The organism is uncultured Brevundimonas sp. (assembly GCF_963974615.1).
Taxonomy (GTDB): Bacteria; Pseudomonadota; Alphaproteobacteria; order Caulobacterales; family Caulobacteraceae; genus Brevundimonas.
Genome location: NZ_CAXBDH010000014.1, coordinates 56,432 through 105,847, shown reverse-complemented (window position 1 = coordinate 105,847; position 49,416 = coordinate 56,432). Strand labels below are relative to the sequence as shown.

Here is a 49,416-nt window from a genome sequence, read left to right as displayed (position 1 = left end):
CCCCCATTTCGGGGGAAGGTGGCAGGCGAAGCCTGACGGATAGGGGCCTGCGGCCACAATACGGGTGTCGCCGATCGGTGAAGAAAGAGCCCCCATCCGAGCCGCTCCGCGGCCCACCTTCCCCCGAAATGGGGGAAGGACGCGTTGCCCTTCATCACAGCCAGCCCGATCACGTCCGTCCGCACACGGCGCAACGATCCCTTCCCCCATTTCGGGGGAAGGTGGCAGGCGAAGCCTGACGGATAGGGGCCTGCGGCCGCAGCACGACCTTCGACGTTCAGAAAAAAGCGCCCCCATCCGAGCCGCGCTGCGGCCCACCTTCCCCCGCGAGGGGGGAAGGGACCGGGATTTACTGGTCCCGATAGACCACCCCGCCCTTCATCACGAAGCGCACATGTTCCAGCGTGGTCACGTCGCTGAGCGGGTCGCCGGACACGGCGATCAGATCGGCGGGCATGCCGACCGCGATACGCCCGGCCTCGCCGGAAATCCGCAGATGCGCGGCGGCGGTGACCGTGGCCGCCTGTATCGCCTCCAGCGGCGTCAGTCCGGCCCGGACCAGCAGGGCGAACTCCTGGGCGTTGTCGCCGTGGGCCGATACGCCGCTGTCGGTGCCGAAGGCGATGCGCACCCCGCCCTCATGGGCACGCCGCGCCATGTCCAGCATCCGCGGACCGACCTCGAGGGCCTTGGCCGTCTGGGCCGGGGTGAAGAAATTGTCCGGACTGGCCGCGACCCGGGCCACGAAATCCCCGGCCAGCAGGGTCGGCACCAGATAGACGCCCTCGCGGCGGAACAGCCGGATCGAGTCCGCGTCCAGATAGGTGCCGTGCTCGATCGAGTCACCGCCCGCCCTCAGGAAGGCGTTGATGCCGTCGACGCCGTGGGCATGGGCCGTGACCTGACGCCCCATCCGGTGCGCCACCTCGACGATGGCGGCCAGTTCAGCGTCGGTGAACTGCTGCGCCAGACCGGCGGCCGTGTTCGACAGCACACCGCCGGTGGCCGTGATCTTGATGATATCGGCCCCCGAACGCACCTGGGTGCGGACCGCGCGCATACAGTCCTCGGGCCCGGAACAGACGCTCTCGGACGACAGCAGATGCATGATGTCGTCACGATAGCCGTTGATGTCGGCGTGTCCGCCGTGGATCGACACGGCCGAGCCCGACGCGATCACCCGCGGGCCAGGGATCTCGCCCGCCGCAATGCCGTCGCGCAGGGCGAAGATGGCGTCATTGTCCGCCCCCAGGTCAGCCACGGTGGTGAAACCCGCCATCAGGGTGCGACGGGCGTAGAGCGCGCCACGGATCGCCTGGTCGGCGCTGGACTGGGTCATCCCTTCCAGCCGCTGGTTCGGGTTCTGCTGATGGGTCAGATGCACATGGCTGTCGATCAGGCCCGGCAGCACGAAGGAATCGCGCAAATCGACGACCCGGTCGCCGTTTCCGGTGCCGGAAACGAAGCCGTCACGCACTTCGACGACATGGTTCCCTCTGATCACGAGAGTTTTATCTCGCTGCACGACGCCGGTCTGCGGCTCGGCCAGAAGCCGCCCCACCTGAACGAACACGGTTCCCTCCGCAGGGGAAACCGGAGCGACAGCGGGGGCTTGTGCGGCAGCGCTTGTGGCCAGAAGCGCGGCCGCGGCGGCCAGCAATGATACGATGAATTTCACGAAACCCTCCCCAAACAGGAGGCATACCCTAGACGGTTGAACGCAATCGCCAAGGCATTGGTTGAATCGTAAACTACTCTTTGAAACAACTGGTCACTTCTGAAACCGCGCGAGGGCGTCGCATGCGGCTATCGAGACGAGGTTTAATTCTTGGAGGGTCGGCCCTGCTTACGGGCTGCGCAACGGCGTCCGAGCCTTTCGTTGCGGCCTCAAGCGCCGTGCCGCTGGTGCGGACCGCCGCCGTCCCCCCGAGCCCCGCCGTCGATTTCGTGCCACCGCCGCTCGATCCCAACGGTCTCGTGCCCGCGGCCCTGATGGCCCGCGCCATGGCCGCCCTCGACATCCATCACCGCCGGGTGCCGCTGCGCGACCGCATGTATCTGGTCGATTTCAAACGCTATTCCGGCGACGAGCGCCTGTTCGAGGTCGATCTGATCAACGGGGGGGTCACCGCCCTCCGCACCTGCCACGGCAAGGGATCGGATCCGGCCCATTCCGGCTATGCCCGCGACTTCTCCAATACGCCGGACAGCCTGATGTCCTCGGTCGGGGCCTATGCCACCGCCGGGGCCGGCTATGGCGCGCAGCAGGGCCCCAACGTCCTGCTCGACGGTCTGGAATATACCAATGACAAGGCCCGCGAACGGGCCATCATCGTCCACGGGGCCGACTATGCCGACCCGGCCTTCCTCGCCCGCGAGGGCAAGCTGGGCCGCAGCTACGGCTGTTTCTCGGTGGCGCATACCGACCTGCCGGCCCTGCGCGAACGCATGGGCGAGGGTCGACTGCTGTTCGCCTGGGCCTGATCCTGATCCTGCCTAACGCAGCACGGCCAGCAGCACCGCCACCCAGTGCACCGCCGCCGCCGCCACGACATGGCCGTGCCAGATCGCGCGCCGGTAGCGCATCTGCTTGTTGGCGTAGAAGATCACCCCAACGGAATACAGCAGCCCCCCGACCGCCAGCAGGATCACCGGGGCCAGGCCCAGGCTCTGCATGAAGGGCTGGATGGCGATGACCATGACCCAGCCCAGCGCCAGATAGATGGCAATCCAGAAGCCCTTGCCCAGTCCGGGCAGCAGCAGCTTGGCCGCCGCGCCGACGATGGCCGTGGTCCAGACCGCCGCCGTCATGCCCCAGGCCCAGGCCCCGGTCAGGTGCTGGGTCGTGAACGGCGTATAGGATCCCGCGATCATGATGAAGATCCCCGCATGGTCGAAGCGCCGCAGCAGCGGCTGAAACCGGGGCGCGGCGAAATTATAGGCCGTCGACAGCCCCAGCATGATCAGCAGCCCGACCGCATAGATCGCCGCCGCCGTCAGGCTGCCGGCATCGCCGAAGCCGATCGCCAGACCCAGCAACATCCCGCCCCCGACCAGCGCCAGCGCCAGTCCGGTCAGGTGCACAATCAGATCGGCCAGCCGCTCCTTGCCGTCGCGATAGTGGCTGGGCGGTTCCGGCGGCAGGGTGTCGGGCACGGGGCGTGGATCTCCGGAGCGGGCGGAACGGGGCGGCGATGTCGAAGCGCCGCCACAATCTATGGGATAGCAAGACGCTGCGCGAGCTCGCCGGTCTCCAGCAGGCCCCTCGTTACTGTGTCAGCACACTTAGACCGAGGATCTGCACTCTATCTATCCCCATGTAGAAGGCGTCCCATGGATCAACGGATTCTGCTCCACCGACATGAATGCCATAGACAGTGTTATCTCCCTGCATCCATGCGGCACCGCTGTCGCCGCTTTCGGAAAGATCGTAGCCAGAGTTTCTGACACGCACCCACCCAGTCTGGCCTTGAGATCCGTAATTCTTGTCAAAGATCGTTCCGCAGGTGAAGCCGGTGGTCCAGCCGTATTTGCAGACCGAACTTCCGAGGGGCTGCGCTGCCTGCGCCAGAGTTGCGGTCACCGTCAGCGGTGTCGCGGTTCCAACATTCACTTGGTTGCGGACAGTCCGACCGGGCACGGTGTGCCACTGTACATCATAGGCTCCATTGCCTTGGCGTTCTGCTTGAAAGCTTGTCCAAACACCATCGTAGTCAAGGGTGTTTGGACAATGAGCGTTGGTTGTCACTCCGCGAACACCTGCTGCATTACGAACCGTTGGGCCTGACGTACAATAACCGCCAGTTGAGGCGACCATCGCTTGGCCGCCTCTCACGTCGACATCAAGCGTGCTAAGTTGGTGCACAGCGATAATTTGGACGAAATCTGGGAGGAGCCCAACCCTACTCTGTCGTACCTTTTCGGCTTGCGTCTCGCCGAGGATATAGAGCTCAACCACGGCCTGCTTGACATCCAGCCCGACATCCAGTTCGACGCCCTCCGCGAGTAGTTCACGGTACAGCCCCTCCTGAGTATCTATGAGCAGCTGGAGGGTTCGCGGCGCGACCTCGAACTGGGTGATGTTTCTGACGGGCGACGTCAGGCCGACTAGGTTCGCCGCTGTGCCAATCGTGCCCGTCAAGCGCACAACGACTCGGAACTCAGGCTGGTGCTCAATCCAAAGGCCAGCAAAACGGTCCGGAAAAGTCTTTTTGACCTCCTGTTCGAGGTCTGCGATGGCATTTTGCAGCGAGAGGCGGCGCGCGGCCTCGCTCTCACTTACGCCGTACGTGTGAGCGTAAGCAGCAGCCGCCGATTCGAAGGCGGGCCTTCCGCTAGGTGCCGGGGGATCCGGTGGGGGCGTTTGTATTTGAGCCATAGAGGGCACCGGAAAGAGCACGCCGAACCACACAAGATATCCGGACACCTTCAACGCCGGGGCAAATTTGCGCATTCTAATCACCTCAAGTCGATGGGTGCCGGAACTGGCCGGCGAGCCAATAGGGGCCCCTGCAATCCGACGGAACCGCTGTGGTGAGGTTGAGCTTTGAAATTCGGCTTTCTGGGACTTCGCCGCCAGCGACTGCCACCCTGTCTCCCAGTCGGAATGAGTCGCCGGACTCGCGGTTTACCAAGCGCTGGGAGTCGCCGATCGTGCGAAATTCGGCCGTGGCGGGCCAAATCACCAGGTAAGATCGGGATGAAGTTTGCCCGAGCCGAAGACAGCGACCTTCAATGAAAAGCGTTCCCACTGCCAGTGCATCCATCGCGTCTTCTCGCGTGGCCTGAATAGGGACAATGACGGTCGCGGGTGAGCGGCTCAAAACGCGACCTCCCACATCCGAACCCGGCATCGGCGCGGCACAGGATGCAATGAAAAGGCCAACCGAGGTCAGCAAAGCGACGCCATATGTCCTCATGACAAACCTCTCCTAGAAACCGACGACGGCGACGGCGATGGCTCGCCGCAACCCTGAAATGCATACAAACAAACAGTCAACCATAACTTCTTGATGGTTTCGGGCTAACGTCGTTTATCACGACAGGTTCCGATCGCCGTGTGATCCGGATTCGAATCCCGGAGAATAGGTCTCGAGGCTGCCGGGGTTGACGACTGACCTGCAAGGAGGCGGCGGGAGTCTACGGACGGGAAAGTTGAGCAAGCCAACCAGCCCGGTGCCGGATAGATGGCGACCCGAAACCCCCTTGCCGAGCCCGCCAGCGCAATGGACGCTGTCCGCAGGGTAAAGAGCCACATTAGGTCCCCTACCCCCGCTCGACCGCGCGCCAGCCGATGTCGGTGCGGCAGAAGCCGCCGGGCCAGTCGATCTTGCGCAGCGCCGCATAGGCCCGCTCGCGCGCCTGGACGATGTCGTCACCGGCGGCACAGATGTTCAGCACCCGCCCGCCGGCCGCGGCCAGCAGACCGTCGTCGCGCCGTCGGGTGCCGGCGTGGAACACCTGCACATGCGGGCCGAAATCCTGCCCCATGCCGCGGATGATCGAGCCTTCCAGCGGACTGTCGGGATAGCCCTTGGCGGCCATGACCACGCACACCACCGTCTGCGGCTTGAATTTCAGCTGCGGCAGGCCCGAAAGATCGCCCCGCGCACAGGCCAGCAGATAGGGCACGATGTCTCCGGCCAGCCGCATCATCAGCACCTGACATTCCGGGTCGCCGAAGCGGGCGTTGTATTCAACCACCTTGAGCCCGGCAGCCGTGGCCATCAGCCCGACATAGAGGACCCCGCGATAGGGCGCGCCCTCGGCCGCCATCCCCTTCAGCGTCGGTTGCACCACCAGACGGTCAGCCGCCTCGACCAGGTCCGGCGTGAACACCGGGGCCGGGGAATAGGCCCCCATCCCGCCGGTATTGGGCCCCATGTCGCCGTCGAAGGCGCGCTTGTGATCCTGGGCCCCGCCCAGCAGCACCGCCCGCTCCCCGTCGCACAGGGCGAACAGCGAGCCCTCCTCGCCGTCCATGAATTCCTCGATCACCACCCGCGCGCCGGCGCTGCCGAACCGGCCACCCAGCATCCGCTCGATCTCGGCCTCGGCGTCGCGCAGGTCGGGGCTGATCGCCACCCCCTTGCCGGCGGCCAGACCGTCGGCCTTGATCACATAGGGGGGGTGGAACACATCCAGCGCCGCGCGCGCCTCGTGCAGCCGCTCATAAACGCCATAGCCGGCCGTCGGAATGTCGTGCCGCTCCATGAAGGCCTTGGAAAAGGCCTTGGAGGTCTCCAGCTGCGCCGCCTTCTTCGTCGGCCCGAAACAGGGGATGTTGGCCGCCGCCAACCGGTCGGCCAGCCCCAGCTCCAGCGCGCTCTCGGGCCCGACCACGACCAGATCGGCCTTCATCTCCCGCGCCAGCGCCGTCAGGGCCTCGACATCAGTGGCCTTGATCGCCTGCAGCTCGCCCAGCCCCTCCATCCCCGGATTGCCGGGCGCGATGACCAGCCGCTTGAGCAGCGGTGACTGGGCGATCTTCCAGGCCAGCGCGTGTTCGCGCCCTCCGGATCCGACGAGCAATATATTCATACAGGCGGCATGACCGCCCCGGGCGAACGGGTCAAGCACCCGCAGGCGTCAAAGGGGGCTTTGCGGGGCGGAATTCACAGGGAACCGCGTGTTCACGACAGCCGGTCGCGAAAGTCCGCATAGTCGAACTCTCGCACCAGCCGCAGGGCGTCGGTCTCGCTGTCCCACAGGGCGATGGTCGGCAGGGGCACGCCGTTGAAGGTGTTGGTCTTGACCATCGAATAGTGGGCCTGGTCGAGGAAGGCGATGCGCTCGCCCGGCTGCGGCGCGGTGGCGAAGCCGTAGTCGCCGATGATGTCCCCGGCCAGACAGGACGGCCCGCCGATCCGCACCGTGACGCCGCCCTCGGCCTCACCCAGCAGCGCCGGGCGGTACGGGGCCTCGATCACATCGGGCATGTGGCAGGTGGCCGAGATGTCGGTGATGGCCACGGCCATGCCGTTGTCGAAGGTGTCGAGAATCTCGCCGACCAGAATGCCCGCATCCAGCGCGATGGCCTCGCCCGGCTCCAGATAGAGCTGCAGCCCGTGACGCTCGCTGATCCCGCGCACCAGGGCGATCAGGTCGTCGCGGCGGTAGTCGGCGCGGGTGATGTGGTGGCCGCCGCCGAGGTTCAGCCATGTCACGTTGCCCAGCATCCCCGCCAGCTTCGGCTCCAGCGAGGCCCAGATGCGCTCAAGCGGCTCGAACCCCTGTTCGCACAGGGCGTGGATATGCAGGCCATCGACGCCCTCGAGGTGCTCCGGCTTCAGCTGCGACACCGGAAAGCCCAGCCGCGACCCGGTCTGGCACGGATCGTATTTGGCGACCTCGGCCTCGCTGTGTTCCGGGTTCAGCCGCAGGCCGATGTCGAACACCTCGCCCGCCGCCCGCGCCGCGACGATCAGGTCGACGAACCGGGCCATCTGGTCCGGTGAGTTGAAGATCACCGTGTCCGACAGGCGCAGGATTTCCGGCAGGTCCGCGCGCTTGTAGGCGGGCGAATAGGTGGTCAGGTGGCCGTGATAGTGCTCGCGCGCCAGCCGCGCCTCGAACAGGCCCGAGGCGCAGGTGCCGTCCAGATAGTCACCGACCAGATCGCCCAGCGACCACATCGAAAAGGCCTTCAGCGCCAGCAGCACCTTCGCCCCCGACCGAGCGCCGACATCCTTGAGGACGGCGAGGTTGCCCCGCACCGCGTCGGCGTCGACCACGAAACAGGGCGACGGCACGCGGTTCAGGTCAAAACGGGCGAATGCGCCGGGTCCGGCGGCCTGGGTTTCCATGATCGGCCTCGATCAGAAGGGCAGCGGCCCGTCCAGCTCGCGCACCTGCCACGGCAGGCCGTGCCGGCTCAGCATGTCCATGAACGGATCGGGGTCCATCTGCTCCATGTTGAACACCCCCGCGCCCTGCCACTGGCCGGTCAGGATCATCGCCGCCCCGATCATGGCCGGAACCCCGGTGGTGTAGCTGACGGCCTGGTTGCCGGTCTCGGCATAGGCGGCCTCGTGGTCGCAGATGTTGTTGACGTAGACGGTCTTCGCCTCGCCATCCTTCACGCCCGTGGCGATGGTGCCGATATTGGTCTTGCCCTTGGTGATCGGACCCAGCGAGGCCGGCTCGGGCAGCAGGGCCTTGAGGAATTCGATCGGAATGATCTCCCGGCCCTGGAACATCATCGGCTCGATCCGCGTCATGCCGACGTTCTCCAGCACCTCGAGATGCTTCAGATAGGAGTCACCGAACGTCATCCAGAAGCGGATGCGCTTGATTTCAGGATAGAATTTGGCCAGCGACTCCAGTTCCTCATGGTACATGAGGTACATGTTCTTCTGACCGACCTGATCGAAGTCGAACACCTGTTTGTGGGCAAGGGCCGGGCCCTCGATCCACTGGCCGTTCTCCCGGTGACGCGACGGGGCGGTCACTTCGCGGATGTTGATCTCGGGATTGAAATTGGTCGCGAACGGCAGGCCGGTGTCGCCACCGTTGCAGTCCAGAATGTCCAGCGTGTCGATCCGGTCCAGCAGATGCTTCTTCGTCCAGGTGGCGAACACCGAGGTCACACCGGGGTCGAAGCCACTGCCCAGCAGGGCCATCAGTCCGGCCTGTTTGAAGCGGTCCTGATAGGCCCACTGCCAGCTGTATTCGAATTTCGCCTCGTCGCGCGGCTCATAGTTGGCGGTGTCCATATAGTGGACCCCGGCCGCCAGACAGGCGTCCATGACGTTCAGGTCCTGGTAGGGCAGCGCCAGGTTGACGACCAGCGCCGGCTTGACCGTCTGGATCAGGGCCGTGGTCGCGGCGACGTCATCGGCGTCGATCTGCGCCGTCTCAATGGTCACCCCGGTGCGCGCTTTGACGGAGTCGGCGATGGCGTCGCATTTGGACAGGGTCCGGCTGGCCAGGGTGATGTGCGAAAACACGTCCGCATTCATCGCCATCTTGTGAATCGCGACCGAACCGACGCCGCCGGCACCGATAACCAACACCCTGCTCATATGCAGATCTCCTACGCTTGACTGTCTCTGGCGGCAAAACCACCTGTATGGGGTCGGGGCCATATCACGACACGAAGGGGTCGGCTAACCACGGATGGCCGGAACGTGACCGGGCGCGGAACATCCGGCCGATATGGGTCCCGTTCGTCGCTTCCCCCGTTCCCGTCGCGCCCTCGCCCCGCTAGTCTGTGCCGATGAGTGACGACTCCTATGTGTTCGAGGGCCCGGCGGACGAACCGGCGGCCCCGCGCGACAACAATCCGCCGCTGTCGATTTCGGAGCTCAGCTTCGCGCTCAAGCGCACGCTGGAGGCGCGGTTCGGCCACGTCCGGCTGCGCGGCGAGATATCCAAGGTCAACCGCCACGCCTCGGGCCACATCTATCTGACGCTGAAAGACGACAAGTCGGCCATCGACGGCGTGGTCTGGAAGGGCGCGTCGCGCGGCCTCGGCATCCAGCCCGAGCCGGGACTCGAGGTCATCGTCACCGGCAAGATCACCTCCTATCCGGCGCGGTCATCGTACCAGATCGTCATCGAATCGATGGAGGCGGCCGGGGCCGGGGCCCTGCTGGCCCAGCTGGAGCGGCTGAAGACGAAGCTGAAGGACGAGGGCCTGTTCGCCCCCGAACGCAAACAGCCGATTCCCGGCTTCCCCGCCGTGGTCGGCGTCATCACCAGCCCGACCGGGGCGGTGATCCGTGACATCCTGCACCGTATCGCCGAACGCTGGCCCTGCCACGTCATTGTCTGGCCCTGCGTGGTCCAGGGCGACGCCGCCGCGGCCCAGGTCGCCAATGCCATCCGTGGCTTCGATGCCATGACGCCCGACGGCCCCATCCCCCGCCCCGACGTGGTCATCGTCGCCCGCGGCGGCGGCTCGGTCGAGGATCTGTGGGCCTTCAACGACGAGGCCCTGGCCCGGGCCGTGGCTGCGGCCCGCATCCCGATCATCTCGGCCGTGGGGCACGAGACCGACACGACGCTGATCGATTTCGTCTCCGACCGCCGCGCCCCGACCCCGACCGGCGCGGCCGAGGTCGCCACCCCGGTGCTGGCCGACCTGCGCTACACCCTGGCCGATCTGGACCGCCGCCTGACCGGTGCGGGCGGACGGCTGATCGAGGAACGCCGCATCCGCCTGCGCGCCGTGGCCCGCGGCCTGCCCGCCCGGCCCGAAGACCTGCTGGCCCTGCCGCGCCAGCGCCTCGACCACGCCGCCAGCCGTCTGGGTTCAGGCCTGCAGCGCGGCATCGACCGCCAGACCGCCCGGTTCGCCGGGGTGTCCGGCCGCTTCGGTCGCGTCCTGCTGGACCGGGTCATCGAGCGTCGCACCGACCGGCTGTCAGCCGTCGGGACCCGGCTGATCCCGACCCTGCCCCGCAGACTCGATCAGGCGGGCGTGGCCCTGTCGGCCCTGACCCGGGCCCTGGCCAGTCTCGACCCCGGCAAGCCCAAGCCCGGCTTCGCCCGCGTCGAGGACGGCGACGGCCAGTGGCTGACATCGGCCACGGCCCTCAGCCCCGGACTCGGCGTCCGTCTGGTTCTGGCCGACGGCAGCCGGGGGGCGCATATCGACGACGGAGCCGAGCCTCCGCCCCGGCCCCGCCCGACACCCGCCCGACGCCCGAAGGACCCGCCACCCGGCCAGGGCGACCTGTTCTGAGCTCGGCGAATTGGTCCCATCTGCCCGGTAGCATCGCGCGGCCGGCGGCGTTACCATCCTCGGCATGACCACACGCCCGCCCAAGGACGAAGCCAGACTGCATTACGGCGACGGTGAATTCGCCGTCCTGCGCCCCGGCCGCTTCGTACGCTGCGCCGTCAGCGCCCGCCCTATCCCGCTCGAAGCCCTGCGCTACTGGTGCGTCGAGCGTCAGGAAGCCTATTACGGCCCCGAGGAAGCCCAGACGCGTCTGGTCGCGCCGACATGACCGCCAGCCGGCGCGGACTGTTGATCGGCGGGACCGCCGCCATGGTCGCCGGCCCCGTCCTCGCCCGCGCCGAAGATTCGCTCAGCCTGTCCGGTGCCTTCGTTCAGGGCGGGCATGCCATCGGCCGGACCTGGCCCGGGGCCCTGATCTTCGTCGATGGCGAGGCCCTGACCACCGCCTCGGCCGACGGTGTCTTCATCGTCGGCTTCGACCGGGACCAGTCCGGCAGTGTCGAGGTCCGGGCCCGCGCCCCGTCCGGGGAGTCACGTCGGGTTATCGACATCGCCCCGGTCACCTTCCCCTCGACCCGCGTCGACGGCCTGCCGTCGACGACGATCACGCCCTCCGATCCCGTGTTGCTGGCGCGCATCCGCCGCGAGGTGGAACTCAAGACCGAGGGCTTCGCCAGCCGCACCGACGCCGATCATTTCCGCGACGGTTTCGTCTGGCCGCTGGAGACCTTCCGCATCAGCAGCCGCTGGGGCAGCCAACGCATTCTCAACGGCACCCCGGCGCGGCCCCACTACGGCATCGACCTCGCCGCCCCGCGCGGCACCCCGATCCGCGCCCCGGCCGCCGGTCTGGTGACCCTGAGCCAGCCGGACCTGCATTTCGAGGGCGGCCTCGTCCTGCTTGACCACGGCCAGGGCCTGATCACCGCCTATCTGCACCAGTCCCGCATCGATGTTCAGGCGGGCCAGACGGTGCGGCGCGGGGACATTATCGGCCGGGTCGGCATGACCGGCCGGGCCACCGGACCGCATCTGTGCTGGCGCATGAAATGGCGCGACCGCAACCTCGACCCGTCCCTGCTGGTTCGCGCCTGAACGGTCGACTCCCGGCAATCCGGTGCCGCAATACGTCCAAACGCATCGACCCGGGTCGAATTCATTGCTAAATTAGCGGGATGGCCGCTCCCGGGCGCCGCCGCCACACGGAAATCATGACCGCCCTCAGTGCTCTCAACATCCTGCTGGTCGACGATAACCAGCACATGCGGATCATGGTGGCCGCCATCCTGAAATCTGCGGGCTGTCGCAAGATTCGCGAGGCCTCGGACGGGGCCGCCGCCCTGGAAACCCTGCGCGGCAAGCCCTGTGACCTGGTCATCGTCGATTTCAACATGTTCCCGCTGGACGGCGTCGAATTCACCCGCCTGATCCGCAACAGTCCCGACAGTGACAATCGCTATCTGCCGATCATCATGATGACCGGCCATTCCGAAAAGAGTCGCGTGGTCGAGGCGCGCGACGCCGGGGTGACCGAATTCGTGGTCAAGCCCATCACCGCCTCGTCCCTCCTCGGCCGCATCCAGGCCGTGATCATGCGCCCGCGTCCGTTTGTGAAAACCGGCACCTATTTCGGGCCCGACCGCCGTCGCCGCAACACGCCCGGCTATAATGGGCCGCTGCGCCGCGCCGCCGATAACGATATCGAGCCGTCCTACTAGGCTGATGCGCCGACCGAGCCGGGACTCAGCCCGGATCGTAGGCGGCCTTCGGCCAGCGCTTGTGTACCCAGAACCAGTCGACCGGATGTTCGCGCACGCGCTCTTCGACGAAGCTCGTCACCGCCTGAACGCCACGGGTGATGTCGGCGCTGCGGTCTCCGGTGGCCTCCAGTTCGATCGGTTCATGCACGGTCAGGCGGAAACGCACGCCGGGCAGACGCGTCACCGACATCGGCTGCAGCACCGTGCCGAAACGCAGCGCCAGCCGGCTCGGCCCCGGCGCGGCATGGACCGGATGGCCGAAGAAGCTCACCTCGGGGCCCTCCGAGAATTTCTGGTCGTTCAACAGCGCCACCGACTCCCCGCGCCCCAGCCCGGCCAGCAGTTCGCGGGCCCCGTCGCCGCCCTTGGGCGCGAACAGCTTGACCCCGTAACGGGCCCTGTTCTCGCGGATCAGCCGGTCGACATAGGGGTTGTTGGCCGCCCGGTACGAGATCATGCACGGAATACCGGCCGCCAGGATCACCGCCGGCATCAGTTCGAAATTGGCCAGATGGCCCGAGACGAACACCACCGGCTTGCCGCCCGTCCGGATCGCCTCCAGCCGTTCGGCCCCGACGATCTCGATCCGCCCCGAGGCCGGGGTCAGCCGGTCCATCATCATCAGCTCGGCGAAGGTGCGCCCGGTCTGGTCCCACTGGGCCATGGCCAGCCGCTCGCGCTCGCCCGGATCCATGTCGGGAAAGGCCAGGGTCAGGTTGCGCAGCACGGTCCGGTGCACCCTGGTCATCGGCCCGAGGGTCCGCAGCAGCCGCCCGCCCAGCGTCGAGGCCCGCTCCAGCCCCAGCCCGCGCAGAAAGGCGATCAGACCGGCGAACGCCAGACCCTGCAGCCGCCAGGCCAGATCCTGCCCGACGCCGACCTTGTCATCCTCACCAGGCAATGGTGATCCCGCCGTCCACCACCAGAGTCTGGCCGGTCATATAGGTCGAGGCCGGCGCGGCCAGATAGACCGCCGCACCGGCGATCTCGTCGGGCTGGCCGATCCGCTTCAGCGGGGCCGGATCCGTGGCCAGCTTCAGGATCTCGGGGTTCTCCCACAGGTATTTGGCGAAGTCGGTCTTGATCAGACCCGGCGCGATACAGTTGCAGCGCACGTTCGACGGCCCCCACTCCACCGCCAGATTGCGCGCCAGCTGCATGTCGGCGGCCTTGGACACATTGTAGGCCCCGATCAGGGCGTTGCCGCGCAGGCCGCCGATCGACGAGACAATGATCACCGACCCCTCTTTCCGCTTCAGCATCTGCGGCGCGACCATCTGGGTCAGCCAGTGGTTGGACACCACATTGTTCTGCAGGATCTTGTTGAACTGCTCGTCATTGATGCCCGACATCGGCCCGGCATAGGGGTTGCTGGCGGCGTTGCAGACCAGGATGTCGATCTGGCCGAACGCGGCATTGGTCTCGTCGACCAGTCGCTGCAGGTCTTCCTTCGAGGCGATGTTGGCGGGAACGGCGATGGCCCGGCCCTCACCGTGCCTGGCATTGATCGCCGCGGCCACCTCGTCACAGGGTCCGGCCTTGCGGGACGAGATCACCACCCGGGCCCCGTGCTCGGCCATCCGTTCGGCGATGGCCTTGCCGATCCCCCTGGACGAGCCGGTAATAACGGCGACCTTGCCGGTCAGATCGAACAGTTCCATCGGAATCTCCGCGTTTCTTTCAAGGCACCCTAGAGCAAAACCGGTCCGGATCGAGGCCGTCAATCCGGGTCCGGATTTCCCCTCGCATTGGAATCCGGAGCAATTCCACCCCCGACGGAATCGGTCAGAAGCGAAAAGGCTCTAGGCGATCCGCCCTGATACCCCGATACTCGGACGATTCCATCCGGGATGACGGGATTCGCCGTTCTCCGGCCTGGTGAACCGATGCGCGCACTGACGACAACCTTCCTGTTCTGCTTTTACGTCTTCGCGGCGATGACGACCGGTGCCTTCATGTGGCGCGCCGGTCTGGGTCTCGGCGCGGGCTTCACCGGCACCTTCGGCATGCTGGGCATGATGATCGCCGGCCACGCCCTGGTCACCGGCCGGCTCGGCACCGTGGCCCTGCGCAAGGAAATCGAACAGGTCCGCGAGGCCCACCGCCTGCTGGCCGACGCGCTGGAGTCGACCCAGGGGGCCATGACCGAACTGGCCCAGGCCATCGAGGCCGGAGCCCTCGGCAATACCGAAGCCCTGACCGATGAGGTGCGGATGCTCGAGACCCTCATCCAGCAGATGAGCGTCAGCATCGACGAACGGCTGGCCGCCCCGCTGACCGCGCCCGTCGATACCCATGAGGGCCGCCGCCATCAGCAGTCCAACGTGCTGCTGACCACCATCCACGACGCCCTCAGCGAAAACCGCGTCGACCTGTATCTGCAGCCGGTCGTGTCCCTGCCCCAGCGCCGCACCGTCTTCTACGAAAGCTTCACCCGCCTGCGCGACTCCACCGACCGCGTCATGATGCCGGCCGAGTACCTGTCCATCGCCGAGGGCGAGGGTCTGGTCCCGGCCATCGACAACCTGCTGCTGTTCCGCTGTGCCCAGATCGTGCGCCGCCTCGCGCGTCAGGACCGCAAGGTCGGGGTGTTCTGCAACGTGGCCCTGTCGTCACTGGGCGATGAGACCTTCTTCCCCCAGTTCCTCGACTTCCTCAGCGAGAACCGCGACCTGAACCAGGCCCTGATCTTCGAACTGGGTCAGGCCACCTTCGACGCCCGCGGCGCGGTCGAGGCCCGCAACATGGCCAAGCTGGCCGACCTCGGCTACCGCTTCTCGATCGACAAGGTCCAGTCGCTGGATCTGGACTTCGCCGACCTGCAGCGCTCCGATGTGAAATTCATCAAGGTCGCAGCCGACCTCCTGATCGAACAGCTGCTGGATCTGGACGGGGCCTCGCCCCTGCCGTCGCTGCGCGACATCCAGGCCGCCGACTTCGCCCAGCTGACCCGCCGCTACGGCATCGAGCTGATCGCCGAAAAGGTCGAGGGCGAACGCCAGATCGTCGACATCCTCGAGCTCGACATCAGCATGGGCCAGGGCCATCTGTTCGGCGAGCCCCGCGCCATCAAGGAAGCCGTGCTGGCCGAAACCGACCCCCCCGCCGAATTCATCCGCTCCACCCTGCGCAGCGCCGACCACCGCCGCCGGTTCGGGTAGGCCACCTGTCGTCATCCTGCGGCGAGCCCCCGCCTGCGGGGGCGAGACCGGAGGACCCGGCGGGAGAGGGAAAGGTACACTGCCCCGCCCCTCTCCAACCTTCTCTGCGGTAAAGCTGAGACTTTTCAGGGTTTCGGGACTTATCCTGGTATGACCCATCCAACCTCAACCCAGGTCTGCCGCCAGAGACTCTCCGAGCTCATCCAGCAGGCCGTCCCTGAGTCCGATGCCGACCGGCGTCAGGCCCTGCTGGTGATGGCCGATCACTGGAGCGAACTGCTGCGCCTGCGGGCCGAAACCCCCGAGGGCTACCAGCGCCGGCCGTCGTCGCGCCAGTAGACCCGTTCGCGACCATAGCGGCCGTCCCGATTATAGCCGCCGAAGCCATAGCCGCACGGGTCGTCCTCGGCCGACAGTTCGCGCCCGATCAGGGCCCCGGCCGCCGCCCCGATCGCGGCCCCGATCTCGCGGTCGTCGCTGCCGGCCACCGCCGCGCCGACCGCCGCCCCCAGCAGCGCACCCGCCGCCGTGGCCCGTTCGCGGTTGCGGGCATAGTCGCGCTCGCAGGCCGAGGCATAGTTGCCCGTCGTGGCACAGCCCGCCAGCACCAGGGTGCAGGCCGTCGCCGCCGTCAGTCCCGTCAGATATCGCATCGCGTCTCTCCCTCAAGCCCCCGGGATCAACCCCCGATGCGGCCGGGTGTTCCGACGGGGCATCCTGCGCCGCCACCCACTTCCTTCTCCCCCCCCTCTCCCGGCGGGAGAGGGCTTGCGCCTTCGGAAAACGCCCGCACAACCTGGGAACGGATCGTTGGGACAGGCCCGGGGATGACCCTGGTGACCCCCTGACTCAACAAAACGACGCGTTCATAATTTGAACATTTGTCTCCTGTAGATTACAGAAGAACTGTGATCGAGATTGAGCAGACAGACGCGTTTGCGGATTGGCTCGTCAGCCTGCGGGATCGTCGCGCCGCTGCGAAGATCGCCGCGCGGATCGATCGACTCAGGTTCGGCAATCCCGGCGTTGTGAAGGCGGTTGGCGGCGGCGTAAGCGAACTGAAGATCGATTTCGGGCCCGGATACCGGCTCTATTACAAGTCCAGGGGCAAGACGCTCGTCATCATGTTGTGCGGCGGCGACAAGTCGGACCAACAGACGGACATCAAGAGGGCCAAACATCTGGCCAGTCAATTATGAGGCGTGCTGTCATGAAACTCCGAACCACCGGGTATGACTCTGCCGTTGTCCTCGACACGCCTGAGGCCGTCCAGGAATACCTCGCTGACGCGTTTGAATCAGAGGATGCGGCGCTCATTGCCCACGCCCTCGGCGTCGTGGCGCGAGCGGTCGGCATGACGAAACTGGCCGAGCAAACGGGGCTGACCCGTCCGGCCCTCTACAAAGCCCTCAGCAGCGACGGCAACCCCGAGTTTGGCACCGTGCTCAAGGTCGCTCACGCCCTCGGTTTCCGCCTGAGCCCCGAGCGCCTCCCGGAGAACGGGCCGGGTCATGCGGCTCCGCCAGAGCGCGAACTCGCCTGACCCCCACCCTCTCCCGGCGGGAGAGGGCTTGAGCGCACGCGAGCGTCAGCGCGTGTCCTTCGCGCTCAAGGGTGAGGGGCTCCCACCCGGAATAGGCTTGAGCGCACATGAGCGTCAGCGAGCGGTAGATATTCAGCAAGCTACCGATCAACGGTATTACTGCTTTTTTTGAATACGTTTCTCAACTGCGGAAACAATAAACAATAGAAGGACGCCTTCCGCGACGACAATGGGAATAAAAAGCGCAGTGGCGTCAAATTTGTTTGGCAAATCAATAATAAACACTGCCGATACATGAATAACCGCAACGCTTGCCATGAAAGCCGCAAACCAAATTCGCGACTTGAGGTGCCAGAACTCATGCATGATGACGGTCACCATCAATGCGGTTACCGCAAGTAAAAACCCGCGCTCCATACCAAAAATGCTGCCGCCGACTACAAACACAAATCCAGGAACGACTATATCAACAACGTAAAATCGCTTGAGTCGCTTAGCTGAATCGACGTCGGTGGCCATACGATTTTCCAATTCTACAAGCCCGTCGCTTTCAGGCGGCAGAGCGCCGTATCGAGCAGCGACCAACCAAACCTAGCCTGCCCTCGACCCAACCGGAAGATGCATCACCATTCTTCCAGCCACGGTGGACTGTGGTGGCCTGGCTCCATTCCCCAAGCCGCCCCCCCGCTACCTCCACCCCCAAAACCCCCACATTCCGCCGCCCCAACCCCCTGTTTCCCCACCCCTTCCCCAAAATTCCGCCCTAAAAACCCGCCCTGGTCCGGCCCCGTGACAGACTCCGCCCTATCCCGTCGATGGGGAGGGCGTCGGATCCACGCTGCTCGACGACGGCGGGCTGTGGCCGAGCGATGAAGCCGGGGAGATGCCTATCTCCGGGGGCCTCGCCGGGCGGGGACGGATCCCGCCCGCTTGCTCGCCGCGCGCCTTCGGGACGCGACCGCTGTCGGCACTGACCGGCACGTCCGCCCCCTGTCCCGCCCAGCAACGGACGGGGCGGCGAGTCGCCAAGGCCCGAACAGGGCCGGCAGGCGACGGGCACGTGGAAAACGGCCGCGCGGGGCGCTGTGTCTCGTCGAAACGGTAACTCATCATCGCACCGGGCGAGCCCCGGTCGCCCCGCGCCCGCCCCGTCCGTCCGGCCTCACCGCCCGGCGGTGCCGACCCGTGCCTGTCCCCACTCGACCCGGAGTCTGCCATGCGACCCCGCCGCCCGTGCCGCCGTGACCGCCACCGCGCCTGGGTCTGCGCCATCCAGCGCCTCCGCCTCGAGGGCCTGCTGACCGGCACCCACACCCCGCGCAGCGACCGCGAGGCCATGTATCTGGACCTGCACCGCCACGGGGCCCGCGTCGATATCGAGGACTTCATCGTCTCGCCCGCCCTGCTGCTGCTCGAGACGACGCTGCGCGACCTGGACGCCGAAGCGGACCCCGAGCCCGATAACGACAGCTTCACCCCTGCGTCCGAACCGGCTATGCCCCGGCCGATGACCCTGCCCCATGCCCTGAACGGCCTGTCCGAGATCGCCGCGGACTATGACATCCTGCTCTGCGACGTCTGGGGCGTGATCCACAACGGCCGCGAGAGCTGGCCCGACGCCTGTGCCGCGCTGACCCGCTTCAACCGCGACCACGGTCATGTGGTGCTGATCTCCAACTCACCGCGCCCGGCCTCGGACGTGGTGGCCCAGCTCGACAGTCTCGGCGTGCCGCGCGAGTCGTGGCGCGCCTTCGTCACCTCGGGCGACGCCACGCGGATGGAGCTGGCCAAACGGGCCCCCGGCCCCGCCTGGATCATCGGCCCGCCACGCGACGGCATCCTGTATGAAGGCCTGGGCCTGCAGACCGTCGACGCGGCCGCCGACGCCGCCTTCCTCTCGGTCACGGGGCCGAATGACGACACGGTCGAGACGCCCGAGGACTATCGCGAGCGCCTGCGCCCGGCCGTGGCCCGCGATCTGGAAATGATCTGCGCCAATCCCGACCGGGTGGTTCAGCGCGGCGACCAGCTGATCTATTGCGGCGGGGCCCTGGCCGACCTGTACGAAAGCCTCGGCGGCCGGGTGACCATGGCCGGCAAACCCTTTGATCCGATCTATGACCTGGCCCTGGCCGAGGCCGAACGTCTGCTGGGGGCTCCGGTCGACCGGTCGCGGGTGCTGTGCATCGGCGACGGCGTCATCACCGATGTGCTCGGGGCCGACCGTCAGGGGCTGGACTGTCTGTTCATCGCCCAGGGCATCCATGGCGACACCGCCCGCGGCGCGGACGGCCGCATCGATCCGGCCCGCGCCGGCATCCTGCTGCAGGCCGAGACGACCCACGCCCGCTACGCCGCCCTCGACCTCGTCTGGTGACCCTCGCCAATTCAAGCGCCGGGCGCTAACACCCGATGATGACCGAACAACATCCCTCCGGCGGCTATATCCTCGAAGAACTGACCGTCGGCATGACCGCCGAGAAACAGGTCGAGATCACCGACGCCCGGATCCAGCATTTCGCCGAGGCCTCGGACGACTTCAATCCCGTCCATATGGATGAGGCCTTCGCGTCGAAAACCGCCTATCGCGGCCGTATCGCCCACGGTCTGCTGTCGGCCTCGATCGGCTCGGCCGTGGTCGGCACCATCCTGCCCGGGGCCGGGGCCATCTACCTCAGCCAGACCCTGGCCTTCCACAAGCCGGTGCGCATCGGCGACGTCCTGATCGCCCGCGTCACCGTCGCCTCGGTCGACCCGGACACCGCCCGTGTGGTGCTGACCGCCACCGGCCATGTCGGCGACGATCTGGTCATGGACGGCGAGGCCACCGTCCGCGTCCCGCGCCGGCGCCGGCCCGCCAAGACCTGACATGGCGATCGAGGTCATCCGCGACTGGCGCGACCTGACCCCTGATCAGAAGGGGGCCGCCGTGGCCATCGGGGCCTTCGACGGCGTCCATCGCGGCCATCAGGCGGTGATCGCCTCGGCCCGCACCGCCGCACAGGCCCTCGACGCGCCGCTGGCCGTGGTCAGTTTCGACCCGCATCCGCGCCGCTGGTTCCAGCCCGACGCCGCCCCCTTCCGCCTGATGACCCCCGACCAGATGGCCCGCGCCCTCGAGCCGCTGGGCGTCGAGCGCCTCTATCTGCTGCCGTTCGACGCCGCCATGGCCGCCATGTCGGATGAAGATTTCGCGCGGGATGTGCTCGCCGGGCCTTCGCCTCAAGCAGCGCGAAGCGCGATAGGCCAAAACACGCCTCAAGTAGCGCGAAGCGCGGTAGGCCAAAAAGATGGCTTGGGTATCCGGCACGCCGCCGTCGGTTTCGATTTCACCTTCGGCAAGGGCCGCACCGGCTCGCCCGAGGCCCTGCGTCGCTATGGCGAGACGCTCGGCTTCACCGTCTCCCTGACGGACCGGATCGACGACCCCGACGGCCTCAAATTGTCATCCAGTGCCGTGCGCGAGGCGCTCAAGGCCGGGGACATGGCCCGCGCCGCCGCCATTCTCGGCCGCCCCTTCGCCATCGCGGGTGAGGTCATCCACGGCGACAAGCGCGGCCGCACCATCGGCGTGCCCACCGCCAATATCGGCCTGGCCGACTATATGCGCCCGGCCTATGGCGTCTACGCCACCCGCAGCCGCCTGCCAAAGGGCGGAAAATGGGGCGGGCGAATCCTCGACGGCGTCGCCAATCTGGGCATCCGGCCGATGTTCGAGACCGAGCAGCCGATGCTCGAGGTCTGGCTGTTCGATTTCGACGGCGACCTGTACGGCCAGACCCTCGAGACCGACCTGATCGCCCATCTGCGCGGCGAAATGAATTTCGACGGTCTCGAGCCGCTCAAGCTCCAGATCGCCATCGACGCGGCCGCCGCCCGGCACGTCCTCGCCGGATGACCGTCAGTCGATCACCTTCAGCAACTGCTCGGTCAGCGGCGGCTGATCCGGCACCAGCACATCGATCACCCGCCAGCTCTGCCCCTCCTTCAGCAGCTTCAGCGTCTGCCGATGCGTCTGGCCGTTGTTGGTAAAGACCACCACCGCCTCGGCCTCGCTCAGGCCGGTCTCGGTCACGGCCACCGAGTCCAGGCGGAACGCCGCGCCGTCCTGGCAACCGCAGATCGGGTCGTGGTTCAGATAGGGCACCTCCCCCGCCGCCTTGCGGAAATCGGCCCCGATCATCGCGTTCAGGGTCCGCCCATAGATGGGATCCCGCCCCGGCGGCATCGGCTCCAGCCCGGCGTCCGGACCGGAATAGACCGCGTACAGCGCCCGCACGAACGGCTCCGGCCCCTCCAGCGCCGCGGCATAGATCGCCGGACGCCCCGGCGGCAGGGCCGCGACCTCCGGAACCGGCGGCGGCACCTGCTCCGGCTCGGAACAGGCCCCGAGGGCGGACAGCGTCACCAGCACGGCCAGAAGTGGAACTCGCATGCAAAATCTCCCTGTCGCTCAATATCCAACGCAGGAACCGGCCTGACAAGGCGACGCCGGGTATGGCGCAGCCCCCCGCGCCTCTGCTAGACCAGACACACCATGACCGTACGCGTCCTTCGCCCGATTTCGATTAGCCGCCCGGCGTAAGACCTCCGATACCGGAGGTCGGGGCTCCGGCCTCACCTACGCCGGGATCGAACCAAAGCGCGCCGCCAGCCTGACAGCTGCCACCGCGCCAGAATGACCTGAACGATCACCCCTGCGCTACCGAGACTCCTGATGGCCGACGCCAACACACCCGATTCCCCCGCCGGTCGCGATTACCGCGAGACCGTCTTCCTGCCCGAAACCCCCTTCCCCATGCGCGGTGGCCTGCCGCAAAAGGAACCGCTGATCCTCGAACAGTGGGGCGACCTCTACGCCACCCTGCGTGCCGCCCGTCAGGCCCAGAAGGCCCCGCTGTACGTGCTGCACGACGGCCCGCCCTATGCCAACGGCGACATCCACATCGGCCACGCCCTGAACAAGACGCTGAAGGATTTCGTCGTCCGCAGTCGCTTCCTGCTGGGCTATGACGTCGACTACGTCCCCGGTTGGGACTGCCACGGCCTGCCGATCGAATGGAAGATCGAGGAACGCTTCCGCAGCCAGGGCAAGCGCAAGGACGAGGTCTCCAAGGCCGACTTCCGCGCTGCCTGCCGCGAATACGCCACCGGCTGGATCGACGTGCAGCGCGACCAGTTCAAACGCCTCGGCATCACCGCCGACTGGGACAACCGCTACGCCACGATGGATTTCGCCACCGAGGCCGCCATCGTCCGCGAGTTCCACAAATTCAAGAATTCAGGCCAGCTGTACCGCGGCTCCAAGCCGGTCATGTGGTCACCGGTCGAGCGCACCGCCCTGGCCGACGCCGAGATCGAATACCACGACCACACCAGCCCCACGATCTGGGTCAAATTCCCCGTCACCGGCGCGACCGATGACCATCCCGACGACCTGCTGGGCTTCCGCCACGCCAATCCGTCGATCGTCATCTGGACCACCACCCCGTGGACCATCCCGGCCAACCGCGCCATCAGCTACGGCCCCGAGATCGCCTATGGCCTCTATGAGGTCACGGCCATGGAGACCGGGCTGGAGTTCGAGCCCTGGGCCAAACCGGGCGACCGGCTGCTCCTCGCTGACAAACAGGCCGAAGAGGTCTTCAAGGCCGCCAAGATCGCGACCTGGACCCGGCTGGACACCATCAACCCGTCCGGTCTGGAATGCGCCCACCCGCTGGCCGCCCTGTCATCAGGCTACGGTTTCTCCGTGCCCCTGCTGGCCGGCGATCACGTCACCGACGACGCCGGCACCGGCTTCGTCCACACCGCCCCCGGCCACGGGGCCGACGACTTCGAGGTCTGGAAAGCCCACGGCCATCACGAAGTGCCCGACACGGTCGACGCCGACGGGGCCTACTACCCGTCCGTGCCCCTGTTCGCCGGTCTCAAGGTGCTGGAGACCGAAGGCAAGAAGACCGGCAAATTCGGCCCCGCCAATCCGGCCGTGATGGACAAGCTGATCGAGGCCGGCACCCTGCTGGCCCGTGGCCGGATGGAGCATTCCTATCCGCACAGCTGGCGCTCCAAGGCGCCGATCATCTTCCGCAACACGCCCCAGTGGTTCATCTCCATGGATGAAGCGCTGAAGGACGGCGACACTCTGCGCGACAGGGCACTGACCGCCATCGACGCCACCGCCTTCCATCCGGTGTCGGGCAAGAACCGCATCCGCTCGATGGTCGAGGGCCGTCCCGACTGGCTGATCAGCCGCCAGCGTGCCTGGGGCACGCCGCTGGCCATGTTCGTCGACAAGGAGACCGGCCAGCCCCTGCACGATCCCGAGGTCGACGCCCGCATCCTGACCGCGATCACCGAGGGCGGGGCCGACGCCTGGTTCGACAGTCCCGATTCCGACTTCCTCGGCCAGCACGATCCGAAACGCTACGAGAAGATCGGCGACATCCTCGACGTCTGGTTCGACTCCGGCTGCACCCACGCCTTCACCCTCGAGCCGCGCGTGCCGGCCCTGGGCTATGGCGGCGACCGTCCGTCGCACTGGCCTGCCGACCTCTATCTCGAAGGCTCGGACCAGCATCGCGGCTGGTTCCAGTCCAACCTGCTCGAAGGCTGCGGCACCCGCGGCCGCGCCCCGTATGAGGCCGTGCTGACCCACGGCTTCACCCAGGACGAGAACGGGGAGAAGATGTCCAAGTCGAAGGGCAACACCACCGACCCGGCCGTCATCATCAAGGAGTCGGGAGCCGACATCCTGCGCCTGTGGGTCGCCCTGGTCGACTATGCCGAGGACCAGCGGATCGGAAAGCAGATCCTGCAGACCACGGTCGACGCCTATCGCAAGCTGCGCAACACCGTCCGCTACCTGCTGGGGGCCCTGGCCGGGTTCGACGAAGCCGAACGCCTGCCGCTGGAGCAGATGCCGCCGCTGGAGAAATTCATTCTGCACCGGCTGTGGGAACTGGATGGCCAGGTGCGCGACGCCTATGCCGACTACCGCTTCCAGGACGTGGTCCGCCCGGTGCTGGAGTTCTGCTCCAACGACCTGTCGGCCCTGTATTTCGACATCCGCAAGGACGCCCTCTACTGCGACCGCCCTGACTCGATCCGTCGCCGCGCGGCCCGCACCGTCATGCATGAGGTGTTCATGCGCCTGACCGCCTGGCTGGCCCCCCTGACGCCCTTCACCATGGAAGAGGCCTGGACCACCCGCTATCCCGACGCCGGCACCAACTGCCTGCGCGTCATCCCCGAGACCCCTGCGGCGTGGAAGAACGCCGACGAGGCCCGGCGCTGGGAGAAGGTTGAAACCGTGCTGGAAGTCGTCAACGAGGCTCTGGAAGAATCGCGCCGCGCCAAGACCATCGGCGGGGCGCTGGACGCCTGGCCGACCGTCACCGGTCCGGCCGAGGCCTTCGCTGCCTTCGAGGGACTGGACCCGGCCGAGGTGTTCCGCACTTCGGGGGCCGAACTGGTCACCGGCGGCGACACCGTGTCCGTGCAGATCAAACTGGCCGACTACCCCAAATGCGCCCGCTCCTGGCGGCGCGTGCCCGACGTCGGCTCCGACCCGGCCTACCCCGGGCTCAGCGCCCGCGACGCCGACGCCGTGCGTTGGTGGGACAGTGCACGGGCGGGCTGACTCCGGGGGAGAAGGATCGGAACGATCCTCCAGACACCCCACGGGGGCGGACCCTTCGTCACACCCCGTGGGACACGCAATAATCCTGCGGCATTTCAGCCCTTTAATGCACAGCCCGCCCGCCTTGACCAAAGCCCCCCTCGCCTATAGGTTCCGCGCCGAATTCAGACCCGTTCCGGCCTTGTCGGAACGATGAGAAAACACAACCCATGTCCCTGCCCACGGAATCGCGCGAAGAGGCGATCAAACGCCTCAACGACAGCGCCTCGGCTCTTGAAGCGCGAACCGCGCGACCGGAGCATTCGGCGGCGGGCCATGCGGCGGCCAGTCAGGCGTGGCGTATCCTCGCCGACCTGTTCGGCGGGGTGTTCGTAGGTCTGGCGGCGGGCTTTCTCGTGGACCGGTTCTTCGGAACCGCCCCCGCGGGTATTATCGGCGGTGTCCTCCTGGGCTTCGCCGTTTCAATCTGGATGGCGCGCCTGACGGCGAATCGTCTGATGGCGCAGGCAAAACTGGAAGGCGAACCGACCTCGGTTCCCTTCGACGAAGACGAAGAAGACTAAGGACCCGATGGCCGATCCGATTCATCAGTTTCAGATCCAGCCGCTGCCCGGCCTGGATTTCGGCGACGTCACCCTGCCGATCGTCGGCACGGTGCATCTGGCCGTAACCAATTCCCATCTGGCCATGACCGTGGCCTTCGGCCTCGTGATCCTGTTCCTGTCACTGGTGACCGCCAAGGCTCAGGTCGTGCCCGGCCGGATGCAGGCCGCAGGCGAGGCCCTGTTCAGCATGATCGATGATCTGGCCGAATCGATCATCGGCCATGAGGGCAAGGCCCTCTTCCCCTTCATCTTCACCGTTTTCACCTTCATCCTGGCCATGAACCTGCTGGGCCTGTTCCTCAGCTTCACAGCCACCTCGCAGCTGGCCGTGACCGGCACCTTCGCCCTGCTGACCATCGGCCTGGTGCTGATCATCGGCTTCGCCAAACACGGCCTCGGCTTCTTCAAGCTGTTCGTGCCCTCGGGCGTGCCGTGGCCAGTGCTGTTCCTGGTGGTGCCGATCGAGTTCGTTTCCTTCCTGCTGCGCCCGATCACCCTCGCCCTTCGTCTGTTCGGCAACATGCTGGGCGGTCACGTGGCGCTGAAGGTCTTCGCCGGCTTCATCATTGCCCTCGGTGGTCTGGCGATGTCCGGAGGCCTCGGCTATTTCGGTATTCCGGGTGCCGCCCTGTCGCTGGGCATGGTCGTCGGCCTGACCGCGCTGGAGTTCCTCGTGGCCTTCCTCCAAGCCTTCGTTTTCGCTGTTCTGACCTGCGTCTACCTCAATGACGTGGTCAATCTGGGTCACGGCCACTAGGCCCGACCTGTCTTTCTCGCCAACCAACGACCAACAGGACTAATACAATGCAAGTGGATCCCGCCCAGGCCGTCGAGGCCGCCGCCGCTACCGTCGACGCAGCCAAGGCCATCGGTGCCGGCCTCGCCACCCTCGGCATGATCGGTGCCGGCATCGGCGTCGGCAACATCTTCGGCAACTTCCTGTCGGGTGCCCTGCGCAACCCGTCGGCTGCCGGCTCGCAAATCGGCAACCTGTTCGTGGGTGCCGCCCTCGCCGAAGCCTTGGGCATTCTCGCCTTCGTGCTCGGCATCCTGATCTTCTACGGCTGATCCCGTTCCGGCGACGGCGTGGCCCCTGCGGGCCGCGCCGTCGCGCCTGATTTCAAGACAGACGACCCATGGCCCCTGCACCCGATACCGTTCTTCATTCCGAGGTCCCGTCGCCGCTCGACGTGACGGATACCCATGCCTCGACCGAAGCCTCGCACGGGGCTGAAGGCGGTGGCCTGCCCCAGTTCGAGTTCCAGCACTGGTTCGGCCAGATCGTCTGGCTGGTCGTCCTGTTTATCACCCTCTATCTGCTGATCTCGAAGATCTTCGCCCCGCGTCTGCGCGGCGTCATCGACCAGCGCGCCTCAACCATCGCCACGGCGGTGGAAACAGCCCGCAAGGTCCAGACCGAGGCCGCCGGTCAGGCCGAAGTCGCCAAGGCCGAACTGGCCCAGGCTCGCGCCGACTCGCGCGCCACGGCTGCCGCTGCCAAGACCCGCGTCACCGAGGAGGCCAATCGTCGCGGTGCCGCCGAGGAAGCCAAGGTCAATGCCCGCATCGCCAAGGCTGAGACCGCCATCGGCAAGACCCGCGACGCCGCCATGACCAATGTCACCGCCATCGCGACCGATACCGCCGCCGCCATGGTCAAACGCCTGACCGGCACCACGGCCAGCGCCGCCGAGGTCGCGGCGGCCGTCAAGGGAGCCGCCTGATATGAATATCTTCCTCGACTGGGCTGAATTCTGGAACGTCCAGAACCCCGAACTATGGGTCGGGCTCGGTCTGATCCTGTTCTTCGGCATTCTCGTCCTCGCCGGGGTGCCCAAGCTGATCGCCAGGCATCTGGACGCGACCGCCGCCAGGATCCAGGGCGAACTCGATGAGGCCACCCGCCTGCGCACCGAGGCCGAGGCCCTGTTGAAGCAGATCCGGGCCGAAAAGGCCGAGGCTGAGGTACAGGCCGCTGAAATGCTGGCCGCCGCCGAGGCCGACGCCCGCATCATGGAGGCCGAGGCCAAGATCGCGTTGGAGGAAACTCTCGTGCGGCGCCAGGCCCTGGCCGAACAGCGCATCGCCCAGGCCGAGCTCCAGGCCACCGCCGAGGTCAAGGCCGCTGCTGCCGATCTGGCCGCCCGGACCGCCGAACATATTCTCGCCGCCCGTCTGGCCGGTCAGAAGACCGATCCGCTGGTCGAGGCGGCCATCAGCCAGATCGGCACACGCCTGAACTAGCCCGCGTCGCCCGACGGCGATACGCGATGAACCGAAGACAGGCCCCGCCGGACGACCGGCGGGGCCTGTTGTGTTTCAGTGCGCTGTCGCGCCGTCGATATGGGTGGCGGCCCGCTTGTCGCGCGCCACCAGCCCGGCATAGACCTTGCCCAGAACCACGCCGAACACGGCATTGGTCACCAGCATCCAGCCGACCACGCCGAAACCGGCCGCGCCGGTAAAGGTCCGTGGATCGCCCAGCATGATGATGCCCAGCATCAGCAACACCCAAGCCCCGACCGCAAACACGATACCCTTTGTCTCTGCCGTGCTGGTCGGCAATTTCGGACACAGGATCCCGAACAACGGGCCCAGGATGAAGACTCCCATCACCACGTGGACAGCCCAGCCGACCGCCAGGTTCCCGTCCATGCCGATGAGATGAGCGATCACCCCCGGAAAGGGGTCAAACCATTTGAGGAAGACGACGTTGACGAGCTCCATCGCCGATACGACCGCCGTTGCCGCCAGTCCGGCGACGATACCTTTTTGTACGCGTGACATCATGATGGCCAGCGCCTCCCAACGCCTGTTTCGCTGATTTCCGCAAGGAGGAGCATACGCCTGTCAGACAGAACGCCGTTCACATTCCCGTGCTTGTCGCGAAAGAGCGTCTAGCGCGTCATCCGGCGGGTTTTTCGGCGGGCGAATTTGCGCAGTCGTGACAGGATCCGGCCGGGGCGTTTCAGAATCGCTTTCTCAACCCGCAACGCCTGCTGCCAGAAGACCGGGGCGAATTCCGGGTTCTTGCGCAGCAGTCGGCGAAACGGATAGACGAATTTCGGCCGCTTGCGCTGGGCCCGGATGAACTGGCGCTTGGCCCAGAACGAATTCTTCAACACCAGAGCCAGCCCCAGCAGCGACACCGGAACACCCATCGGCCCAGGCAGCGGGGCCAGCAGCACGCCCGCCAGAATCAGCCCCGACCCGGCCGTCATCAACCCCCAGCGCTTGACCCGGTCAAGCAGCGGCGCGTTCCGGCGAGGGCGGACATAGGGAATGGAAATGGGCAAGACGAGGGTCACGATGGGGTCGGTCTCAGGCGGGTTACTGGCAACGCCCCGGATCGATCCGGGTTCATCATGACCGACGACGATTCGTCGACCGTGATGAGCATGCCACAACGATGTTTACAGACTGTTCCAAGGCCGAACCGTGGCGGGCCGATGAACCTTCTGTAAGTTGCCTTCTCGATCCGGGTACCGTGACCGATCCATCACACTACCGACAAGCGGGTTATGCCGCCGCGATGTTCGACCCCTCCGGTGCGGTCCAGCGCAGCCGCGGCGAGCGCGCCGCGCGGGTCTCGTCCAGCCGTTTCAATGGCGCATGGAACGGAGCCCCCTTGAAGCGGTCAACGTCCCCAGCCTTGGCCGCCTCGGCCAGGGCCCGCATGGCGTGGATGAAACGGTCCAGTTCCTGCTTCGACTCGGTCTCGGTCGGTTCGATCAGCATGGCCCCATGGACGACCAGCGGGAAATACATGGTCATCGGGTGGAAGCCCTCGTCGATCATCGCCTTGGCAAAGTCCAGGGTGGTGACTTCGGTCCCCTTGAGCCAGCTGTCGTCGAACAGGGCCTCGTGCATGCAGGGGCCGTCCGGGAAGGCGGCGCTCATCACGTCCGACAGGCGTGCCTTGATGTAGTTGGCGTTCAGCACCGCGTCCTCGGCGACCTGACGCAGGCCATCCGAACCGTGGCTCATCATATAGCTAAGGGCCCGAGTATACATGCCCATCTGGCCCTGGAAGGCGCACAGGCGACCGAAGGCCTGTTCGGCCTCGTCTTCCTCGCGCTCGATCAGGCGATAGCCTTCGGCGTCATGCACGACCCACGGGGCCGGAGCGAAGGGGGCGAGGGCCGCCGACAGCACCACCGGACCGGCACCGGGCCCGCCGCCACCGTGCGGCGTCGAGAAGGTCTTGTGCAGATTGATATGCATCGCATCGACGCCGAGGTCGCCCGGACGCACCCGCCCGACGATGGCGTTGAAATTGGCCCCGTCGCAGTAAAAATAGGCCCCGGCCTCATGCGTCAGGCGCGCGATCTCGATGATGTCGCGCTCGAACAGGCCGCAGGTGTTGGGGTTGGTCACCATGATGGCGGCGACGTCCGGTCCCAGCTTGGCGGCCAGATCCGCCACATCGACGCGGCCATCCTCAGTCTGGGCGACCTCGACCACCGTATAGCCGACGAAGGCAGCTGTGGCCGGATTGGTGCCATGGGCCGAGGTCGGCACCAGTACCTTGTTGCGCGGATGCGCGGAGGTCAGCCCCTGCCCGGCGGCCCGGTGGGCGGCACGGATAGCCATCAGACCGCATAGTTCGCCGTGGGCCCCCGCCTTGGGCGACATGGCCACAGCCGGCATGCCGGTCAGGGTCTTCAGCCAGTGGGCCAGCTGATCCATCAGTTCCAGCGCCCCCTGCACGGTCGAAACCGGCTGCAGCGGATGGATGTCGGCGAAGCCCGGCATCCGCGCCACCTTCTCGTTCAGGCGCGGATTGTGCTTCATCGTGCACGACCCCAGCGGATAGATGGCCAGGTCGATGGCATGGTTCTTCTGCGACAGGCGCACATAGTGGCGCATGGCCTCAGGCTCGCTCAGGCCCGGCAGGCCGATCGGGTCCTTGCGCACCAGATCGCCCAGGTCAGATCCGTTCGTCTTCGGCTCCGGCAGGTCGACCCCGGTCTTGCCCCAGCCATCGCTCTCAAAGATCAGGTGCTCGTTCTGCAGCAGGCCGCGCCCGCCGGTCAGGGTCGCCGGCTTGCTCTCGACGGTGTTCGGCGTGGTCGGGCGGCCGGCGGTGTTCATGGTGCTCATGATCGGATCCCTCAGGCGGCCAGAACGCGCGTCAGCGCGTCGGCGAGGCTCTTGATGTCGGCGGCGGTGGTGGTCTCGGTGGCGGCGACCAACAGCACGTCGTCCAGCCCCGCCTCCGGGGCCAGTCGGCTGTAGGGTACGCCGGCCAGCACGCCCTGCCCGGCCAGGGTCTCGACCACGACGGCGGCGGGCTTGGGCAGTTTCACCGCAAACTCGTTGAAGAAGCGGCCGGTCAGCACCTCGACGCCCGGGATAGCAGCCAGGGCATCCCGCGTAGCCACGGCCGCCTCATGGTTCAACAGGGCCAAGCGGCGCAGGCCGGTCTCGCCCAACAGGGTCATGTGAATGCTGAAGGCCAGACAGCACAGGCCGGAATTGGTACAGATATTCGACGTCGCCTTGTCACGGCGGATATGCTGTTCGCGCGTCGACAGGGTCAGGACGAAGCCGCGTTCGCCGTCGGCGTCAACGGTCTCGCCGGTCAGGCGGCCTGGCATCTGGCGGATCAGTTTTTCACGGCAGGCGAACAGGCCGATATAGGGTCCGCCGTAGTTCAGGGCATTGCCGATCGACTGGCCCTCGGCGGCGACGATGTCAGCCCCCATCTCGCCCGGCGACTTCAGCAGTCCCATCGACACGGCCTCGGTCACCACCACGATCAGCAGGGCACCGGCCGCATGAGCGGCTTCCGCGATCTTGGTCACATCGGTGGCCGTGCCGAACACGTTCGGCGTCTGGACCACGACACAGGCGGTATCCGGCCCGATCTGGTCGATCACGGCGGCTTCAGCGTCGACCGCGGCAGCCAGCACCTGGGTCTCGACACCGACGGCGTGAACCACGGTCTCGGTCGCCTGAACGTAGTGGGGATGCACCCCGCCCGAGATCACCGCCTTGTTGCGGCGCGTCACGCGGGTGGCCATCAGCACGCCCTCGGCCATGGCCGTCGAGCCGTCATAGAGCGAGGCATTGGCCACCTCCATTCCGGTCAGATTGGCGACCTGGGTCTGGAACTCATACAGATACTGCAGCGTCCCCTGGGCGATCTCGGGCTGGTAGGGCGTGTAGCTGGTCAGAAACTCCGAGCGTTGGATCACATGGTCGACTGTGGCCGGCACATGGTGACGATAGGCCCCGGCCCCGCAGAAGAAGGGCACCGACCCCGCCGCGACGTTCTTGCCCGCCAGCGCCGACAAGGCCCGCTCGACCTCCATCTCGCCGGCCACACGCGGCAGGTCGACAAAGCCTTCGCGACGCGCCGACTCGGGCACGTCGACGAACAGATCATCAATGGATTTGGCACCGATCGCGGCGAGCATCGCCGTCCGGTCGTCGGGCGTGAGGGGGAGGTAGCGCATTCTATTTTCCGGTCTGGAGAGTGCGGACGCCAACAAAGACGACCCATACGAAAGCGATCGCGAACACGGCGTAGAAGGCGAAAATCGCCCAAAGCCCTGGCGAGCCGCCGGCGAAGACCGACCGCCCGAGGGCGAGGGCTCCAACGACGAAAAGCATTATGTTGGCGAGACCCAGCGGGCGTCCGTAGATTCCGCCGAATGTCCCGTGGCGCGAAAACCAGTTGAGCAGGCCGACTCCGAGCAAGGCTCCGGACAGCAGCTGGAGCGGCAACACGTCCGCTGTCTGCACGCCGACCGCAGCGACGGCCTCACCGGGAAGGAAATTGAGCGACAGGCCCAAGACGATGAGAAAAATCGCACTGGCGGTCAGCAAGGCCTTGCTCATGACAGGTTCCCTCCCCGGATGCCGGTCGTCAAAGCGTGCCCAGATATTGGTCATAGGCAGCGCGATCCATCAGGGCGTCCAGCTGCGAAGCGTCCGAGATCCGGATCTTTGCGAACCAGCCCTCACCCTCGGGATCGGCATTGACGGTTTCGGGGGCCGAGGCCAGCACGGCATTGCCCTCGACAACCTCGCCCGAGACGGGGGCATAGACGTCCGAGGCCGCCTTGACGCTCTCGACCACGGCGAAGCCGTCACCCTGGGCGACGGTCTTGCCGGCCTCAGGGGTTTCGACGAACACCACATCGCCCAGGGCCTCGGCCGCGTGCTTGCTGATGCCGACCGTGGCGACGTCGCCATCGAGGCGAACCCACTCGTGATCCTTGGTGAAGCGCATGGTGATGGTCCTAGACTTTGGGTTTGCGATAATAGCGTTGGGCGACGAAGGGCATGGCCACGACCTCGGCGGCGGCGGGCTTGCCACGCACGATGACCTGCAGGTCGGTGCCCAGTTCGGCGAAGATCGGGGGCACGTAGCCCATGGCAATGTTGCGTCCCAGGGTCGGCGACGGCCCGCCCGAGGTGACGGTGCCGATGACCGTGCCGTCCATGTCGGCGATCTCGGCACCCTCGCGGGCCGGAGCCCCCTCCTTGACGCTCAGGCCGACGCGCACTCGCGACGGGCCCCCGGCCAGTTCCTTGAGGATACGATCGGCCCCGTTGAAGTCGGCGCGCTCCTTGCGTGACTTGGACAGGGCGAAGGTCAGCGCCCCCTCGACCGGGCTGGTGGAGGCGTCGATGTCGTGACCGTGCAGCGGCAGGCCGGCTTCCAGCCGCAGGGAGTCCCGCGCACCCAGACCGATCGGCTTGACCCGCGCATCCTCAAGGATGGTGGTCCAGATTCGCGCGGCGTCGGCACTCGGCACCGAAATCTCAAAACCGTCCTCGCCGGTATAACCCGAGCGGGAGATGTAGCAATCGACCCCGAACAGCATCAGCCGGGCACAGTCCATGAAGCCGAACTCGGCCAGCACAGGCTCATGCTTCAACATGACCTCGGCCGCCTCAGGCCCCTGAATGGCGATCAGGGCCCGGTCTTCCAGCACCGTCAGGGTCGCATCGCCCGACAGGTTGGCTTTCATGAAGGCGAAGTCGGCGTCCTTGTTACCGGCGTTGACCACGACATAGAGACCGTCGTGGTCGGGGCGTCCGGCCATCAGGTCATCCATGATGCCGCCCTCGGCATTCAGCAGCAGCGAATATTTCTGCCGGCCGGCCTTCAGGATCGCATAGTCGCCGGGCACGAAGCGTTCAAACTGGGCGGTCGCATCCGCGCCGGTGATCTTGCACTGACCCATGTGCGAGACGTCGAACAGACCGGCGTGTTCACGGGTCCAGCGGTGCTCAGCCAGCACGCCCTCATACTGGACAGGCATATCATAGCCGCCGAAACCGACCATGCGCGCCCCCAGGGCCCGGTGCGCAGCGTTCAGAGCGGTGGTCTTGAGGGTCTGGTCGGTCATTTCGGTCTTTCAGAGTCGCGTGTTGAAGCGGAAAGCTCCGCCGTCCTCGCGCCCCCGCTGTCCTGAAGCCTGAGAGATTCCGGCACCGGCAGGGGCGTCTGCCCCGTTCGTCACCTTGCTCCGTCGGCGCGCCCCGGGAACGAATTCCTGGGCGACTTTCCAGCGTCCGAATGTCCTCGCGGTCCGTTTGCCTGAGCGTTTCCGGGGCGGTTGCGCCTTCGGCCCCGACGATCCCGAAGGGCCGCCGATCTCTCCCGCGAGAGCGCCGGACCCTGTGCCCGACTCCTCGCGCAAGTCAAGCTGCGCGGGGCTCGGAAGTGCTCTGCGATGGATTTTCGTACCTTAGCCCGCTGACCGAATCTGGCGAGGCGGGATCAATCCCGCGGTCGCCTGGCGGCATTGACCCGGGCCCGGTCCCATACCCCCGGCAGGGCCGCGTCGGGCACGTGAAAGGTGGCGTAGGTGTAGCCGGTGCCGGAGTAGAAATGAACGATGAACGGCCCCTGGTAGTTGAGCCAGTCGCCATAGCCCCGGATCCGGTACGGCAGATTTTCCGGAATGTCCGCCTGCGCCGGCAGGACGATCGAACTGGTCAGGGCCATCGGGGGACCGATGGCCTGAACGTCGACCATGCCGTCCCGCCAGCAATGTCGCCCCTGCTCGCGACGGCGGGACTCGCCGCGGCACGGGTCGATGGAGATTCGGGCGCGGTTCCCGTCCGGGGAGGGCTGATTTGGGAACTCCGACCGGTCGCGGCTGCAGCCTCCCGCGCCGGCATCGGCCTCGATCACAGCGTCGAGAAAGACCGGCTCGCCGTCATGGTTTTCGGCGAATTCGAGCAAGGCCAGAACACCCTCGACCTCGACCGCGGTTCTTTCCGCGCTGTCGTCGAAACAATGGAGCCGGAAGCTCGCCGCCGGCAGGGGCTCCTGCGCCCGCGCGGGCTGCGGCAGCCCTGGCAGGCCGATCGTCAATGCGGCCAGACCGGCCACGAATTGCTGTCTCATCCTGCCCTCCAGCGGCATCGTACCCTCGACTAGATCACCGGTCGCGCCACGTGACGACCTGTGAAAACTCACATCTAGTCCGCGTCGGGGTTTGGGAGGACCCTGAACCCATGTCAGGCTCAGATCAGATCAAACCGGATGGCCTTCGCGGTCGCCTCGGCCAGGGTCCTGGCCTTCAGCTTGCGGCGCGCATTGACCGAATGCATGTCGACCGTGCGTTTCGAAATCCCCATCCGGTGGGCGATGCGGTCCGGTCTCAATCCTTCGGCGAACCGCGCCAGCACATCGGCCTCGCGGCTGGTCAGGTCCTCGTCGATCCCGGCCTGACGACGCGCCAAGGCGGGCCGCAGATAGGGGAACATGGCGAAGGAGGCGATCAGCAGTTCGTTGCGACGGGCGTTGACCCGCTCCAGCACCGCCTCCCGCCCCCGTCGCTGACATCCGAAGGTGGCGGCGAACCAGTTCTGGTCACCGCCGACCACGCCCTGCCCCATAAAAGACAGGGCGTCGCCCAGACCGGCGTCGGCCACGCCCCGCAACACCTGCCCGGTCCGGGCGCTGACCTCGGGTTGATCCGCCGTGGCCTGGCCCCACGTCGTAGTCAGCAACGGGCGATCAGGGCCCAGATCCGCCATCTGGTGCACGACATAGTCATGACTGACATGGTCGAGGGCGTAATACTCCTCCATCCACGCCTCCGGCAGCGAGGTCTGGATTTCGACCGCCTGGTCGCCGTCGAGATCGCCAGTGGCCATCCCCAGCACGAAATGGTCCAGGCCGCACGACCGGACGAAGTCGGCATAGGCAGCCAGAACCGCACCGTCCCGGCTTCGCGCAGCCGTCATGGCTCCCAGCAGACGCTCCAGTTCAGGCGTCATTCCGCTATCCCCTGCCGCAAATCTGCGGCTCATGATGCAGCCCCGGTTCCAACCTAATGGCCGGAATCAATCCTTGGCAACCTTTTGGCCGACTTTTAAATCACACGGTTATGCTGACGGCCAGCTTGACGATGCTGGTATTCGGCCTGTGCGTCGCGCCCCCCGTCCGGGCCCAGACCCTCGGGTCAGGCGACTATGAAATCTGCTCGGTCGACGACCGGAGCGGCCGGTTCCGCGGCTATGACCAGGTCTGTCTCGAGTCGCGCCGCGCTGAACTCCGTCACCTCCAGCGGCATGCCCGGCGTGACCGCGGCGACGACCTGTCCAACTACTACGGGCCCTATTATTGTCCCGCCACTGCCAATCAGGGCCGGGGCTGGAGCGTCGGCGGATTCAACAGCTATGGTCCCACCACACCGGGCAGCGGCTATGCGACGATGGACTGGCCGGTCAACGGCCGCCTCTGCGTGCCCCGGCCGGTCGGCTATCTCAGCAATGGTTATTACTGACGAGTTACGGAAACCGCCGTTCTTTGCGCGTATTGCCCGCCTGTCCTACGATCCCGAAACCACAGAAGGAGCCGTCATCATGGACACCGCGTCCGCCCGGTGCCGCCATGCCTGCCGTCTGGGCCTGATCGCCATTGCCGCCGTCCTCGCGAACGCCGGCACACCCTTGGCTCGGGAGGCACCCGCTCCAGGTAAGCCGGACGCGATTGCAGACAGCCAACAGTCCGACCCCGGCGGGGCCGCCGCTGTCGCGAGAATCCGCAGCCTGTACGAGACTGACGCGACGATCGACGAGGCCGATCCGGCCAGCGTCAATGCCTGGTTCGACTCCGATCTGGCCGCCGAAATCATCCGCTTGCACAATGCCTCGGGCAGCTATGGTGTCGGTTTTGACTATCTGGTCGACGGTCAGGACTCGGAGCTGTCCGCGATCACCTATGCCTTCCACGACGCCGGAACCGATGGTCGTCCCGCCGTGCGAGTGCGCTTCACCAATTTCGGCGAACCGATCGATCTGGAGTTTGTGCTCGACGACGGCGGGCGCATCGCCAACATCCACTCGCGCGCGCCTGACGGCACCGAAAAGTGGAACCTGCACAATACCGTCGCCGAAGCCCTGCGCGACCCGGGACCGTGACCCGGCTCGCCCTCTTCGTCCTGATCCTCAGCCTCGCGGCCTGCGACCGGCGGTCGGGACCCGACTTCACCCCGGTGGAGCCGCCGACGCCGTCCGGTGACGTTGTCCACGTCCGGCCGTACGGCGATGCCGAGCGGGTTGAGCTGATGGTCGGCCAGACCCTGGCGGTGGAGATGCAGTCCCATTTCGAATGGCGCGAGGCCGTCGCCCCGACCCTGCTTCACCGCGACGACATCCTGTGGGGCCCGGCCGACCGGGCCGGGCAGGACCCGGGAAACACCGGCAACACCAGCTGGCAGGTGTTCGTCTATCGGGCCGTTGAGCCCGGCGAGGAAAGCCTGACCCTGGTCGAGGCCCGGCCGTGGGAGCCCGATCACATCATCGATCGCCATGTCCTGACGGTGCAGATCCAGGCCGATGCCGGGTCCCCCGGCAGATAACAGGTGTGTTCAGGGTGGGTTCACGCGCGGGGGCCCAGGTTGGTGGCAGGTCAAAAGGAGTATCGACCATGAAGTACCGCCATTTTCTCGCCGCCGCCGCTGCCGTCGCCCTGACGATCCCGGCGACCACGGCCGCCGCTCAAAGCTGGCCGGAAATTCTCGGTGCCGTGGTTCAGGCGCAGACGAACAACGGTTACAACAACGGCTATAACCAATACGGCGACTATCGCGACAATCAGTACGGTGACTATCGGAACGCCTATGGCCGCGTTTCACAGCGCCAGGCCATCCAGATCGCCCAGCGTCAGGGTGTTCGGGTCCAGTCGGTGAACCAGCGCGGCAACCATTATGACCTGGTCGGTCGTGACAACTACGGCCAGCGCGTGAGCCTGAGGGTCGACGCCCGCACCGGGCAGATCTCCCGCTTCGACCGCCAGCAGGACCGTCGCAACAACGGCCGGTGGAACCGCGATGACCAGAACCACCGCGAACACGATCGCCGCGACCATCGTCGCGACCATCAGCGCGACCACGACGACGACGATTGAACCTGACTGATTTCTGAACGATCAAACCGCCGCGGGGCCCAGGCTCTGCGGCGGTTTCTACGTCAGCCGGCGGCGTAGGCCTCGACCTCGGCGAGATGCACGGCCTTTTCGGCCTCGCTCAGGAAGGCCCCCTCGAAACTGTTACGGGCCATGGCCGTCAGCTGCTCGCGGGACAGGCCGACGGCTTCGGCCAGACGACGATAGTTGTCGTTCACATAGCCGCCGAAATAGGCCGGATCGTCCGAGTTCAACGTCACATGCAGGCCCTGACGCAGCATCTCCGGCACCGGATGATCCTTCAGGTCCTTGACCACGCACAGTTTCAGGTTCGACAGCGGACAGACAGTCAGCGTCATCTGGCTGGCCTTCAGCCGCGCCACCAGACCCGCGTCCTCCAGCGAGCGATTGCCGTGATCCAGCCGGTCGATGTGCAGCAGGTCCAGCGCCTCACCCACATAGGCCGGCGGCCCCTCCTCACCGGCATGGGCGACCCGCTTCAGGCCCAGGGCCCCGGCGGCATCGAATACACGCTGGAATTTCGACGGCGGATGCCCGACCTCCGACGAGTCCAGCCCAACCCCGGCAATTCGATCCAGCCACGGCTCGGCCGCCTTCAGGGTGGCAAAGGCGGCGTCCTCGTCCAGATGGCGCAGAAAGCACAGGATCAGTTTCGAGGTAACGCCCAGCTCACTCTCCGCCCGGCGCATCCCGTCCAGCAGGCCCTCGATCACCGTTTCCATGGCCACGCCGCGGTCGGTGTGGGTCTGGGGGTCGAAGAATATCTCGGCATGACGAACGTTGTCCGCCGCCGCGCGCTGGAAATAGGCGAAGGCCAGGTCCTCAAAATCCTTGCGATGAAGCAGCACCGCCGCCCCTGCGTAATAGATGTCGAGGAAGTCCTGCAGGTTGGAGAAGTCATAGGCGGCCCGCACCGCCTCGACGCTGTCATACGGAATCGCCACCCCGTTGCGCCGCGCCAGTTCGAACATCAGTTCGGGCTCGAGGCTGCCCTCGATATGCAGGTGCAGTTCAGCCTTGGGCAGGCCGGCGATATAGGCGTCGAGGGACATGGAAGACTCCGTAAGCGAGCCGCCAGTCTAACCTACATCCGCTCGGGCGTGTCGATTCCCAGCAGGCCCAGTGTCAGTTCCAGCTGGTCCAGCGCTGCCTGTGACAGGGCGATACGCGAGCCCCGGCTGTCCGCGTCCGGCGCCACCAGCACGGGGCAGGCCGCGTAGAATTTCGAGAAGGCCTGGGCCAGGCGATAGGCATGCTCGGCCAGCAGATGCGGCGCGCGCTTGTCATAGGCGTCGCTGACAGCCTGGTCGAAGGCGTCCAGCGTCAGGGCCAGGTCGCGCTCGGCCGGCTCGGCCACGACGATGGTCGCCGGAGTCGCCCCCTGTTCGGCGGCCTTGCGCAGCAGGGATTTGATCCGCACCGCCTGGTACAGCAGGTACGGCCCCGTCTTGCCCTCGAAGCTCATGAAGCGGTCGAGGTCGAAGACGTAGCTGGTGGTGCGGCTGTTCGACAGATCGGCGAATTTCAGCGCCGCGATCGCCACCTTGTGAGCGATGGCCTCGAACTCTTCGGGCGGCAGATCGGCCCCGAGACCGGACTCCTGCAACCGCGCCCGGGCCTTGTCCGTGGCCATGGTGATGAGGTCGTGCAGCTTCAGCACCCCGCCGGCGCGGGTCTTAAACGGCTTGCCGTCCGGCCCGTTCATGGTGCCGAAGCCCAGATGCTCCAGCGATCCGGGGGTGGCGTATCCGGCCAGGATGGCAGCGCGGAACACCTGTTCGAAATGCTCGGCCTGCCGTTCGTCGACGACATAGAGGATCAGCTCGGGATCGATGGCTTTGCGTCGATCGACGATCGTCGCCAGGTCCGTGGTCCCGTACATGGCCGAGCCGTCACGCGAGATGACCAGCAGCGGCGGCGGGCTCGGGGCCTCCATCACACTGCCGTCGGGCAGCTTGCGTTTGCGGGTCTCGCCGGGCCGGGCGACGTGCACCACCCGGGCCCCGTCATCCTCGACCAGCAGGCCCTTGGTCTCCAGGTCGGCGATCATCCCCGCCATCACCGGATCGGCGTCGCTCTCGCCATTCCACAGGTCGAAGGTCACACCGAGGGCCCCGAACTCACGCTCCAGCGCGGTGCGGCTGACGGCGACGAAATGGGCCCACAGGGCACGGTAGCCAGGGCGGCCCGCCTGCAGCTCGGCCGTCGCCTTGCGCGCGCGGTCGCGGAATTCGATATCGTCCTTGGCCCGGGTCGCGGCGGCCGGATACAGCCGCTCCAGATCCTCCAGCGTCACCGGTGCCTCGCCCGGGAACGGCCCGTCGCCTTCGGTCATGAAGCCTGCCGCACCGCCCTCATCACCGACGGCCACGATCAGCAGCCCCATCTGGAAGCCCCAGTCGCCGAAATGGGCGTCGCCCCAGACGGTGTCGCCGCGGAATCGGAACAACCGCTTCAGGCTCTCGCCGATGATCGAACTGCGCAGATGGCCGACGTGCATCGGCTTGGCCACATTGGGCCCGGCGTAGTCGATGATCACCCGGCGCGGCGTCGCCACAGCATCGGCTCCGGCCCGCTCACCGTCGGCGGCCACCGTGGCGGCCCGTTCGGCCAGGGCGGCACCGGTCAGTTTGAAATTGATGAAGCCCGGTCCCGCTACCTCGACCAGCGCCAGCCGCGGATCGGCCTGCAGCCGCTCGGCCACCCGGCCGGCCAGCTCACGCGGATTGGCCTTCAGGGCCTTGGCCGCGGCCAGGGCCCCGTTGGACTGAAAATCGGCCAGGTCGGGTCGGTCCGAGGTGGTGACCCGCGCCAGCGACGCGTCCACGCCTTCGGCGGCGAAGGCGGCCCCGACCGCTTCGCCCAGGGACGATTTCAGATCGGTCATTGTTCGTCGGTAGCCGCGGCTTCGGTCTGGCCCGCATTGATGCGGAAACGGCTGCCCGAACGGTTGAAGGCGGCCATTTCCGGGGTCACGTCGAATCCGACCAGAACCTCGAAATTGTCCCCGCTGGTGGTCGCGGCCGCGCGCGGGATGACGATGGTGCGTTCCACGGTCTCCGAGGCCGTCTCGGCCCCGTTGAAGCGCACCGGCAGGTCGAAATATTCCTTGGCCAGGATCGCCCGGTTCCGTTCGGTCACGGCGATCCAGTAACGATAGGTACGGGCGTCAGCGGTCGCCTGCGGACCCCGACCCAGATGGAACAACACGTTCACCTGAACCTCGATCGGGTCATCATCGCGATAGGCGCAGTTGGAGGCGAGGCCCTCGATCTCGCCGGTGAAGCCGACGTTGGCCGTGGTCGCACGGTTGTCGACCAGTTCCACATACCGGGCCGCATCGTAGAGAATTTTCACATAGGGACAGGGTCCGGCATTGGCGCGACGCGCCAGCGGCGCGATTCGCGGGCCACGGCTCGGTGCGGCTGTTTCTTCCTGGCCAGGCTGCTGGCGACCACCGGTCTGACCCGGCCTCTGACCGGGAATTTGCGCCATGGCGGCAGCGGGAATCAGGGTCGCCGTCAGGGTGGCGGCGACGAGGGCGGGGAGGACGCAACGCATCAAGTTCAAATCCAGCAACCGAGGAGACCGCGCAAACGACCGGCGCGATCGGTACGCTGGTGTCTGATAGCGGCTAAAGCGAGGCGCGGCAAACGTGTCTGCGGCTAACGACAGTAGCGGCGGCTCCGGTGAACCACTAGGTTGCGGCCATGACGATCTCCACGCCCGTCCCCGACCGCGAACCGCGTCCCATGACCATTCGTCTGGCCACGCCGCGAGGCTTCTGCGCCGGGGTCGACCGCGCTATCCAGATCGTCGAACGCGCCCTCGAGAAATATGGGGCCCCGGTCTATGTCCGTCACGAGATCGTCCATAACCGCCATGTGGTCGAACGGCTCAAGGCGCTCGGGGCAGTGTTCGTGCGCGAACTCGACGAATGTCCCGATGACCGACCCGTGGTCTTTTCGGCCCATGGCGTGCCCAAATCGGTGCCCGAAGGAGCCCGGGCCCGCGATCTGTTCTTCCTCGACGCCACCTGCCCCCTGGTTTCCAAGGTCCACGTCGAGGCCGAGCGCCACCATGCCGCCGGCCGTCATATCATCCTGATCGGCCACACCGGCCATCCCGAGGTGGTCGGCACCATGGGCCAGCTGCCGCCCGGGGCCATCAGTCTGGTCGAAACCGTCGAGGACGCCGAGACCTTCCAGCGCCCCGGCGACGCTCCGCTGGCCTATGCCACCCAAACCACTCTGTCCGTCGACGACACGGCGGAAATCCTCAGTGCACTCAAGCGGCGCTTTCCCGAACTGCCAGACCCGCACAAGGAAGACATCTGTTACGCCACCACCAACCGTCAGGAGGCCGTCAAACGGCTGGGCGAGGGGTGCGATCTGGTACTGGTCGTCGGCTCAAAGAACTCGTCAAATTCGGCCCGGCTGGTCGAAGTGGCGATCCGGGCCGGAGCCCGCGATGCTCGTCTGGTCGACGACGCCGGCCATGTCGACTGGCGCTGGTTCGACGGAGTCACCACGGTCGGCGTCACTGCCGGTGCCTCGGCCCCGGAGCCCCTGATCGAGGCTTTGGTCGACGCCATTCGCGACCGTTTCGACGCCACGGTGGTCGAGGACGCCGGTGAGCGTGAGACCGTTACCTTCAAATTGCCCCGGGCCCTGGTCGACTAGGGCAGATCATGAGCATTACACACCGGTAATCATCGCGCGCTTGCGCCGACCTTCCCCAAGGTTAAGGTTCGTCCCGGGCTTTCAGACAACAGACGGTGGGGCGCATGCGAACGGGCGTAGGATTTCTGCTGGCGGCGATCACCGCCCTGGCAATGGCGACGGGGGCTCTGGCCCAGCAGAACGTCGGACCGGTCGATCAGTCCAAGGGGACGTTCGAGGACAAATTCCGCCAGTTCGAGGGCGAGGACTGGCCGACCCCGACCGACTATCGCAACGCCTCGGGCGCGCCCGGTTATCGCTACTGGCAGCAGCAGGTCGACTATCAGATCGATGTCTCGCTGAACGAGGCCCGCCGCACCCTGACCGGGCGGGAAGACATAACCTATCGGAACAACTCCCCCGACGCCCTCGGCTATCTGTGGCTGCTGCTGGACCAGCAGAACTACCGCCGGGACTCGCTGGCCGAACGCAGCCGCACCTACACCGACTCCGATACCGTCAGCGTCAATGAAGTGCTGCGGGTCCAGCGTTTCCAGGACTGGGAAGGCGGCTTCAACAATCTGAAGATCACCGGACCCGACGGTCAGGCCGTGCCCTTCACCATCGTCGACTCCATGCTGCGGCTGGAACTGCCACGCCCGCTGGCCACCGGCGAAACCTTTGCCTTCACCATCGATTTCACCCTGCCCATGCCCGAGACCAATGTCGTCGGTGGCCGCAGCGGCTATGAATGTTTCACCAAGGCGGACGAGGACGGCAACTGCATCTTCCTCGCCGCCCAGTGGTTCCCCCGTCTGGCCGTCTATTCCGACTATGAAGGCTGGCATAATGCCCAGTTCCTCGGTTCCGGCGAGTTCACGCTCGAATTCGGCGACTATGACGTCTCCATCACCGTACCCGCCGACCATCAGGTCTCGGCCACCGGCGAACTGGCCAATCCCGACATCCTGACCGCAGCCCAACGCAGCCGTCTGGCCCAGGCCCGCACCGCCGACGCCCCGGTCTATGTCGTGACCCCGGCCGAGGCCGCGGCCGCTGAGGCTCGCCCTGCCCGCTCGGGCACCCGAACCTGGCATTTCACCGCCGACAACGTCCGCGACTTCGGCTGGGCCAGCTCGCGCAAATTCGTCTGGGACGCGATGGGGGTCGCGCAGGACAGCGCCGAACACCCGGTCGTCATGGCCATGTCCTTCTATCCCAAGGAGGCTCGCCCGCTGTGGGACACCTATTCGACCCGGGCCATCGCCCACACCATCGACGTCTACAACCAGTTTGCCATCACCTACCCCTACCCCACGGCGCAGTCGGTCAACGGTCCGGTCGGCGGGATGGAATATCCGATGATCACCTTCAACGGGCCCCGGCCCGTGCGCGGCGACGACGGTCGGCTGACCTATACCGAACGGGCCAAGAACGGCCTGATCGGCGTGGTCATCCACGAGGTCGGCCACACCTATTTCCCGATGATCATCAACTCCGACGAACGCCAGTGGACCTGGATGGACGAGGGGCTGAACAGCTTCCTGCAGTACGAGGCCCAGAAGCTGTGGGATCCGGACTTCCCCTCGCGCGGCGAGCCCCGCGACATCGTCGAATATATGGTCTCGCAGGATCAGGTCCCGGTCATGACCCAGTCGGACAGCCTGCTGCAGTTCGGCAACAACGCCTATGCCAAGCCGGCCACGGCCCTCGTCATCCTGCGCGAGACCGTGCTGGGTCGTGAACTGTTCGACCGCGCCTTCCGCGAATATTCCGCCCGCTGGGCCTTCAAACGCCCGACCCCCTATGACTTCTTCCGCACCATGGAAGAAAGCTCCGGCGTCGACCTCGACTGGTTCTGGCGTGGCTGGTTCTATTCCACCGACCACGTCGACATCTCGCTGGACGGTGTCACCGCCGCCCGTCTCGCCCCGGTCGATCCCGAGGCCCGGGCCCGCGCCGACCGCGAGCGTTTCGCCGGCGAGCCGGTCCCGACCACCATCACCAACAACCGCGGCCTCGAAACGGTCATCCAGCGCGATCCAGCCGTGCGCGATTTCTACAACACGACGGACCGCTTCACCGTCACCGCCGCCCAGCGCCGCGAGGCTGCCACTGCGGCCGGACGCGCCGACGCTGACCGCCGCGCCGCCCAGGGCTTCAGCGACAACATCTACCGCTTCACCTTCACCAATGTCGGGGGTCTGGTGATGCCGGTGATCCTGAAACTGACCTATGCCGACGGCACCGACGAGACCATCCGCATTCCGGCCGAGGTCTGGCGGCGCAACAGTCGACAGGTCGTCTGGCAACATGTTTCGGCCAGGACCCTGACCAGCGCCGAGATTGACCCCCTGTGGGAGACGGCCGACGCCGACCGGTCCAACAATGCCTATCCGCGCCGGATCGAACAGCGCCCCGTGCGCCTGTCCGGTGACCGCCCGGCGGGCGAGAACCGCATGCGCGACTCCGACGTCGAGGTCAGTCCCGACTCCACCGCGACCCGGACCAGCCGTCGATGAAACGGCTGCTTCTGACCGCGCTGCTGGTGCTCGGCCTGGCCACCCCGGCCTTTGCCCATCGCGGCCACGACGGCCTGACCGTGGTCGAGATCGACGCCGTCTCGGGTACGGTCAGCGTCGAGCACCGCTTCGCCGCCCATGACGTCGAACCGGCCCTGACCTCGATTGCCCCCGAGGCCCAACCCAGTCTCGATGATCCGACCGCGGTAGCGGCGCTGGAAGCCCATTTGGCTGCGCGTTTCCGTCTCGACATCGACGGCCGGTCGGTGGCGCTGGCGCACACCGCAACCGATCTCGCCGGTGACAATATCCGCATCGCTTTCGTCGGTCAGATGCCGGCAGGGACCGTCGTCCATCAGGTCACGGTTGATCTCGACTTCTTCCCCGGCGTGCACGACGATCAGGAACAGCAGGTCAATGTCCGTACCAGTGGCGTGACCCGTACCGTGGTCTTCCGGCCGGGCGACCGTGCCCGCACGGTTAGTTTCCAGCCCTGATCTGACCGGTTCCGACAGAAGCGAAAAGGCTCTAGCGCGGGTCCACGGACTGGGCGATCCGTTCGGCGAGCAGGCGATCAGCCCCGTCCAGACTGGCAACCCAGATGTGGATTTCGCGCGGGGCCGTGGATCGCTGGAACAGATGCTCCATGGCGTGCCGCTCGCCACCCTCATCGACCACGATCGAGGCCCGGCCGCCGGCTTCCACCATCTGGCCGTCATAGATCGGGAATTGCGAGGCCGGCCCGGTGTAGATGCGCAGGAACGGGGCTCCGCCACGTCGGACCGTATAGATGTCGAAATCCGGTCCCGGTCGACCGGTGGTGATGTCAAACCCGGCCGGCAGGTCGATCCTGAACGGCAGGCCGGCGACGGCCGCAGCGTCCAGCACGGTAAAGGCGGGGGCGGAGGGCCCCGGTGCGGGAACAACTGTGGCGGATGGCGCAGTGGCTTCGGGCGCGGGCGTTGACGGAACCGGAGCCGCCGTTGGCCTTGCCGGTGTCCCGGCGGGGGCCTCCGCCAGGGACCTGGACCGGGGCGGCGTGACCAGATTGACCGAACCGGCAGGCGCGGCCCGGGGACGGGTCGAAGACGCGGAATAAGCAGGGCTGATCGGCGCGACTGCAGGCGGCGATGCCGGTTGGGTCGGCACCGGGCTGACCGGAACCGCCGGTTCGGATGTCGGCACCGGTGCCAGATAGGTCGCGGCGCGCGGCGGTCCGCTATTCAGATCACGGGTCAGGTCAGAAGCCGCCCCACTCTGGGGCTCGGGATCAGGCACGGTCTGACCGGACGGCGGCGCGGCCAGCAACAGGGCGATGGCGGCAGATGCGGCTGTAATCATCGGATGACTGTCGCGGCTCAGCCCGCGAATGGCAAGGCCCTGAGCACATAGGCGACCGCCGCGGTAACGGCGGATGCGGCAATGGCCAGGCCCGCGAACCAGGCCAGTCGCTTCCAGAGCGGACCGGCGACCTCGTCGGGTCCCGGGGGGGGGGCGATCCTAATGATAGCCCGTCTCCAGCGTTACCTTGCCCCGAAAAACCCAATAGACCCAGGCTGTATAAACAAGGATCAGCGGCAGGATGATCACCGTTCCGACCAACATCATGGCCAGGGCGTTGTCCGGTGCGGCCCCGGCACGGAAATCAACCGCATAGGGCACAACGTAGGGGAAAAATCCGGCCGCCAGCCCGGCGTAACCGGACAGGAACACCAGAACGGCACCGACGAACGGCCAGACGTGTGATGATCGGGCGAGCCCCCCGCCAACGGCGGCCAGTCCGGCCAGTCCGACCAGCGGAATGATGATGAGCGACAGGAGACGGTTGGGATCAAATCCGCTCCCGGTCCAGCCCCAGCGTTCGGCGACGAGAGGATGAACCACAAGCGTCGACAAACTCACGCCGACCAGGAACAGGGCAGTCAGGACCCCGGCGATCAAGGCCCAGCGACGAGCGTCTCCGTGCAGGGCGTCCGTTGTCTTCCACAGCAGCCAGGTCGCGCCGAGCAGGGCGTAGCCGCAAACCAGTCCGGCCGCGACCAGCAGGGTATAGGGTGTGAACCAGTCGAAAGCCCCGCCCGCGAAACGATTGTCGGCGACCTCGACCCCCTGGATGAAACCACCGAGGATCAGGCCCTGGGCGAAGGCGGCGAGGATCGACCCCCCCGCAAACATGGCGGTCCAGAACGGCCGTCCGCGGCCACCGCCCCGGAAGCGGAACTCGAACGCCACACCACGCAGAATCAACCCCGCCAGCATCAGGACCACCGGAAGATAGAAGGCCGGCATCAGGATCGAATAGGCCAGCGGGAAGGCTGCCAGGAGACCGCCGCCGCCCAGCACAAGCCAGGTCTCATTGCCGTCCCACACGGGAGCGACGGTGTTCATCATCACATCCCGGTCCTGACGCGAACGCGAGAAGGGGAACAGGATGCCGATGCCGAGATCAAAACCGTCCAGCAGGACGTAGAACAGCACAGCAACCGCAATCAGCACCGTCCAGACAAGAGGAAGGTCAAGGGTCATTCGGGTCTCCCCGGTCCTCGTCAGGGGCGGCGGCCAGCGGTGTTCCGGGTGCGCGCAGTCCTTCCGGCGACGGCTCGACCGGACCGGCGGCGGGCCCTTCCGCAAGCAGACGCAGGATATAGATGGCCCCGGCAACAAAGACGACAGCGTAAACCGTGACGTAGATCAGCAATGATGTGACGACAGAACCCGTCGTCACCGGAGACATCGCATCGGCTGTGCGTAAAATGCCTTGCACGACCCAGGGCTGACGACCCACCTCGGTGACGATCCAGCCGGAAATCACCGCCACGAATCCGGCCGGGCCCATGGCCACGGCGAAGCGCAGGAACAGCCTGTTTTCGGCCAGACGCCCGCGCCACACCAGCCAGCCGCCCCATAGGCCCAGACCGATCATCAGCAGGCCGAGGCCGACCATGATGCGAAACCCCCAGAACACCGGAAAGACCGGAGGCTGATCAGCAGGCACGACACTGTCGAGTCCGGTCACAATCTCGCCGGGCGGCGCAACGATGACACCGCCACCGGGCACGGCCAGCTCAAAATGGTTGGACTGGGTCGCGCGATCGGGAATGGCGAACAGGATCAGCGGATGATCCGCCCGCGTTTCCCAGTAGGCCTCAATGGCTGCCAATTTCTGCGGCTGGTACACCCGGGTGACCTCGCCCGACCAGTGGCCAGCCAGAAGTTGCAACGGGGCGACTACGGCCAGCAAGCTGACGGCCATCGTCAGGGCAATCCGGCTTTCCCGCTGTTCGCGGTTGCGCAACAGCTGCCAGGCCGACGCGGCACCGACCACCAGCGCCGTGGTCAGGAAGGCTGCCAATAGCATATGCACGAAGCGCGGGGGGAAGCTGGGGTTGAAGATGACCTCAACGAAGCTGGTCGCCAGAAACCGGCCATCCGGCATAATCTCGAAGCCTTGCGGCGTCTGCATCCAGCTGTTGGCCGAAAGGATCCAGAAGGCGGATATGGAGGTTCCGACGGCGACCAGGAGCGTCGCCAGAAAATGCAGGCGCGGACCGACCTTCTTCCAGCCGAACAACATCACGCCGAGAAATGACGCTTCAAGGAAGAAGGCCGTCAATACCTCATAGGCCAGCAACGGCCCGATAACACCGCCGGTCAGGCGGATGAACTCGGACCAGTTGGTGCCGAACTGGTAGCTGAGCACGATGCCGGAGACCACGCCCATGCCGAAGCTGATGGCGAAGATCTTGATCCAGAACAGATACAGGGTCTTGAACGCTTCACGCTTCGTCCAGAGCCACAATCCCTCCAGAACCACCAGAAAGGCCGCCAGGCCGATGGTGAAGGCGGGGAACAGAATGTGGAAGGCGATCGTGAAGGCAAATTGCAGCCTCGACAGCAGCAACGCATCGTAGTCCACGGCAGACTCCTGATCGTCCCGTTAGATCAAAGGCGGTACACTCACCAGGGCGCTCCGTCCAATACGCCTTCGGTCGCGCGGCCGAAGGCCGCAACACCGAAGGGTTTCATCAGGCCGCGGGCAGTTCGATCCAGAAGGTCGCCCCTTCACCCAACGTCGAAACGACACCAATGGATCCCCCCTGCAGTTCGGTAAGGCGCTTGGCCAGAGCCAGTCCGATACCGTGTCCCTCGACCGCCGACCGTTCCAGCCCCAGTCGATTGAACGGCTCGAACAGCTGGGCCTGCTTGTCCTGAGACAACCCGGGCCCCTGATCGATCACCTCGATCCGCACCCCGTCATAGATCCGGCCGGCGCGAAACATCACAATGCCGCCCGCGGCACCGTATTTGACGGCATTGGATGCCAGATTGGCGATCACCTGGGTCAGCCTTTGCGAATCGGCCAAGGCGATCAGACCGTCGCCCACGCACTCGACCTCCATCCGCAGACCGGCGGCTTCAGGTCGGAGGGCCG

The 49,416-nt window shown here is 66.3% G+C and carries 52 protein-coding genes and 2 riboswitches (1 of these 54 running past the window's edge); of the genes, 25 read left to right on the top strand and 27 right to left on the bottom strand.

Annotated elements, in window-relative coordinates; all coding sequences use genetic code 11:
- Positions 1 to 349: 349 nt before the first annotated feature.
- Positions 350 to 1,678 carry an amidohydrolase family protein gene (locus AAC050_RS11295; protein WP_339915185.1) on the bottom strand — a complete coding sequence of 443 codons (1,329 nt, stop codon included), beginning with the start codon at positions 1,676 to 1,678 and terminating at the stop codon, positions 350 to 352.
- A gap of 227 nt (positions 1,679 to 1,905) precedes the next feature.
- Between AAC050_RS11295 and AAC050_RS11290 the strand changes: the two genes are divergently transcribed.
- Positions 1,906 to 2,484, top strand: coding sequence for a murein L,D-transpeptidase catalytic domain-containing protein (locus tag AAC050_RS11290; RefSeq protein WP_339915184.1), 579 nt, complete (start codon positions 1,906 to 1,908; stop codon positions 2,482 to 2,484).
- A gap of 12 nt (positions 2,485 to 2,496) precedes the next feature.
- Here AAC050_RS11290 and AAC050_RS11285 read toward each other — a convergent pair whose 3' ends face one another.
- The 5 genes from AAC050_RS11285 to AAC050_RS11265 form a co-directional block, all read right to left on the bottom strand.
- Complete coding sequence (locus AAC050_RS11285) at positions 2,497 to 3,156, bottom strand: hemolysin III family protein (protein WP_339915183.1); 660 nt, start codon at positions 3,154 to 3,156, stop codon at positions 2,497 to 2,499.
- A 112-nt stretch (positions 3,157 to 3,268) separates the two neighbouring features.
- Complete coding sequence (locus AAC050_RS11280; RefSeq protein ID WP_339915182.1) at positions 3,269 to 4,453, bottom strand: S1 family peptidase; 1,185 nt, start codon at positions 4,451 to 4,453, stop codon at positions 3,269 to 3,271.
- Between the two features lie 812 nt (positions 4,454 to 5,265).
- The gene (gene purD, locus AAC050_RS11275) at positions 5,266 to 6,540 is read right to left on the bottom strand and encodes a phosphoribosylamine--glycine ligase (protein WP_339915181.1); all 1,275 of its coding nucleotides are present in this window, start codon (positions 6,538 to 6,540) and stop codon (positions 5,266 to 5,268) included.
- Positions 6,541 to 6,632: 92 nt separating this feature from the next.
- Positions 6,633 to 7,805 carry a carboxynorspermidine decarboxylase gene (locus AAC050_RS11270; protein WP_339915180.1) on the bottom strand — a complete coding sequence of 391 codons (1,173 nt, stop codon included), beginning with the start codon at positions 7,803 to 7,805 and terminating at the stop codon, positions 6,633 to 6,635.
- Between the two features lie 12 nt (positions 7,806 to 7,817).
- Positions 7,818 to 9,086: a saccharopine dehydrogenase family protein gene (locus tag AAC050_RS11265; RefSeq protein ID WP_339915179.1), complete on the bottom strand. Its 1,269-nt coding sequence runs from the start codon at positions 9,084 to 9,086 to the stop codon at positions 7,818 to 7,820.
- Positions 9,087 to 9,217: 131 nt separating this feature from the next.
- Here AAC050_RS11265 and xseA point away from each other — a divergent pair, with 131 nt between their 5' ends.
- From xseA to AAC050_RS11245, 4 genes are all read left to right on the top strand, one after another.
- On the top strand, positions 9,218 to 10,687 hold the full coding sequence (xseA, locus tag AAC050_RS11260; protein ID WP_339915178.1) for an exodeoxyribonuclease VII large subunit: 1,470 nt from the start codon (positions 9,218 to 9,220) through the stop codon (positions 10,685 to 10,687).
- Between the two features lie 64 nt (positions 10,688 to 10,751).
- Positions 10,752 to 10,955 carry a DUF2093 domain-containing protein gene (locus AAC050_RS11255; RefSeq protein WP_339915177.1) on the top strand — a complete coding sequence of 68 codons (204 nt, stop codon included), beginning with the start codon at positions 10,752 to 10,754 and terminating at the stop codon, positions 10,953 to 10,955.
- On the top strand, positions 10,952 to 11,782 hold the full coding sequence (locus AAC050_RS11250; RefSeq protein ID WP_339915176.1) for a peptidoglycan DD-metalloendopeptidase family protein: 831 nt from the start codon (positions 10,952 to 10,954) through the stop codon (positions 11,780 to 11,782). Before AAC050_RS11255 ends, AAC050_RS11250 begins: the two co-directional genes overlap by 4 nt.
- 116 nt (positions 11,783 to 11,898) lie before the next feature.
- On the top strand, positions 11,899 to 12,405 hold the full coding sequence (locus AAC050_RS11245) for a response regulator (RefSeq protein WP_339915175.1): 507 nt from the start codon (positions 11,899 to 11,901) through the stop codon (positions 12,403 to 12,405).
- A gap of 25 nt (positions 12,406 to 12,430) precedes the next feature.
- Here AAC050_RS11245 and AAC050_RS11240 read toward each other — a convergent pair whose 3' ends face one another.
- On the bottom strand, positions 12,431 to 13,348 hold the full coding sequence (locus AAC050_RS11240) for a lipid A biosynthesis acyltransferase (protein ID WP_339915174.1): 918 nt from the start codon (positions 13,346 to 13,348) through the stop codon (positions 12,431 to 12,433).
- Entirely contained in the window at positions 13,338 to 14,108 is a 771-nt protein-coding gene (locus AAC050_RS11235; RefSeq protein WP_339915173.1) for an SDR family oxidoreductase, read from the bottom strand. The genes AAC050_RS11240 and AAC050_RS11235 overlap by 11 nt, the downstream gene beginning before the upstream one ends.
- A gap of 225 nt (positions 14,109 to 14,333) precedes the next feature.
- Here AAC050_RS11235 and AAC050_RS11230 point away from each other — a divergent pair, with 225 nt between their 5' ends.
- Positions 14,334 to 15,608: an EAL domain-containing protein gene (locus AAC050_RS11230; protein ID WP_339915172.1), complete on the top strand. Its 1,275-nt coding sequence runs from the start codon at positions 14,334 to 14,336 to the stop codon at positions 15,606 to 15,608.
- A 150-nt stretch (positions 15,609 to 15,758) separates the two neighbouring features.
- A complete protein-coding gene (locus AAC050_RS11225) occupies positions 15,759 to 15,947 on the top strand; it encodes a hypothetical protein (protein WP_339915171.1) in 189 nt (62 codons plus the stop codon).
- Here AAC050_RS11225 and AAC050_RS11220 read toward each other — a convergent pair.
- The gene (locus AAC050_RS11220) at positions 15,917 to 16,261 is read right to left on the bottom strand and encodes a glycine zipper 2TM domain-containing protein (RefSeq protein WP_339915170.1); all 345 of its coding nucleotides are present in this window, start codon (positions 16,259 to 16,261) and stop codon (positions 15,917 to 15,919) included. The genes AAC050_RS11225 and AAC050_RS11220 overlap by 31 nt on opposite strands.
- A 255-nt stretch (positions 16,262 to 16,516) precedes the next feature.
- Between AAC050_RS11220 and AAC050_RS11215 the strand changes: the two genes are divergently transcribed.
- Together AAC050_RS11215 and AAC050_RS11210 are read left to right on the top strand one after the other, a co-directional pair.
- On the top strand, positions 16,517 to 16,807 hold the full coding sequence (locus AAC050_RS11215; protein ID WP_339915169.1) for a type II toxin-antitoxin system RelE/ParE family toxin: 291 nt from the start codon (positions 16,517 to 16,519) through the stop codon (positions 16,805 to 16,807).
- An 11-nt stretch (positions 16,808 to 16,818) separates the two neighbouring features.
- Positions 16,819 to 17,151: an addiction module antidote protein gene (locus tag AAC050_RS11210; RefSeq protein ID WP_339915168.1), complete on the top strand. Its 333-nt coding sequence runs from the start codon at positions 16,819 to 16,821 to the stop codon at positions 17,149 to 17,151.
- A gap of 156 nt (positions 17,152 to 17,307) precedes the next feature.
- Here the strand turns inward: AAC050_RS11210 and AAC050_RS11205 are convergent, their stop codons facing one another.
- Entirely contained in the window at positions 17,308 to 17,670 is a 363-nt protein-coding gene (locus tag AAC050_RS11205) for a hypothetical protein (RefSeq protein WP_339915167.1), read from the bottom strand.
- A gap of 988 nt (positions 17,671 to 18,658) precedes the next feature.
- Here AAC050_RS11205 and AAC050_RS11200 point away from each other — a divergent pair.
- From AAC050_RS11200 to AAC050_RS11190, 3 genes are read left to right on the top strand one after another with little or no spacing between them, the layout of a single operon-like run.
- Positions 18,659 to 19,528, top strand: coding sequence for a TIGR01459 family HAD-type hydrolase (locus AAC050_RS11200; protein WP_339915190.1), 870 nt, complete (start codon positions 18,659 to 18,661; stop codon positions 19,526 to 19,528).
- 38 nt (positions 19,529 to 19,566) lie between these two features.
- Positions 19,567 to 20,019: a MaoC family dehydratase gene (locus tag AAC050_RS11195; protein ID WP_339915189.1), complete on the top strand. Its 453-nt coding sequence runs from the start codon at positions 19,567 to 19,569 to the stop codon at positions 20,017 to 20,019.
- Position 20,020: 1 nt separating this feature from the next.
- Positions 20,021 to 21,049, top strand: a complete 1,029-nt coding sequence (locus AAC050_RS11190; RefSeq protein ID WP_339915166.1) for a bifunctional riboflavin kinase/FMN adenylyltransferase — start codon at positions 20,021 to 20,023, stop codon at positions 21,047 to 21,049.
- A 3-nt stretch (positions 21,050 to 21,052) separates the two neighbouring features.
- Here the strand turns inward: AAC050_RS11190 and AAC050_RS11185 are convergent, their stop codons facing one another.
- On the bottom strand, positions 21,053 to 21,586 hold the full coding sequence (locus tag AAC050_RS11185; protein ID WP_339915165.1) for a DUF3828 domain-containing protein: 534 nt from the start codon (positions 21,584 to 21,586) through the stop codon (positions 21,053 to 21,055).
- Positions 21,587 to 21,868: 282 nt separating this feature from the next.
- Between AAC050_RS11185 and ileS the strand changes: the two genes are divergently transcribed.
- The 6 genes from ileS to AAC050_RS11155 all read left to right on the top strand — a co-directional run bounded on the left by ileS (position 21,869) and on the right by AAC050_RS11155 (position 27,642).
- Positions 21,869 to 24,793 (top strand): isoleucine--tRNA ligase, encoded by a 2,925-nt coding sequence (ileS, locus tag AAC050_RS11180; RefSeq protein ID WP_339915164.1) that lies wholly within the window; start codon positions 21,869 to 21,871, stop codon positions 24,791 to 24,793.
- A 209-nt stretch (positions 24,794 to 25,002) separates the two neighbouring features.
- Entirely contained in the window at positions 25,003 to 25,356 is a 354-nt protein-coding gene (locus AAC050_RS11175) for an AtpZ/AtpI family protein (RefSeq protein WP_339915163.1), read from the top strand.
- 7 nt (positions 25,357 to 25,363) lie between these two features.
- Positions 25,364 to 26,155, top strand: a complete 792-nt coding sequence (locus AAC050_RS11170; protein ID WP_339915162.1) for a F0F1 ATP synthase subunit A — start codon at positions 25,364 to 25,366, stop codon at positions 26,153 to 26,155.
- 47 nt (positions 26,156 to 26,202) lie between these two features.
- Positions 26,203 to 26,466 carry a F0F1 ATP synthase subunit C gene (locus AAC050_RS11165; RefSeq protein WP_300443679.1) on the top strand — a complete coding sequence of 88 codons (264 nt, stop codon included), beginning with the start codon at positions 26,203 to 26,205 and terminating at the stop codon, positions 26,464 to 26,466.
- Between the two features lie 68 nt (positions 26,467 to 26,534).
- Positions 26,535 to 27,122 (top strand): hypothetical protein, encoded by a 588-nt coding sequence (locus AAC050_RS11160; protein ID WP_339915161.1) that lies wholly within the window; start codon positions 26,535 to 26,537, stop codon positions 27,120 to 27,122.
- A gap of 1 nt (position 27,123) precedes the next feature.
- Positions 27,124 to 27,642, top strand: a complete 519-nt coding sequence (locus AAC050_RS11155; RefSeq protein ID WP_339915160.1) for a F0F1 ATP synthase subunit B — start codon at positions 27,124 to 27,126, stop codon at positions 27,640 to 27,642.
- 75 nt (positions 27,643 to 27,717) lie between these two features.
- On the opposite strand, the gene AAC050_RS11150 is transcribed toward AAC050_RS11155, so the two are convergent.
- The 9 genes from AAC050_RS11150 to AAC050_RS11110 form a co-directional block, all read right to left on the bottom strand.
- Complete coding sequence (locus AAC050_RS11150) at positions 27,718 to 28,188, bottom strand: DUF6789 family protein (RefSeq protein ID WP_339915159.1); 471 nt, start codon at positions 28,186 to 28,188, stop codon at positions 27,718 to 27,720.
- Positions 28,189 to 28,295: 107 nt separating this feature from the next.
- The gene (locus tag AAC050_RS11145) at positions 28,296 to 28,706 is read right to left on the bottom strand and encodes a hypothetical protein (protein ID WP_339915158.1); all 411 of its coding nucleotides are present in this window, start codon (positions 28,704 to 28,706) and stop codon (positions 28,296 to 28,298) included.
- Positions 28,707 to 28,917: 211 nt separating this feature from the next.
- Complete coding sequence (gcvPB, locus tag AAC050_RS11140) at positions 28,918 to 30,492, bottom strand: aminomethyl-transferring glycine dehydrogenase subunit GcvPB (protein ID WP_339915188.1); 1,575 nt, start codon at positions 30,490 to 30,492, stop codon at positions 28,918 to 28,920.
- Between the two features lie 20 nt (positions 30,493 to 30,512).
- Positions 30,513 to 31,859, bottom strand: a complete 1,347-nt coding sequence (gene gcvPA, locus AAC050_RS11135; RefSeq protein ID WP_339915157.1) for an aminomethyl-transferring glycine dehydrogenase subunit GcvPA — start codon at positions 31,857 to 31,859, stop codon at positions 30,513 to 30,515.
- A gap of 1 nt (position 31,860) precedes the next feature.
- A complete protein-coding gene (locus AAC050_RS11130) occupies positions 31,861 to 32,298 on the bottom strand; it encodes a hypothetical protein (RefSeq protein ID WP_339915156.1) in 438 nt (145 codons plus the stop codon).
- A complete protein-coding gene (gene gcvH / locus AAC050_RS11125; RefSeq protein WP_339915155.1) occupies positions 32,273 to 32,638 on the bottom strand; it encodes a glycine cleavage system protein GcvH in 366 nt (121 codons plus the stop codon). The genes AAC050_RS11130 and gcvH overlap by 26 nt, the downstream gene beginning before the upstream one ends.
- A gap of 10 nt (positions 32,639 to 32,648) precedes the next feature.
- On the bottom strand, positions 32,649 to 33,764 hold the full coding sequence (gene gcvT, locus AAC050_RS11120) for a glycine cleavage system aminomethyltransferase GcvT (protein WP_339915154.1): 1,116 nt from the start codon (positions 33,762 to 33,764) through the stop codon (positions 32,649 to 32,651).
- Positions 33,765 to 33,819: 55 nt separating this feature from the next.
- Positions 33,820 to 33,929, bottom strand: a riboswitch (glycine riboswitch).
- Between the two features lie 4 nt (positions 33,930 to 33,933).
- Positions 33,934 to 34,031, bottom strand: a riboswitch (glycine riboswitch).
- A 107-nt stretch (positions 34,032 to 34,138) separates the two neighbouring features.
- Entirely contained in the window at positions 34,139 to 34,771 is a 633-nt protein-coding gene (locus AAC050_RS11115) for a hypothetical protein (protein ID WP_339915153.1), read from the bottom strand.
- A gap of 119 nt (positions 34,772 to 34,890) precedes the next feature.
- Positions 34,891 to 35,649 carry a LuxR C-terminal-related transcriptional regulator gene (locus AAC050_RS11110; protein WP_339915152.1) on the bottom strand — a complete coding sequence of 253 codons (759 nt, stop codon included), beginning with the start codon at positions 35,647 to 35,649 and terminating at the stop codon, positions 34,891 to 34,893.
- 110 nt (positions 35,650 to 35,759) lie between these two features.
- On the opposite strand from AAC050_RS11110, the gene AAC050_RS11105 reads away from it, so the two are divergent.
- The 4 genes from AAC050_RS11105 to AAC050_RS11090 all read left to right on the top strand — a co-directional run bounded on the left by AAC050_RS11105 (position 35,760) and on the right by AAC050_RS11090 (position 37,783).
- Positions 35,760 to 36,158, top strand: a complete 399-nt coding sequence (locus tag AAC050_RS11105; protein ID WP_339915151.1) for a hypothetical protein — start codon at positions 35,760 to 35,762, stop codon at positions 36,156 to 36,158.
- A 79-nt stretch (positions 36,159 to 36,237) separates the two neighbouring features.
- Positions 36,238 to 36,795 carry a hypothetical protein gene (locus AAC050_RS11100; protein WP_339915150.1) on the top strand — a complete coding sequence of 186 codons (558 nt, stop codon included), beginning with the start codon at positions 36,238 to 36,240 and terminating at the stop codon, positions 36,793 to 36,795.
- Positions 36,792 to 37,235, top strand: coding sequence for a protease inhibitor I42 family protein (locus AAC050_RS11095; RefSeq protein WP_339915149.1), 444 nt, complete (start codon positions 36,792 to 36,794; stop codon positions 37,233 to 37,235). The genes AAC050_RS11100 and AAC050_RS11095 overlap by 4 nt, the downstream gene beginning before the upstream one ends.
- Positions 37,236 to 37,303: 68 nt before the next feature.
- A complete protein-coding gene (locus AAC050_RS11090; RefSeq protein ID WP_339915148.1) occupies positions 37,304 to 37,783 on the top strand; it encodes a hypothetical protein in 480 nt (159 codons plus the stop codon).
- Between the two features lie 62 nt (positions 37,784 to 37,845).
- On the opposite strand, the gene AAC050_RS11085 is transcribed toward AAC050_RS11090, so the two are convergent.
- The 3 genes from AAC050_RS11085 to AAC050_RS11075 are packed head-to-tail and all read right to left on the bottom strand — an operon-like array spanning position 37,846 to position 41,362.
- The gene (locus tag AAC050_RS11085) at positions 37,846 to 38,853 is read right to left on the bottom strand and encodes an adenosine deaminase (RefSeq protein ID WP_339915147.1); all 1,008 of its coding nucleotides are present in this window, start codon (positions 38,851 to 38,853) and stop codon (positions 37,846 to 37,848) included.
- A gap of 32 nt (positions 38,854 to 38,885) precedes the next feature.
- On the bottom strand, positions 38,886 to 40,688 hold the full coding sequence (gene argS / locus AAC050_RS11080; RefSeq protein ID WP_339915146.1) for an arginine--tRNA ligase: 1,803 nt from the start codon (positions 40,686 to 40,688) through the stop codon (positions 38,886 to 38,888).
- A complete protein-coding gene (locus AAC050_RS11075) occupies positions 40,685 to 41,362 on the bottom strand; it encodes a Tat pathway signal sequence domain protein (RefSeq protein ID WP_339915145.1) in 678 nt (225 codons plus the stop codon). The genes argS and AAC050_RS11075 overlap by 4 nt, the downstream gene beginning before the upstream one ends.
- Before the next feature lie 149 nt (positions 41,363 to 41,511).
- On the opposite strand from AAC050_RS11075, the gene ispH reads away from it, so the two are divergent.
- The 3 genes from ispH (at position 41,512) to AAC050_RS11060 (ending at position 45,481) form a co-directional block, all read left to right on the top strand.
- Positions 41,512 to 42,483: a 4-hydroxy-3-methylbut-2-enyl diphosphate reductase gene (gene ispH / locus AAC050_RS11070; protein WP_339915144.1), complete on the top strand. Its 972-nt coding sequence runs from the start codon at positions 41,512 to 41,514 to the stop codon at positions 42,481 to 42,483.
- Positions 42,484 to 42,587: 104 nt separating this feature from the next.
- A complete protein-coding gene (locus AAC050_RS11065; protein WP_339915143.1) occupies positions 42,588 to 44,984 on the top strand; it encodes a M1 family metallopeptidase in 2,397 nt (798 codons plus the stop codon).
- Positions 44,981 to 45,481, top strand: coding sequence for a DUF6702 family protein (locus tag AAC050_RS11060; RefSeq protein WP_339915142.1), 501 nt, complete (start codon positions 44,981 to 44,983; stop codon positions 45,479 to 45,481). The genes AAC050_RS11065 and AAC050_RS11060 overlap by 4 nt, the downstream gene beginning before the upstream one ends.
- A 31-nt stretch (positions 45,482 to 45,512) precedes the next feature.
- Here AAC050_RS11060 and AAC050_RS11055 read toward each other — a convergent pair whose 3' ends face one another.
- The 4 genes from AAC050_RS11055 to AAC050_RS11040 form a co-directional block, all read right to left on the bottom strand.
- Entirely contained in the window at positions 45,513 to 46,325 is an 813-nt protein-coding gene (locus AAC050_RS11055) for a hypothetical protein (RefSeq protein ID WP_339915141.1), read from the bottom strand.
- A 159-nt stretch (positions 46,326 to 46,484) separates the two neighbouring features.
- Positions 46,485 to 47,510, bottom strand: coding sequence for a cytochrome d ubiquinol oxidase subunit II (gene cydB / locus AAC050_RS11050; protein WP_339915140.1), 1,026 nt, complete (start codon positions 47,508 to 47,510; stop codon positions 46,485 to 46,487).
- Positions 47,500 to 48,900: a cytochrome ubiquinol oxidase subunit I gene (locus AAC050_RS11045; RefSeq protein WP_339915139.1), complete on the bottom strand. Its 1,401-nt coding sequence runs from the start codon at positions 48,898 to 48,900 to the stop codon at positions 47,500 to 47,502. The genes cydB and AAC050_RS11045 overlap by 11 nt, the downstream gene beginning before the upstream one ends.
- Before the next feature lie 109 nt (positions 48,901 to 49,009).
- Positions 49,010 to 49,416 carry the 3' portion of an ATP-binding protein gene (locus tag AAC050_RS11040; protein WP_339915138.1) on the bottom strand. 1,246 nt of this gene lie beyond the right edge of the window, so only the last 407 of its 1,653 coding nucleotides appear in the window; the start codon falls outside the window, past its right edge; its stop codon occupies positions 49,010 to 49,012.

Bases quoted from the DNA above. Each gene is read 5' to 3' on its own strand.
- AAC050_RS11170 (WP_339915162.1), top strand. From the start codon at position 25,364: ATGGCCGATCCGATTCATCAGTTTCAGATCCAGCCGCTGCCCGGCCTG.
- AAC050_RS11150 (WP_339915159.1), bottom strand. From the start codon at position 28,188: ATGATGTCACGCGTACAAAAAGGTATCGTCGCCGGACTGGCGGCAACG.
- AAC050_RS11235 (WP_339915173.1), bottom strand. From the start codon at position 14,108: ATGGAACTGTTCGATCTGACCGGCAAGGTCGCCGTTATTACCGGCTCG.
- AAC050_RS11250 (WP_339915176.1), top strand. From the start codon at position 10,952: ATGACCGCCAGCCGGCGCGGACTGTTGATCGGCGGGACCGCCGCCATG.
- AAC050_RS11100 (WP_339915150.1), top strand. From the start codon at position 36,238: ATGGACACCGCGTCCGCCCGGTGCCGCCATGCCTGCCGTCTGGGCCTG.
- AAC050_RS11225 (WP_339915171.1), top strand. From the start codon at position 15,759: ATGACCCATCCAACCTCAACCCAGGTCTGCCGCCAGAGACTCTCCGAG.
- AAC050_RS11055 (WP_339915141.1), bottom strand. From the start codon at position 46,325: ATGATTACAGCCGCATCTGCCGCCATCGCCCTGTTGCTGGCCGCGCCG.
- gcvH (WP_339915155.1), bottom strand. From the start codon at position 32,638: ATGCGCTTCACCAAGGATCACGAGTGGGTTCGCCTCGATGGCGACGTC.
- AAC050_RS11085 (WP_339915147.1), bottom strand. From the start codon at position 38,853: ATGTCCCTCGACGCCTATATCGCCGGCCTGCCCAAGGCTGAACTGCAC.
- AAC050_RS11190 (WP_339915166.1), top strand. From the start codon at position 20,021: ATGGCGATCGAGGTCATCCGCGACTGGCGCGACCTGACCCCTGATCAG.
- AAC050_RS11115 (WP_339915153.1), bottom strand. From the start codon at position 34,771: ATGAGACAGCAATTCGTGGCCGGTCTGGCCGCATTGACGATCGGCCTG.
- AAC050_RS11160 (WP_339915161.1), top strand. From the start codon at position 26,535: ATGGCCCCTGCACCCGATACCGTTCTTCATTCCGAGGTCCCGTCGCCG.
- gcvPA (WP_339915157.1), bottom strand. From the start codon at position 31,859: ATGCGCTACCTCCCCCTCACGCCCGACGACCGGACGGCGATGCTCGCC.
- AAC050_RS11155 (WP_339915160.1), top strand. From the start codon at position 27,124: ATGAATATCTTCCTCGACTGGGCTGAATTCTGGAACGTCCAGAACCCC.
- argS (WP_339915146.1), bottom strand. From the start codon at position 40,688: ATGACCGATCTGAAATCGTCCCTGGGCGAAGCGGTCGGGGCCGCCTTC.
- ileS (WP_339915164.1), top strand. From the start codon at position 21,869: ATGGCCGACGCCAACACACCCGATTCCCCCGCCGGTCGCGATTACCGC.
- xseA (WP_339915178.1), top strand. From the start codon at position 9,218: ATGAGTGACGACTCCTATGTGTTCGAGGGCCCGGCGGACGAACCGGCG.
- AAC050_RS11105 (WP_339915151.1), top strand. From the start codon at position 35,760: ATGCTGACGGCCAGCTTGACGATGCTGGTATTCGGCCTGTGCGTCGCG.
- AAC050_RS11060 (WP_339915142.1), top strand. From the start codon at position 44,981: ATGAAACGGCTGCTTCTGACCGCGCTGCTGGTGCTCGGCCTGGCCACC.
- AAC050_RS11210 (WP_339915168.1), top strand. From the start codon at position 16,819: ATGAAACTCCGAACCACCGGGTATGACTCTGCCGTTGTCCTCGACACG.
- AAC050_RS11200 (WP_339915190.1), top strand. From the start codon at position 18,659: ATGACCCTGCCCCATGCCCTGAACGGCCTGTCCGAGATCGCCGCGGAC.
- AAC050_RS11110 (WP_339915152.1), bottom strand. From the start codon at position 35,649: ATGACGCCTGAACTGGAGCGTCTGCTGGGAGCCATGACGGCTGCGCGA.
- AAC050_RS11065 (WP_339915143.1), top strand. From the start codon at position 42,588: ATGCGAACGGGCGTAGGATTTCTGCTGGCGGCGATCACCGCCCTGGCA.
- gcvT (WP_339915154.1), bottom strand. From the start codon at position 33,764: ATGACCGACCAGACCCTCAAGACCACCGCTCTGAACGCTGCGCACCGG.
- AAC050_RS11175 (WP_339915163.1), top strand. From the start codon at position 25,003: ATGTCCCTGCCCACGGAATCGCGCGAAGAGGCGATCAAACGCCTCAAC.
- AAC050_RS11230 (WP_339915172.1), top strand. From the start codon at position 14,334: ATGCGCGCACTGACGACAACCTTCCTGTTCTGCTTTTACGTCTTCGCG.
- AAC050_RS11220 (WP_339915170.1), bottom strand. From the start codon at position 16,261: ATGCGATATCTGACGGGACTGACGGCGGCGACGGCCTGCACCCTGGTG.
- cydB (WP_339915140.1), bottom strand. From the start codon at position 47,510: ATGACCCTTGACCTTCCTCTTGTCTGGACGGTGCTGATTGCGGTTGCT.
- purD (WP_339915181.1), bottom strand. From the start codon at position 6,540: ATGAATATATTGCTCGTCGGATCCGGAGGGCGCGAACACGCGCTGGCC.
- AAC050_RS11185 (WP_339915165.1), bottom strand. From the start codon at position 21,586: ATGCGAGTTCCACTTCTGGCCGTGCTGGTGACGCTGTCCGCCCTCGGG.
- AAC050_RS11255 (WP_339915177.1), top strand. From the start codon at position 10,752: ATGACCACACGCCCGCCCAAGGACGAAGCCAGACTGCATTACGGCGAC.
- AAC050_RS11270 (WP_339915180.1), bottom strand. From the start codon at position 7,805: ATGGAAACCCAGGCCGCCGGACCCGGCGCATTCGCCCGTTTTGACCTG.
- AAC050_RS11265 (WP_339915179.1), bottom strand. From the start codon at position 9,086: ATGGCCCCGACCCCATACAGGTGGTTTTGCCGCCAGAGACAGTCAAGC.
- AAC050_RS11245 (WP_339915175.1), top strand. From the start codon at position 11,899: ATGACCGCCCTCAGTGCTCTCAACATCCTGCTGGTCGACGATAACCAG.
- AAC050_RS11165 (WP_300443679.1), top strand. From the start codon at position 26,203: ATGCAAGTGGATCCCGCCCAGGCCGTCGAGGCCGCCGCCGCTACCGTC.
- AAC050_RS11205 (WP_339915167.1), bottom strand. From the start codon at position 17,670: ATGGCCACCGACGTCGATTCAGCTAAGCGACTCAAGCGATTTTACGTT.
- AAC050_RS11090 (WP_339915148.1), top strand. From the start codon at position 37,304: ATGAAGTACCGCCATTTTCTCGCCGCCGCCGCTGCCGTCGCCCTGACG.
- AAC050_RS11130 (WP_339915156.1), bottom strand. From the start codon at position 32,298: ATGACCAATATCTGGGCACGCTTTGACGACCGGCATCCGGGGAGGGAA.
- AAC050_RS11195 (WP_339915189.1), top strand. From the start codon at position 19,567: ATGACCGAACAACATCCCTCCGGCGGCTATATCCTCGAAGAACTGACC.
- AAC050_RS11280 (WP_339915182.1), bottom strand. From the start codon at position 4,453: ATGCGCAAATTTGCCCCGGCGTTGAAGGTGTCCGGATATCTTGTGTGG.
- ispH (WP_339915144.1), top strand. From the start codon at position 41,512: ATGACGATCTCCACGCCCGTCCCCGACCGCGAACCGCGTCCCATGACC.
- gcvPB (WP_339915188.1), bottom strand. From the start codon at position 30,492: ATGAACACCGCCGGCCGCCCGACCACGCCGAACACCGTCGAGAGCAAG.
- AAC050_RS11075 (WP_339915145.1), bottom strand. From the start codon at position 41,362: ATGCGTTGCGTCCTCCCCGCCCTCGTCGCCGCCACCCTGACGGCGACC.